Annotated in this window: 33 protein-coding genes and 1 pseudogene; 20 read left to right on the top strand and 14 right to left on the bottom strand. The window is 58.1% G+C overall.

Annotated elements, in window-relative coordinates; genetic code table 11:
- Positions 1-722: 722 nt before the first annotated feature.
- Entirely contained in the window at positions 723-1,487 is a 765-nt protein-coding gene (locus VGI36_14545; GenBank protein HEY2486367.1) for a methyltransferase domain-containing protein, read from the top strand.
- Positions 1,488-1,786: 299 nt separating this feature from the next.
- On the opposite strand, the gene VGI36_14540 is transcribed toward VGI36_14545, so the two are convergent.
- A complete protein-coding gene (locus VGI36_14540) occupies positions 1,787-1,939 on the bottom strand; it encodes a hypothetical protein (GenBank protein HEY2486366.1) in 153 nt (50 codons plus the stop codon).
- Between the two features lie 924 nt (positions 1,940-2,863).
- Between VGI36_14540 and VGI36_14535 the strand changes: the two genes are divergently transcribed.
- A complete protein-coding gene (locus VGI36_14535; GenBank protein ID HEY2486365.1) occupies positions 2,864-4,048 on the top strand; it encodes a CaiB/BaiF CoA-transferase family protein in 1,185 nt (394 codons plus the stop codon).
- 522 nt (positions 4,049-4,570) lie between these two features.
- Here VGI36_14535 and VGI36_14530 read toward each other — a convergent pair.
- Positions 4,571-6,397: an NAD(P)/FAD-dependent oxidoreductase gene (locus tag VGI36_14530; protein HEY2486364.1), complete on the bottom strand. Its 1,827-nt coding sequence runs from the start codon at positions 6,395-6,397 to the stop codon at positions 4,571-4,573.
- Between the two features lie 165 nt (positions 6,398-6,562).
- Between VGI36_14530 and VGI36_14525 the strand changes: the two genes are divergently transcribed.
- The 7 genes from VGI36_14525 to VGI36_14495 all read left to right on the top strand — a co-directional run bounded on the left by VGI36_14525 (position 6,563) and on the right by VGI36_14495 (position 14,162).
- Complete coding sequence (locus VGI36_14525) at positions 6,563-7,324, top strand: glucose 1-dehydrogenase (GenBank protein HEY2486363.1); 762 nt, start codon at positions 6,563-6,565, stop codon at positions 7,322-7,324.
- Positions 7,325-7,794: 470 nt separating this feature from the next.
- Positions 7,795-8,271 carry a glutathione S-transferase N-terminal domain-containing protein gene (locus tag VGI36_14520; protein ID HEY2486362.1) on the top strand — a complete coding sequence of 159 codons (477 nt, stop codon included), beginning with the start codon at positions 7,795-7,797 and terminating at the stop codon, positions 8,269-8,271.
- A 4-nt stretch (positions 8,272-8,275) separates the two neighbouring features.
- Positions 8,276-8,548 carry a glutathione S-transferase family protein gene (locus VGI36_14515; GenBank protein HEY2486361.1) on the top strand — a complete coding sequence of 91 codons (273 nt, stop codon included), beginning with the start codon at positions 8,276-8,278 and terminating at the stop codon, positions 8,546-8,548.
- A 55-nt stretch (positions 8,549-8,603) separates the two neighbouring features.
- The gene (locus tag VGI36_14510) at positions 8,604-9,518 is read left to right on the top strand and encodes a hydroxymethylglutaryl-CoA lyase (GenBank protein HEY2486360.1); all 915 of its coding nucleotides are present in this window, start codon (positions 8,604-8,606) and stop codon (positions 9,516-9,518) included.
- A gap of 105 nt (positions 9,519-9,623) precedes the next feature.
- Entirely contained in the window at positions 9,624-10,406 is a 783-nt protein-coding gene (locus VGI36_14505) for an enoyl-CoA hydratase-related protein (GenBank protein HEY2486359.1), read from the top strand.
- Positions 10,407-10,428: 22 nt separating this feature from the next.
- Entirely contained in the window at positions 10,429-11,589 is a 1,161-nt protein-coding gene (locus VGI36_14500; protein HEY2486358.1) for an acyl-CoA dehydrogenase family protein, read from the top strand.
- Positions 11,590-11,723: 134 nt separating this feature from the next.
- Complete coding sequence (locus tag VGI36_14495; GenBank protein HEY2486357.1) at positions 11,724-14,162, top strand: CoA transferase; 2,439 nt, start codon at positions 11,724-11,726, stop codon at positions 14,160-14,162.
- Positions 14,163-14,484: 322 nt separating this feature from the next.
- Here the strand turns inward: VGI36_14495 and VGI36_14490 are convergent, their stop codons facing one another.
- The 4 genes from VGI36_14490 to VGI36_14475 form a co-directional block, all read right to left on the bottom strand.
- Positions 14,485-16,197, bottom strand: a complete 1,713-nt coding sequence (locus VGI36_14490) for an amidohydrolase family protein (GenBank protein HEY2486356.1) — start codon at positions 16,195-16,197, stop codon at positions 14,485-14,487.
- 695 nt (positions 16,198-16,892) lie between these two features.
- Positions 16,893-17,660: an SDR family oxidoreductase gene (locus VGI36_14485; GenBank protein ID HEY2486355.1), complete on the bottom strand. Its 768-nt coding sequence runs from the start codon at positions 17,658-17,660 to the stop codon at positions 16,893-16,895.
- 26 nt (positions 17,661-17,686) lie between these two features.
- Positions 17,687-17,977, bottom strand: coding sequence for a hypothetical protein (locus VGI36_14480; protein HEY2486354.1), 291 nt, complete (start codon positions 17,975-17,977; stop codon positions 17,687-17,689).
- Between the two features lie 250 nt (positions 17,978-18,227).
- Positions 18,228-18,419, bottom strand: a complete 192-nt coding sequence (locus VGI36_14475) for a hypothetical protein (protein ID HEY2486353.1) — start codon at positions 18,417-18,419, stop codon at positions 18,228-18,230.
- Positions 18,420-18,616: 197 nt separating this feature from the next.
- Between VGI36_14475 and VGI36_14470 the strand changes: the two genes are divergently transcribed.
- Both VGI36_14470 and VGI36_14465 read left to right on the top strand, forming a co-directional pair.
- Positions 18,617-19,012, top strand: coding sequence for a RidA family protein (locus VGI36_14470; GenBank protein HEY2486352.1), 396 nt, complete (start codon positions 18,617-18,619; stop codon positions 19,010-19,012).
- A 21-nt stretch (positions 19,013-19,033) separates the two neighbouring features.
- Entirely contained in the window at positions 19,034-19,651 is a 618-nt protein-coding gene (locus VGI36_14465; GenBank protein ID HEY2486351.1) for an MSMEG_1061 family FMN-dependent PPOX-type flavoprotein, read from the top strand.
- A gap of 118 nt (positions 19,652-19,769) precedes the next feature.
- On the opposite strand, the gene VGI36_14460 is transcribed toward VGI36_14465, so the two are convergent.
- Both VGI36_14460 and VGI36_14455 read right to left on the bottom strand, forming a co-directional pair.
- Positions 19,770-21,383, bottom strand: a complete 1,614-nt coding sequence (locus tag VGI36_14460; GenBank protein ID HEY2486350.1) for an FAD-dependent monooxygenase — start codon at positions 21,381-21,383, stop codon at positions 19,770-19,772.
- Positions 21,359-22,045 (bottom strand): TetR/AcrR family transcriptional regulator, encoded by a 687-nt coding sequence (locus tag VGI36_14455; GenBank protein ID HEY2486349.1) that lies wholly within the window; start codon positions 22,043-22,045, stop codon positions 21,359-21,361. Before VGI36_14455 ends, VGI36_14460 begins: the two co-directional genes overlap by 25 nt.
- A gap of 666 nt (positions 22,046-22,711) precedes the next feature.
- On the opposite strand from VGI36_14455, the gene VGI36_14450 reads away from it, so the two are divergent.
- The 8 genes and pseudogenes from VGI36_14450 (at position 22,712) to VGI36_14415 (ending at position 33,325) form a co-directional block, all read left to right on the top strand.
- Positions 22,712-24,496, top strand: a complete 1,785-nt coding sequence (locus VGI36_14450) for a radical SAM protein (GenBank protein ID HEY2486348.1) — start codon at positions 22,712-22,714, stop codon at positions 24,494-24,496.
- Between the two features lie 721 nt (positions 24,497-25,217).
- Positions 25,218-25,664 carry an SUMF1/EgtB/PvdO family nonheme iron enzyme gene (locus VGI36_14445; protein HEY2486347.1) on the top strand — a complete coding sequence of 149 codons (447 nt, stop codon included), beginning with the start codon at positions 25,218-25,220 and terminating at the stop codon, positions 25,662-25,664.
- A pseudogene (locus VGI36_14440) lies at positions 25,633-26,619 on the top strand (phosphotransferase). The gene VGI36_14445 and the pseudogene VGI36_14440 overlap by 32 nt, the downstream one beginning before the upstream one ends.
- 754 nt (positions 26,620-27,373) lie before the next feature.
- On the top strand, positions 27,374-29,071 hold the full coding sequence (locus VGI36_14435) for an amidohydrolase family protein (GenBank protein HEY2486346.1): 1,698 nt from the start codon (positions 27,374-27,376) through the stop codon (positions 29,069-29,071).
- Positions 29,072-29,080: 9 nt separating this feature from the next.
- Complete coding sequence (locus VGI36_14430) at positions 29,081-30,196, top strand: amidohydrolase family protein (GenBank protein ID HEY2486345.1); 1,116 nt, start codon at positions 29,081-29,083, stop codon at positions 30,194-30,196.
- 26 nt (positions 30,197-30,222) lie between these two features.
- Positions 30,223-31,434: an LLM class flavin-dependent oxidoreductase gene (locus VGI36_14425; protein HEY2486344.1), complete on the top strand. Its 1,212-nt coding sequence runs from the start codon at positions 30,223-30,225 to the stop codon at positions 31,432-31,434.
- A gap of 19 nt (positions 31,435-31,453) precedes the next feature.
- A complete protein-coding gene (locus VGI36_14420; protein ID HEY2486343.1) occupies positions 31,454-32,236 on the top strand; it encodes an alpha/beta hydrolase in 783 nt (260 codons plus the stop codon).
- Positions 32,237-32,278: 42 nt separating this feature from the next.
- Positions 32,279-33,325, top strand: coding sequence for an LLM class flavin-dependent oxidoreductase (locus tag VGI36_14415; GenBank protein HEY2486342.1), 1,047 nt, complete (start codon positions 32,279-32,281; stop codon positions 33,323-33,325).
- A gap of 372 nt (positions 33,326-33,697) precedes the next feature.
- On the opposite strand, the gene VGI36_14410 is transcribed toward VGI36_14415, so the two are convergent.
- The 5 genes from VGI36_14410 to VGI36_14390 all read right to left on the bottom strand — a co-directional run bounded on the left by VGI36_14410 (position 33,698) and on the right by VGI36_14390 (position 39,871).
- Positions 33,698-34,039: a hypothetical protein gene (locus VGI36_14410; GenBank protein ID HEY2486341.1), complete on the bottom strand. Its 342-nt coding sequence runs from the start codon at positions 34,037-34,039 to the stop codon at positions 33,698-33,700.
- 1,019 nt (positions 34,040-35,058) lie between these two features.
- Complete coding sequence (locus VGI36_14405) at positions 35,059-35,466, bottom strand: DUF6632 domain-containing protein (GenBank protein ID HEY2486340.1); 408 nt, start codon at positions 35,464-35,466, stop codon at positions 35,059-35,061.
- Positions 35,467-35,763: 297 nt separating this feature from the next.
- Positions 35,764-36,930, bottom strand: a complete 1,167-nt coding sequence (locus VGI36_14400) for an FtsX-like permease family protein (GenBank protein ID HEY2486339.1) — start codon at positions 36,928-36,930, stop codon at positions 35,764-35,766.
- A gap of 2 nt (positions 36,931-36,932) precedes the next feature.
- The gene (locus VGI36_14395) at positions 36,933-38,090 is read right to left on the bottom strand and encodes an FtsX-like permease family protein (GenBank protein HEY2486338.1); all 1,158 of its coding nucleotides are present in this window, start codon (positions 38,088-38,090) and stop codon (positions 36,933-36,935) included.
- 557 nt (positions 38,091-38,647) lie between these two features.
- Positions 38,648-39,871 (bottom strand): hypothetical protein, encoded by a 1,224-nt coding sequence (locus VGI36_14390; GenBank protein HEY2486337.1) that lies wholly within the window; start codon positions 39,869-39,871, stop codon positions 38,648-38,650.
- Positions 39,872-40,537: 666 nt separating this feature from the next.
- Between VGI36_14390 and VGI36_14385 the strand changes: the two genes are divergently transcribed.
- Entirely contained in the window at positions 40,538-41,368 is an 831-nt protein-coding gene (locus VGI36_14385) for a CmcJ/NvfI family oxidoreductase (protein ID HEY2486336.1), read from the top strand.
- Positions 41,369-42,152: 784 nt separating this feature from the next.
- Here the strand turns inward: VGI36_14385 and VGI36_14380 are convergent.
- Positions 42,153-43,006: alpha/beta hydrolase (locus tag VGI36_14380; protein ID HEY2486335.1), on the bottom strand; the 854-nt coding region annotated here is incomplete at its 5' end.

Here is a 43,006-nt window from a genome sequence, read left to right as displayed (position 1 = left end):
GAGAGCCGGCCCGGTATCAGCTCGTGGTCGGACCCGCAGCCGCATCGCGGCGCGCGTAAGCGCTTGACCAGGCGGTCGGTGACGGGTCGCGCAAGACGCCGTTCTCGCTTCGGAAGGAGAGCTTTGGTGATTGGTCACACAGGGCCTGACGTGCGGATCTGGGGTGCCGTCCAGCTTCGTTCAAGACTTCCAGTCTCGGCACATGGAGGCGCATAACCAGAGCCATCGTCCCGCGTGGCAGCCAGTTCGATTCTAGATCTCCGCCAGAAGACTTGTGCTGGAGATACAGTGTGATGCTTCCATCCACTCCATTCTTTAGTTCGGGAAGCATGATTGAGTTGATGAGATAGCGATTGAGAGGGTTCTCGACCAGGAACCGGTCTTCCCGTCGTACATCGTCACCGACCAGAAGGCCTTTACGGGAGGAAGCTGGCCAGGCTCGAAGGTAAGTGTGTAGTTGAATTTTCTCGTATCGAGAACCTGCCCGAAGAAGTCTCGCTAATAGGAGGGGATAGACAGCTTCTTCCGCGGAATTCTGGCGCCTGACACCGACTAGAACTCGCTCTACCGCGTCGGCAGTCGAGTATGGTCTCTATCGGGTAGTGGATCGCGCTGTAGCCGAATTCTGGTCATTCTGGTCAGACCAGTGCGCTACCGACATCTCTGGTTGTGAACGGTTTGTCTTTTGTATGACAGTAAAGCCCGAGCATGGCTTCACGGCTGTGGACAAGCAAGAAGATCCCACCGAGTGGGTCGCCGTGCCTGACAAGCTCGCGGCCGAGCCATTTTACGCCACTTACAAGCGACGCTGTCTGGAGTTGCTAGAACCTCGCCACGGCGGACACTACCTCGATGTGGGCGCTGGAGCCGGTGACGATGCGTTCGCTATCGCGTCGAGCGCGAACTGCACTGTCATAGGCATAGACAGGTCCCTGACGATGGCGAAGGTCTGCCATGGGCGAAGCCAGATTCCAGCGTCTGTCTGCGAAGCCGCGGAACTTCCGTTCCGCGACGAGACGTTCGATGGCACTCGAGCCGATCGCACTTTTCAGCACCTCCTCGATCCCCGGCGCGCTCTTGGTGAAATAATCCGAGTCAGCAGGTCAGGTGCTCGCATCGTAACAGTCGATCCCGACTACGACACTCAGGTCATGGAATTCTCCGATCAGGTGCTAGCGCCAAGGATTCTTCGCTATCGAGCTGATCATCAGCTCCGCAATGGTACGATTTCGCATCAAACGCCCGGAATGTTTCATGACGCTGGACTTGCTTCCGTTGGGGTCGAATCGCTCACGCTTTCAGTTCGAGATCCAGCCGCGGTCGATAGCGTGATGGGTCTGAGAACCTGGCCACGGATGGCCGCACGACACCAATACATCGCACCGGACGAGGCAGACCGCTGGGAGCAACTATTCGATGAGACGGTTCGAGACGAAAAGTTCTTCTATGCCGTCACATTCTTCATCACGGTGGGAGTCAAGCCGTAGCACTTGGTGAAAGGGCAGCTGTGGACAAGCCCCGAGAAAGCTCAATCGATCTTCAGTTCTCGGATTTTACTTATCTCTTTTCCCCTTGGCGTGACGCTATCGAGGCTAAGAGAATACCGCCCCACGTTACTCTTCTGTATCCCTGGCGGACTCCTCCTCTAGACGATCGGGACATAGATGCAGTTCGAGCCATAATTGCGAACTGCGCGGCATTTCCAATAACGTTCTCAGCAATCGGACGCTTCCCGAGAGATCGAGTTCTCTACCTGAAAGTCCAAAATAACGGTCCGCTGCGCACGCTAATGCAGGCCATCCACCGCGCGTTTCCAGAGACTCCGCCCTATGGTGGAAAATTCCTCGAGGTGATTCCTCATCTCACGATTGCGACCGCAGAAAATGACTTCCAATTGGATCAACTCGAACAAGAAGTACACGCCAGACTTGAGGCTCATCTGCCACTCTCGGCCGAAGTGCAATCAGTTGTTGTCGCGCAGGAGGACCTAATCGGCGTCTGGAGCACCGTCGCAGAACTGTCCCTTTTCGCTCCAGCGGTCCGCGAGCAATCTTGATAGAAGGTCGCGCTCTCGTGATTCGGCGAGCTATTGGCGCTGAGCTCTACGCGATGATGGCGAATTCGCCGCGAGGCGGTGGATTGGTTCTCGGCGCGAGGTATTCCACAGTGGAATAGGGTGGGCACCAAATCGAGCATCGGTTTCTTGACCATTCGAAGAGCAAATCACCGATGTGTGGGTCTAACAGGACCCGCTCATTGAAACGAACCCTCAGGGAGTCTCGCAGGGCGAGGACGCAATAGAGAACGATAAACCGAGTAGCACCAGCAAAGCAGCAGCCGTCTACCGCGGGGTTCATCAGCGGCTCGACTATGAACCGAAGATCCTCATGGATCCCATTGCTCTCCGTTAGTGGAGATGCCGAAGGACATTGACGTGAATGTCGAAGCCAGCAAGCCGGTTTTCAAGCAGCCCCTTTCACGCCTTGTAGCGCGAAGCCGTTGCGCTGAGGACTGCCTCGCCGCCGCTGGGGTCGCTGGCGCAAAACTGTTGATGGCGAATGACCCGCTGGCAGCCTCTCCCGCAGCTGGTGACTCCTTCTTGACAATATGTTTGGCCGCGGTCATACCGGTCGCAGTCACCTCACCACGGGAGACATCCCATCATTGAGGACGAAGCCTCAGGTTGAAAACGCCGCGCCCTGATATGCGACGGTTCCTATAGGGAGAACTGAAAGGTGATGTTCCAAGGGTCTTCTACTCTGAATAGGTTGCCTTAAAAGAGACCGCCGTCGCTCAGTTTGCAGAAGACCCTCGAACAGATGGTCGGGACACGTCTGAAGGATGAGGGTCAAAAGGAACTTGCATGAGTCTGCCACTGGACGGTTATCGGGTCATCGAACTCGCGCAAATTTACGCGGGTCCCTATTGCGGCCTCCAACTGGCCCATTTCGGCGCTGAAGTCATCAAGGTCGAACCTGTTGGATCTGGCGAGCTTCTGCGGACACGTCCGCCCGCAAAACACGGCACCAATTACGGCTTCCTCATGCTCAATACCGGCAAGAAGTCGGTCTCCCTTAACCTCAAAGATCCGCGCGGCCGGGATATCTTCTTCCGGATGCTCGCCGATTCGGACGTCCTCCTCGAAAACTACGCACCCGGCGCGCTGGAACGGCTCGGACTCGGCTACGACGACCTTGCGCCACGCTTCCCCCGCCTAGTCTTCGCCTCCAGCAAGGGTTACGGCCGCGACAGTCGCTTCGCCGAGCTGGGCGCGATGGATTTCACCATCCAGGCCGCCTCTGGCATCATCAGCATGACCGGATATGCTGACCGCCCTGGCGTCCGGGTTACCGCCGCGCTCATCGACACCAGTACCGGGATGCATCTTGCCGCGGGCATCCTCGCGGCTCTCCTCGAACGGGAGCGCACCGGCCGTGGCCGTAAGGTTGAGGTTGCGATGCTCGACGTGTGTATGCCCGCGATCAACGGGGCGATCGGTGTCGTCCAGGACGGATTCAAAGTTCGCCGCCTTGGCAACCGCCATCCCACAACCTGTCCCTGCAATACCTATCCATGTGCCGATGGCGAAATCTGGATTTACTGCCTAACTGAAGCTAACTGGCATCAACTTGCGCGGCTGATGAACCGCGAGGACCTCATTAGCCATCCCGACTACAAGGATCATCGGAGCCGCTTCAACTTAGTGGACCAGATTGACGCTATGGTTGGAGAATGGTCTTGCGTGCAAAAACGTGACGATCTCGTCACGCTTCTCCTCGCGAACCAAATCCCGTGCGCTCCGGTGCGTGAAATCGAGGAAGTAGCAGCCGATCCCGAACTTCCCGAACGTCACGTTGTCCGCAATGGGACCATCGGCGATCACGACGACATCAAGGTTCTCGGTTCCGCCATAAAGATGTCCGGTCTGCACGGCGATGAGATCTCGCCGCATGTCCCCGAACTTGGCGAGCACACCGCAGAAGTCCTGCAACGCCTCGGTATTTCCGCGGACGAAGTTGTCAAATTGCGCCGCGATGGCGTCATTTGAGTTGTCCCGGATGGCGTCCGCCTGGAGCCGGCTGCAGAGCGATCTTCGCGAGGTGATCGAGCGTTGCCACGATAATCGCCGACGCCGGAGAGCGGGTTCTATAGCGTTCACTTCGACCATTCGCTGAATACCAGTCTCAGCCATCCCACCGATAATCTCTTGGGTCCGCGTAGGTTCATCGGGCAACGAAGATCATTACGGTGATGTCGAGTTGGCCGAAGTCGCGGCCAACTTTCGCGAGCTACTCCTCGAGTCCGGCTAGCTGCTTGCACATGTAACCCACCGCTCTGTCGGCTTGAAAGCAGACCGGGTTGTAAGCATCGCCAATCGCGCGACCCACCTGAGCGCGTGCTTATCGGTCCTGACATAAGGACCGGCGGTTCCGGCTGCTGCACGGGCTTGTGACAGAATGGCCTGACTAACTTCGCAACGCCGGCATAAACCGGACGGCTGGACCGCGCCCATGTTAACGTGCGCGCGTCCGCAGAAGCACCGCAACAAGGTCGTATGCTTCTCGACAAACTACTTCACAACGAGATCCTCGAAATCACCCTGCTCACGCCAGCGGGACAGCAGGTCGAAAAAGGCTAACGCGCCTTGGGGGTACACGGCTTGTAGGAACCCACCCTCGCCTGTCCCCTCACCGTTGTAGTAGCCCGGCGTGCAGACGCTTTGGTATTTCGTCATCGGGTTTGTGCCGTTAACGATCCGCACCCACTCTGCCTCGGCTTCGGGCGTTGGCTCGATTGATTTTGCGTTACGCCGATCGACCAGGGTTATGAGTCGGGCGATGTGATGAGCCTGCTTGTTGAGCATGTAAGTAAAGTTCGCCGTCAGGCCGGTCTGCGTCAGCCCCATATGAAAGCAGTTGGGAAAGCCGCAACTCAGGAAGCCATGGAAGGTCCGCATTCCATTCTCCCAATAGTCGGCGAGCGAGAGGCCATCACGGCCATACATCGCGAACTCACCCCGCCGGGTGTACGCGGTCCCAACCTCGAACCCGGTGGCGAAGATAACGCAGTCCACTTCATATTCGACTCCGTCCACTATCACTCCGCGCTCAGTCACTCGCTCAATGGCCTTGCTGCTGGTGTCCACCAACTTGACGTTTGGTCGGTTGAAAGTCGGCAGGTATTCATCATTGAAGGTCGGCCGCTTGCACCATTGCCCGAACCAGGGCTTCAGCGCTTCGGCCGTCGTCGAATCTCTCACCGTTGAAGACACGCGGCCCCGAATCTCGTTCATCTTTTGAAAGTCGGCGATCTCGGCCAGAGCCATCCGCGCTTCGGCGGAGAGGGTCGAGTCATTCCTGCTGGAGATCAGATCTCCAAGTTTCTTGAGCGGGCTGGTCCACTTATCCCGGACCTCATCCTTCTCAATTTGCACTCCATCCAGAAGGGCGGTGAAGTTGCGGTTACGATACTCCTGCCAGCCGGGCTTCAGCTTTTTCGCCCATTCGGGATCGGTGGGGGTATTGTTCCGCTCGTCTACAGAGGACGGCGTGCGCTGAAATACGTAGAGCTGCTGCGCACACATGCCCAGATGGGGAATGCACTGGATCGCGGTGGCTCCGGTCCCGATAATTCCGACGCGCTTGTCCTTGAGTTTGTCCAAGCCTCCAGTGGTATTCCCGCCGGTGTAGTCGTAGTCCCAGCGACTCGTGTGGAAGGTATGCCCTTTGAATTTTTCAATCCCAGGGATTCCGGGCAACTTGGGCTTGTTCAGCGGCCCGCTCGACATGATCACAAAGCGGGTCTTGAATATATCGCCACGATCGGTGGTCACGGTCCAGCGTCCCGCCTGATCATCCCAACGCGCCTCTTTTATCTTCGTCTGGAAGCAGGCTTTCTCGTACAGATGGAAGCGCTGGCCGATCCTCTGGGCGTGGGCAAAGATCTCCGGCGCGAACGAGTATCTCTCTTTGGGAATGTAACCCGTCTCTTCCAGTAGGGGCAGGTAAAGGTAACCCTCGACGTCGCACTGAGCACCGGGATAACGATTCCAATACCAAGTGCCGCCGAAATCGCCGGCTTTCTCGACTATGCGGAAGTTGTTGATCCCGACCTCCTGCAACCGAACTGCTGCGAGCATCCCTCCAAAGCCGCCACCAATAATCATGACCTCAAGTTCTTCGTACAGCGCGGCGCGCGCGAAGCCTGGCTCGACGTATGGATCCACGTTGAAGTGCTCGAACCGTCCGCTGATCTCCTGGTACTGAGTGTTGCCGTCGGCTCGTAGCCTTTTGGCACGCTCGGCGGCGTACTTCTCCCGCAGTAGCCCCGGGTCGAAGCCCAGCTCGTGGGCGGTTGGCACTTGCCCCTGCGTAGGTTCAGTGACGGCTTCACTCATGAGTCAGTCCTCCTCGTGGGCAGATTGTTGCACCCGAAGCGGCTTTTTCGCCAGCGCACGGAGAACCGAGGAGATCACGCCCTCGCGACCGAGGAACATTTGCAAATCGTCTGGAGTCGCTCCTAAAGTCATCTACGCGCCGAAACGCGGTTGGAGGTGCAAATCATGCCGGGACTATTAGAGGGAAAGATCGTTTTGGTAACCGGTGGTGGCTCAGGAATCGGCCGCGCCACCGCGCTCAGAGTGGCGGGCGAAGGCGCGAAGGTCATGATCGCTGACTATATCCCTGAAGGTGGCGAGCGCACGGTTAGGATGGTCAAAGAGGCAGGCGGCGAAGCCGGCTTCATTGAGGCCGATGTTTCCATCGCGGGACAGGCCGAAGCGATGGTGAGCGAGACTGTCAAACGCCATGGCCGTATCGATTGCGCGTTCAACAACGCCGGAATCGAAGGCAAGATGGCGAACACGGCCGAATGTTCAGAAGAGCTCTTCGATCAGGTAGTCGCGATCAATCTGAAAGGTGTCTGGTTGTGCATGAAGTACGAAATCCAGGCGATGCTCAAAACCGGTGGCGGTAATATCGTCAACACCGCGTCGATTGCAGGGCTGGTCGGCTTCGAAGGATTGCCCGCCTACAACGCTTCCAAGGGTGGTGTAGTGCAACTCACGCGCACCGCCGCGCTTGAATTCGCCACGAAGAAGATCAGGGTCAATTGCGTATGCCCTGGCGTTATCAGGACGCCGATGGTCGAGCGCTTGCTCGACAATCGATCAATCACGGAAGAGGAGCTTACCTCCGGCGAACCGATCGGGCGTATGGGCAGGCCGGAGGAGATTGCGGAGGGCGTGCTCTGGCTTATGTCCGATGCATCATCGTTCGTCACCGGTCATCCTTTGGTTATCGATGGTGCCTGGGTCGCGCGGTAACCTTAGTTCCCAACTTCGCCCAAGTGACTGCTCGGGTGGTCGCTCTTCGTCACCACCCGTTCAAATTTGGATTAGAATTCCAGCACAGACCGTTTGCATGTCAATTTCGATCCGGGTAGCTGAGAATTGTGCGAGGTTCTCTGTTGATGGAGTCCCGCTTTCCCCACGCTTTAGCGAGCACTGATTGCTCCAGTCGGCGATTCACCATGGAGGATTCATTGTGTAGCTTGGCGTATCGATCATTTTCCAGGATTACCTTCGCGCGCAAAAAGCCGATTGGCAGATCTACGAGGAAGATTTCGCGCTCGCTGAGATGGTCGAGCCTCGCGGCTTCGATTCCGCTCTGCGGAGTTGAGGATCACATCTCGCCGTATACGATGCTCCCCGACGTGTTGCAGTTCCTGAACTATATGGCGGGTCGCACTGGCCCGGTTACCCTTTCGACCGACTGAGGCCAATAGAGGAAAGCTATGGTTGCAACCAGTGATGCTCAAACCGAAAGGGTAACGATTTATCATATAGAGGGACGCCGTTCGTTTCGTGTCATCTGGCTATGTGAAGAACTGGGTATTCCTTACGATCTGATTTTCAAGCCCGGGGACGTGCTCGGATCGATGGTGCAACTGCGCAAGGAGTATCCGTTGATGCCAATGGCCCCGACGATCCGCCTTGGCGGAGAATTCATAGTCGAGTCTGGGGCGATTTTGGACGTCCTCGTCGCACGATACGGAAGAGGGCGCCTGATTCCTCCGGTAAAAGCAAACGATTACCTGAAGTACACGCAGTGGATGCACTTTGCTGAGGCGACGGCCATGAGCAGGATGGCGACCGACCGCTTTGTGGCGCTCGCAACCGGCGTCGAAGTCACTGCGATACTGACAGTTGGCTATAGGTTTGGAGAACCCATCGACAAACCAGCCCTAGTCGGATCTCTTGGGGGTCTTTGACTACGTGGAAGACTATCTTTCGAAGAACCCGTACTTCGGAGGCGCTGAGTTTACCGCTGCAGACATCATGATGCATTACGCGGTGCGAGGGGCCAAACTACTGGTCTGGATTGACGCTGCTGACTATCCGCACATCGCCGAATGGAAGCGCAAAGTAGAGTCACGACCGGCGTTTGAGCGCGCCGCCGAGGCAGCGCTGCCTGGCGGCTCAGACGAGTTCGGATTGCCCGCGGGCATGCCACTACCGTTTTCACCGCCGCCTCAGAAGGGCGCATAGGAGGACGGTAAAACGCGCGTTCAAACCAACGAGCGGAACCGGCAAAGGAAACGACATGGCAAACCAAATCACTCTATGCGATGTGTCGCCGCGAGACGGTATTCAGAACGAGAAGACCTCTCTGTCCGCGGCGCAAAGGCATGAATTGATCAGGCGACTTGCCGCGGCCGGACTCCGGTGGATCGAAGTAGCGTCGTTCGCCAGTCCGAAATGGGTACCGCAGATGGCGGGCGCCGAAGAGGTGTTCAGCTTGTCGTCAACGATTCCCGATCTCAGGCCGATCGTACTGGTGCTCAACGATCGCGGGTACGAGCGCGCAGTAAACGCCGGAGCTCGTTACATCCGGCTGGTAGTCGCGGCGACGGACACGATGAATCAGAAGAACGCGAATGCGCTGCCTGATCAAACGATGGCGTCCTATGTGCCGATTTTCGAACGTGCGCGCGGCGACGCTGTAGAACTCACCGGCACGATCGCTACATCGTTCGGCTGTCCCTTTGAAGGTGCAGTAAGTCCCGAGCGGGTCATGCGGCTTGCGACAAAATTCGTCGAGGCGGGAGCGGCGGAAGTGGATTTTGCGGATACCGTTGGGATGGCGGTGCCGCCGCAAATTGAACGAATGGTGCTACGCGCCCGGCGCGAATTTCCCGACGTGCGTGTCGGCATCCACGTACACAACACTCGGAACATCGGACTGGCCAACGCCTACGCCGCCGTACAGGCGGGCGCTGATGTGCTGGACGCATCAACGGGAGGCGCGGGCGGCTGCCCATTTGCGCCGAAGGCAACCGGCAATATCCCGATGGAAGACCTGGTCTTCATGCTGGAAGGAATCGGAATTGATACCGGCATCAATCTTGAAAAGTTGATCGAGACCTCGCGCTGGTTTGAGGAATTACTTCAGCATGCGTTGCCGGCGATGTTGCCGAAGGCCGGTCCATGCTGGCCTGCACCTCCGCCACTCGCGTAAATGGCGTCGCTGCCGTATGGCTATCCAGCTCGGTCTTTATGCCCGCTTCTCCATTGATGGCCTTCATGGGCTAGCCGCGGCAGTAAAATTCTGGAGTCAGTACAGATGGATACTTTGAAGCTGGATTGGCTGAGCGATTCGCGTATCGCGGTGGTCACGCTGAATCGTCCTGACGCCCTGAATGCGATGAACACGCTCATGATCCAGGAGCTCCTTAATCTCTTTCGCGAACAGGCCCACAACGAAGCGCTTCGATGCGGGGTTATCACGGGATCCGGAAGCCGCGCTTTTTCGACGGGAGGTGACCTCAAAGAGCGCAACGGCATGAGCAACGACCAATGGCGGCGGCAGCATCAGTTGATCGAAGAGATGTTCAAAGCGATGTGGGATTTTCCGATCCCAATAATCGCCGCGGTGGAAGGGTTCGCGTTTGCAGGCGGCTGCGAGATTGCCCTTGGCGCCGATTTTATCGTCGCGTCGGCGACGGCCCAGTTTGCGCTCAAGGAAGTTACTCGAGGAATTCTGCCGGGAGGAGGAGGTCTGCAGAAACTGGCGCGCAGTATCGGGATGCGGCGGGCTCGCGAAATGATCTATACCGGGCTCGCAATAAACGCGGAGACCGCGTACGCGTGGGGTCTCGTCAATCGGGTGGTTCCCGCAGGCGATGCGCTCAAGAGCGCACTCGAATCAGCTGGACAGATCGTTGATAGCGCGCCGATGGCAGTTCGGATGGCAAAGCTCTCGACGAGTCGCGGCCAGGATTGCGACTCCGCCACCGCATACGCGCTCGACATCGCCGCTTACAACGTCCTGATCGGCAGCGAGGACCGATTGGAAGGAATCGCGGCCTTCAACGAAAAAAGAAAACCTCAATGGAAGAATCGGTGAATCGGCGCGCGGCGGAGAAGCCATGAATTTTGAGTTGACCGAGAGTCAAAAGGAAATCCGTACGGCGGTCGCCGACCTGTGCGAGCGTTTCGGCAATGAGTATTGGCGCGGATGCGATGAGAAGAGCGCCTATCCCGATGAATTCGTCAAAACTCTGAGCCAGGCCGGTTGGCTCGCGGCCCTGATTCCGCAGGAATACGGCGGGGCTGGACTCGGGATGCTGGAGGCATCGATCATTCTCGAAGAGATCAATCGCAGCGGCGGCAATGCGGTGGCGTGCCATGCGCAGATGTACACGATGGCTTCTATCTTGAAGCACGGATCGGCCGAGCAGAAGCGTCGCTATTTACCCGCGATCGCATCGGGCGAGCTGCGACTGCAGTCATTTGGAATTACGGAACCGGATGCTGGTTCGGAGACGCCACGGATCAAAACGTTCGCGCGGCGCGAGGGCGATCAGTACGTCATAAACGGGCAGAAAATTTTCACCTCGCGCTATCAGCATTCGGACCTACTCCTGCTGCTCACGCGCACCACTCCTTTTGATCAGGTCAAGAAGAAGACCGACGGAATCAGCCTGTTTCTCGTCAACCTGAAAGAGAGCGGAGACGCAATCAAGGCGGTCCCTATCGCTACGATGGTGAATCACGGGACCAACCAGCTCTTCATCGACAACCTGGTGCTGCCGCGCGAGGCGCTTATCGGCGAGGAAGGAAAGGGATTTTCGTATGTGCTGAGCTCGCTAAACGCGGAGCGCATCCTGGTAGGCAGCGAATCGATTGGCGACGGCCGATGGTTTGTCGAATACTCCGTGAAGTACGCGAACGAGCGACGCGTATTCGACCGGCCTATCGGCATGAATCAAGGCGTGCAATTTCCCATCGCCAAGGCGCATGTCGCCGTCGAGGCGGCCAGCCTGATGAGGTTCAAGGCGGCGGCGCTTTTTGACACCGGCCTGCCATGTGGGGCGGAGGCCAACATGACGAAGTACCTCGCATCCGAGGCGGCGTGGGAGGCGGGCGAAGCCGCGATGAACGCGCTGGGCGGATACGGCTTCGCGAAGGAATACCACGTGGAGCGCAAGTGGCGGGAAGCGCGGCTGTACCGCACGGCGCCGATTTCGAACAATCTGGTTTTGAGCTTCGTGGGTGAGCACGTGCTCCGAATGCCACGATCGTATTGAGAGACTTTTAGCTCGCGTGTTGCTAGTCGGCCAGGATTTGAAGAGCATCCTGGCTGAAATGGATGAACGTAGTCTGTGAATTTCCTTATCTCACAGCCGAAGAGGAAGCGCCTGCAGAGCATGGAGGCGGGGACATGTTGAGCTCATACCGAGTTCTCGATCTTACCGATGCGGGCGCGCTCATTTGTGGGCAAGTGCTGGGCGACTTTGGCGCCGATGTGATTCTGGTCGAGCCGCCCGGAGGCGTGAGTGCGCGCAAGATCGGGCCTTTCCGTGGCGATGGGAAGAACGTCGATCAGAGCCTCAATTTCTGGGCGCTTAACCGCAACAAACGCAGCATCACGATCGATCTTGAAAGCTCGGCAGGCCGAGAGAATCTGCTCCAATTGGTGAACACGGCCGATATCCTGATCGAGTCATTCTCTCCCGGCTACATGGATCGACTCGGCCTTGGTTATCGTACGCTGGCCGAGATCAATCGGCTGCTGATTGTCATTTCGATCACTCCGTTCGGACAAAAGGGACCGAAGGCGCGATGGGCGGCCACTGATCTCACAGTGACTGCAGCATCCGGCGCGCTCCTAATCACCGGCGATGAAGACCGGCCACCGGTGCATACGTCGGTCCCTCAATCGTACCTACACGCGGGCATCGAAGCGGCTGCGGGCGCTCTTATCGCGCTGAGTGCCCGCGAACGCGACGGCCTTGGACAGCATATCGATGTGTCCGCGCAAACAGCGATGATGATGACGACCCAGTTCAACGTGCTCGCTACTGGTTGGCACGATCGTCCGGCCGAGCGGATGGGAGGCGGACTCAAAGTCGGCAAGATTAGAACTCGCTTCGTCTATCCGTGCAAAGACGGCCACGTGAGTATCACGTTTTCGTTCGGCCCCGTCCTCGGCGGGCCGACGCGCAGGCTCTTTGAATGGATTCACGAACGAGGTTTTTGCGATGAAGCGACGCGGGACAAGGATTGGATCAGATACGGCGGGCTGTTGGTGAGCGGGAAGGAATCTCTCGAAGAGTACAACCGCTGCATGGATTGTATCGAGGGCTTCACGCTCAGCCAGACCAAGACGGAACTGTTCGATGAGGCTTTACGGCGGCGAATCCTGCTCGTTCCCGTGAGCAATACCGCCGACATGGTTCGGGCCAGGCAGCTCGAAGCGCGCGAATACTGGACCAGCATTGAGCATCCGGAGTTTGGCAAAGAAGTTGTCTATCCCGGTCCGTTCGCGAAGCTTAGTGAGACACCGCTTCGCTATCGCCGGAGGCCACCACTACTAGGTGAGCACACGAGCGAGATCGCCGGCGAGCGGCGGGCCACAGCGAATCCGGCCAGGCCCGTCTCAAGCGCGGCTTCGAAAGGTGCGCTCGACGGCCTCAAGGTACTGGATTTCACCTGGGCATACGCAGGACCGGGCGCCACACGTTATCTCGCGGACTATGGCGCAACGGTCGTTCGCATCGAAAGCTCAAAGAAGCTCGATACGTATCGCACGGTTGGACCGTTCAAGGATGGCCGATCCGGCCTCGATCGCTCCGCTGGCTTCAGCAATGCGAACATGGGCAAGTACGATGTTTCGCTCAATCTCGCGGTTCCTGAGGCGCGGGAAATTGCTCTTCGGCTGGTCACATGGGCCGACGTAGTAGTTGAGAATTTTTCCCCAAGAGTGATGCGTTCGTGGGGGATGGACTATCAGGCCTTGCGGAACATCAAGCCTGACTTGATAATGCTCAGCTCCTGCCTTAGCGGACAGACGGGCCCCGCGGCGATGCTCGCCGGCTACGGCACGATGGGCGCCGTCATGTCGGGATTTGGCGAACTGACGGGATGGCCCGATCGCGCGCCCGCCGCACCGTATAGCGCGTACACGGATTATGTCGCACCGAGGTTCACGGTCGCGGCATTATTGACGGCCGTCGATCACAAGCGGAGCACGGGGCAAGGCCAGTACATCGACCTTTCTCAATCCGAGTGCTCGATACATCTGCTTGGTCCAGCGGTGCTCGACTACACGGTCAACGGACGAATCCAGTCGCGCATGGGCAATGCCCTGCCGGAGTATGCGCCGACCGGGGTCTATCCGTGCATCGGTACCGATCGATGGATCGCGTTGGCCGCGCCGACCGACGATGTGTGGCGCGCGCTCTGCAGAGCCTCGGAGCGGGGCTGGTCCGAAGACCGCCGGTTTGCCACGGCCAGCGATCGCATCGCGAACAGGGCGGCGCTGGATGATGTGATCGGCTCATGGACGAAAGACTTGGAGGTGGAGGCGCTGGAGGAGCTTTTGCAAAGCATGGGAGTCCCCGCCCATCGCGTATCAAACTGTGCGGATGTTCTCGACGATCCGCAGCTCAAGGACCGCGATCACATCATCTACCTGGAGCATCCGCAATTTGGTTCGGTGCCTTATGAAAGATCACGGATGGTGTTTTCGCGCACGCCGGCCGCCGTCGGATGGCCCGGCGCGCAAATCGGCCAGCACAACGACTACGTTCTGCGCGAGATACTCGGCTTGAGCACCGCGGAAATTAGCGCGCTGCAGACGCACAAGGCGCTCGAGTGAACGACCTCGCGGAAGCCGCGTTTAGTTCGAGTAGCGAGGAAACGTCAAGGCGGGAAATAACAGCCATGTTTCCGGAGTCGCAGAACTCAAAGGTTTGCGGGCCCCTCGCCGTTGTCTCTAGCCTGCGAAGAAAAACGCCGCGCGACCTCTCCTGACATGAGGCTGTAGTTTTCTCTCGAGGGATGAGGGTTGGTTTCGAGTCTCACAAGTGGTCGCGATAAGGAAAGTGCGGGAACACTCGCGCAACTATCCACGGGCACGGCGGCCCGCTCCACTAACTAGAGGTTAGGGTGCAGGCGGACAAATCGCCTAGCCGCGATCGTCACGCGTGCTGGTTCGCACTGCGCACGACCTTACCGGGCATCGCTCCCGTTGGCTTGCCGTCCTGGTAGGTCACCTCGCCGCTGACCAGCGTGTATTTGTAGCCGTCGACGTGCTGAACGAATCGACGGCCATTGGCCGGCAAATCAAAGACCATCTCCGGTGCGTGCAGCCGCAAGCCGTCGAAGTCGATCAGGTTGAGGTCCGCCTTCATCCCGGGGGCGAGAACCCCGCGATCCGTCATGCCGTAGAGTTCGGCGGTATCTTTGGTCTGGCGCTTGACCGCAGCTTCCAGCGGAATCCGTTCGCCGCGTTGCCGATCGCGCACCCAGTGCGTCAACAGATAGGTTGGCATTCCAGCGTCACAAATCACTCCGCAATGCGCGCCTCCGTCGCTCAGCGACATGATGGTCGCGGAATCGAGCAATAGTGGCCGCAACGAGTCGAAGGAATAGTCCTTCAGCGCCAGCGGCATATAAATGATGCCAAGACCGTCGCGCTCGAGCAGCGTGTCATAAGCGATCTCTTCCGGCGCTCTGCGCTCACGCTGGGCGCGGGCGAGGATGCTCATCTCCGCGCTTGGCTCATAGTCAGGCGGATTGCCAAGCGGGAAATGCTGATGGAAGTGGCTCACCATGGCGAGCGTCTGTTCCTCTCGAACCGCTGGCTTGTCACGCAGGATTTGCGCTCGGACGTTGGGATCGCGCAATTTGGCCACGCGTTCCTCGAAGTTCAGTCCCTTCATTAATTGCCGATAGCTGCGATGCGTGCTGAACGGATGTAGCGAGCTCTGCAGACTCATCAGCGATGCAGCCGACCGCGGCGCAACCTGCGATACCATACGCCCACCGCTTGCGTTGGTTAGCCGAATCAGATCGAGGACCTCCCGCATTTTCATTCCGGAACGGCGGCTGATTAGCGCAGCCAAATTGATCGGTCGTCCGGTCTCGATCGAGAGTCGTGCCATCCATTGCAAATCAGCATCGGGACCCGTGACATCGGTGATGATCTCGAACACGCCTCGGCCGGCCTCGCCGAGAGCGCGCCCGATCCCCAGCATTTCGTCGACGCCCGCGAAGGTTCCGGGGACATAGGCCTTATCGCGCGTTCGATGCACCAGTGTGCGCGAGGTGCTGACGCCCAGTGCGCCTGCCTTGACGCCGTCCCGAACAATCGCGGCCATTTGAGCGATGTCGTCGGGCGTTGCTTCCTCATTCGCGGCGCCCCGCTCGCCCATCACGAAGGCGCGCACCGCGCAATGCGGCACATGGGTGCCGACGTCAACCACGCGTTTCATTCGTGACAACGCGTCAAGGTATTCGCCAAAGGATTCCCACTCGAAGTTGATGCCGGCTTTCAGGGTCTCGGTTGGGATGTCTTCGACCCCGTCCATCATGCTGATAAGGAAGTCCTCTTGCCCCCGCCGAACAGGCGCAAAGCCGACACCGCAATTGCCCATCACCAGGGTCGTGACGCCGTGCCAGCTCGAAGGCGAGAGATAGGGGTCCCATGCAACCTGACCGTCATAGTGGGTATGAATATCGACCCAACCAGGCGTTACGAGCAGGCCATTCGCGTCGATCTCGCTGCGTCCGGCGCCTGCCTTGCCGCCTACGCTGACGATGTTCGCGTCATCGATCGCGATGTCGCCGTAAAACGCGGGGGCGCCGGTGCCATCAACGATTTTCCCATTGCGAATTACTTGATCGTGCATTTCCCGCGACCTCCGTTGTCGAGGATGCGTCACTTCAAAGCGAACCCTTTGTACCAGCGACTCGCCTTCTCGTCGTACACCATGGCGGTGACTCGGGAGTTGAATTGGATATCCCGGCGCAGATTCAAACTTGTCGGCCACATAATTCAAATAGCGTTCGTTCTCTAGCTGACCGGAATAGTGCTCCTTCTACTCCCGTTCCTGCAGCAGTTTTTTGGAGACGAACAGCCGCGTGGGTTTCGCTCTCCGAGTCGAAGGGGCAGCCGGGATAGCGATTCCAATACCACGTGCCGCCAACACCGCTGCCGTCTTGGACGCATCGCTCTTTAAGTCCCTGCTCGCGTAAGCGGTAAAGTTGGTAGAGGCCCGGAACGCCTGCGCCGTCCACAATCGCGTCAAAGGTCTCGATGCGGCCTGCTTGAGTATCCGAATCCCGATTAGAATCCGCCACGACGTGCTTCCCCGATACGGCCTCAATAGCACCGACCGAAAACTTTTTCCAAGTCCCTCGACGTCGCGAGTAGGCGAGCAATCTCAGCGAAGTTGGTTGGTAGTTCGCACCCAAGATAAATTCATGGCGCAAAGGCCAATTCAAAGGCTCCTCGCCCGCTCTTTTGCGAGCGAGGGTGCTGGAAAAGCCGGTGGGGCAATTGGGGACCGCTCCTTGCTGCGGAGGTTCCCAGGGAATCAATCACTCAAACCACAGCACCGGCGCTGGTGTGGATGGTCTGACCGGTAATCTGCCGACTACCTGAAGTGCAGAGAAACAAAACCGCCGCGGCGACGTCTTCGGGTTGCGAAACCCGATGAAACAGGTTCTCCAGCGGACCGCTCGAGGCGACGCGCTGCAGCGCGTCGGCATCGCCGATCGTCTGCGTCATCGCGGTCGACGTTATTCCCGGCGCGATCGCGTTAACGTTGATGTCGTAGCGTCCCAACTCGGCTGCAGCACTGCGCGTCAACTGGACTATGGCGGCCTTCGAGGTCGCATAGGCAATCGGCGAGTTGCGCGCGCGGAACGCAGAACTGGAGCTGATGTTGATTATGCGACCGCCGCCACCGCGATCGATCATGTGACGCGCAACTTGCTGCATCAGCAGCATCGGCGCCTTCAGGTTTACGGTGTGCACGAAGTCCCAGTTGTGATCGTCTATCTCAAGTAAGGTTTGGAACTTTCCCGCGACTCCCGCGCAGTTAATCAAAAAATCGATTCGTCCGAACTCCCGGAGCACGCTCGCGACGCTCTCGCTGATCCGCTGCGTCTGTGAGAGATCGGTCATGATCGCGGATGCACGTCCGCCTGCCTCTTTGACCTGAGCGACAACCGCGTCCGCTCCTGCTCGATCACGATCGAGCACAGCGACCGCTGCACCGGCGCCTGACAGCGCCAGAACCGATGCGCGGCCAATTCCCGACGCTCCTCCAGTCACCAGCGCCACTTTGTCGGAGAGATCGGAACTCATCTGCGCCTCCTCTTACCCGGTCGAAGCTAGTCTTTCAGCGGGACGATCATCATGAGGCGAGACTGGTCGCCGATAGCCCGCGTCGTGTGTCCCTTTCCGGTCAGGTCCTCCGCCAGAATTCCCTCGCCGGGTCCAAACTGGTGGGTAGAGCCGTCGCCTAGCCCGATCTCAACGCCACCGGCAAGCGTAATGACGTACTGGCGGCGAGGCGCGTTGTGCCAATCGACGAATGCGCCGGGAGCCATCCGCGTGAACATCACACCACTTGCCGGCTGCAGCGCTGTTTGCTCAGCGATCTGTCCCGGCGTGAATTCCATCTTCAGTTCTTCAACATGAGATTGCTGATCGGCACCAGTATATAAACGAAAGAGACGCATAAGACATGACCTCCGCGCATGAGACTCAAGATCCACTTACCGCGACGGCTGATTGTCGGCAAGTATCTCCGCTGGCTCCGATTAATCGAGCAACTTGATTCGGGCGAAGAGCTTCGCGCGTCCGGGAATGCTGGCGAGCACCCGACGTGTGTAATCGTTCTGGGCCTGCATCCACTCGTGAACTTCCGGGTCAAGCGAGGTTTTCCATGTAGCGGTAAGGATCGGCCACCGACACCGCGAAGTAGTGGTCGATGACTGGTCTAGCGGGTGCCAGGGCAGGCGAGGGAGGAAGCGAGCATATTATTCCGACGGCAGCCTCAGTGGTCAAAATCGTCAGGATCGCGAGAAAAAAGAGCGCCGCATGCAGTAACCTCTGAAACATGGCCCTCTCCTCCGAACACCGCGACCGGGAAGCTCACGCGATGCATTGTCCCTTGCCAAGGCGCCCTTTGAAGCGCCATTCTTCAAGGACGCAACCCTGCGCATGATCAAGATCACGCCAGCGCGCGGGTCATCCGCGGGTGGCGATCGGGCATCATTCAAGGCCGAATTCTGAACCAGCACGAGGAGAGAACCGCGATGGAAAAGAGTGACGTCGTTGTCCCCAGAGGTCAGGAAATCCTCTACAGCAATTTTCACTTCGCCCCTGCGGTGAAGGACAAGGATCATCTTTATTGTTCCGGCGTGATTGGCATGGGTCCCGACGGAAAGGTGTCGTCCGATCCCGAGACGCAATTTATGCAGGCATTCGAGGGTATAAAGGGAGTGCTCGAGGCTGCCGGGCTTTCCTTCCGTGACGTCGTCGATATCACCTCATTCCATGTCGGCCTGCAGGCGAACATGCGCACGTTCATGAAGGCGAAGGATCGCTACGTGAGCGAGCCATATCCGGCCTGGACTGCAATTGGGATAACCGAGCTCGCGGTGCCGGGCGGCCTCGTCGAAGTCAAAGTGATCGCGAGGATGCGCGGCTAGTCAGACGGACGGAGAACGATGATGAGTGATCACCGGATAACGACTGAGGAACAGCTTCGCGCGATCATCGGCAGCCCGCATTCCATGGTCCAGCTCAAGGTGGTGAGCGAGCTCAACGAAATCACGAGCGATTTCATAAGGCGCTCACCGTTCGTCGTGCTTGCGACCGCGGATCGTGAAGGCAACCAAGACGCGTCCCCCAAGGGCGATCATCCCGGGTTCGTCGCGATCGAGGACTCCCGGACTCTGCTCATCCCGGAGCGATCCGGCAACAAGCTCGCGTTTGGCTACCGCAATATCCTGAGGAATCCGCACGTGGGCATCATCTTCATGATCCCGGGCACCAATGAAACGCTGCGCATCAACGGAACCGCAGAACTAACCTCCGATCCCGCGGTATGCCAGCGGCTTACCGCACGAGGAGCGGCGGCCAAGCTCGCCATCCGGGTGCACATCGAGCAGTGCTTCTTCCACTGCGCCAAGGCCTTCCTGCGCTCCCAGCTCTGGAAGCCCGAGACCTGGACTCCGCACAAGATAGTCTCGTTCGGCACACAGTTCGCAGCCAAGACCGGCGCGAGCGACGACGTTGCCAAGCAGATCGACGAAGCGATCGAGCGCGACTATCGGGAGAATCTTTAGAAAAAAGGGCGGCGCGTCGGGGTGCCCAGCAATCACTCGGAGGACAATTCCCGTCTTTGGTCGACCGTACGAGAAGGCTGCCAGGGAGGCTTCATTTTGCACGTATCTAAGGCGTCGGTCAGCGCAGCAGCCTCGCGAGTGCCTGCGTCAGTTCTCGATCGGGATCGGTTGGAAGCCAGGGCATCCTCCAAGCGACGTGGCCGTCGGGACGCACCAGCACCGCGCCGCGCAAGCCCACTTGAAATCCGTCTTCGGGATTCGCAGAGGGTAGAGTGTGCAGCCCCAGTGGCAGGTGGATTCGCTCCGACACTCGCTTGCCCGCCTCCTTCCATTCGTTGCCCATCGGGCCAGCAACCACAACAAACTGTTGATCGAACCAGTCGAGGGTCGAAGTCTGTCGAGTCAGATCGAGCCACATGTGTGGAAAACGCGCACCGGGCCGGTCGGTCGGCCGGTAGTAGCGGGTATCGTGTGCAGTTGGCGCTGTTCCATCTGGGATTACTGCGCCGTCCTCATAGGTGAACCCGAGCGCTTGGCCGATACTATGCAGATGGTTGTCAACGTCATTTATCCGGAACGCGATCTGGTCTGCGTTACCCGAACGGATCGCCTCGGCGACGAGCGGGAAGCGAACCGAATTGCCAAGGCTGAAATCTGCGTTCGACTCCGCCACCGGCTTGCGCTCGGCGTTGTAAGTTTCGAGCAAGTTCCCCGAGGCCAAACCCTTCAGCACAAAAGCAATTTTCCAAGCGAGGTTGTGGGCATCCTGCACGCCGGTATTGAGCCCGAAGCCGCCAGTTGGCGGAAAGCGATGGGCGGCGTCGCCCACTAGAAAAATCCGACCCCGCTTGAACTGCGCTGCTACCTGCCGGCTCATCCTCCAAACCGACCGACTGATCAGTTCTACCTTGAGGTCGGCTACGCCGGTCTGCCGCCTAATAAATTCAGCTAGTTGTCTATCGTCTCGCGGTCGCGCACCTTCATCTGAACCCAGAGAAAAGAGTGTCAACCACCGGTCGCGCCCGTTGGTGTTGAGAATAGTAGATGGAAGCGAGCCTGGCTCCATCGAAGTGATGAAGAACGCCGTCGTTCTCCGCGCCGATTCAAAGCGCGAAAGGTCGCCACGCCAGTACTCATTAGCCATTACGGCAAGGGTTGCGGGACCAACCATCTCGATTCCGGCGTCGCGCCGGATCTGGCTGGCCGCTCCGTCCGCCGCGATCAGGTAGCTTGCCGACCATTTCGTTTCCTTGTCGGTTTCGAGTGAGCGAGTTTTTACATTCACCCGATCGCAGTCTTCCGAGAGCAACCCGGCTTCGGTTGAGAATAGTACTCGCGCGCGTCGCGAAGATTTCAACGCATTCAGTATTTCCGTCTCGACCGCATCCTGTGCGACGATACATTTCCAGGCCGGTGTCTGTCCCAAATCTGGCTCAGGCCGCGTGCGTCCATACTCCTTGCCGTTGACGCTTTCTACGAAGGCAAACACGTCGGAGTTGTCCGGTAGACCGCGCGCGCGAATGGCCGCCTCGATCCCCCACTGACGAAACAACTCCATGGTACGAACCAGGCAGCCGCGCGATTTTGGATGATCGGTAGTGGTGGGACTCTTCTCAGCAACCACGCAATCTATTCCAAAGCGACCGAACAGCAGCGCCATCGCGAGACCGACCGGCCCACCGCCGACGATAAACACCGAAGTCTCATTCACCGTTTCGATTTGGTTTGCCATTGTGACTTACCCGTCGTCGGTTTCACGGAGCAGTGACTAACTCTCCCGGACTGTGCACAGCTTGCCGCAATCAACTGAGCGATCGATGTCGCGTAGGTCCGCCACCTCGCCTCTGATGGAGGGCTCTTGGCCACGATAGCCTCTAGAATCCAAAAAGATCCGAGCGAATCAAAGAAGTGCGCCGCCAGGAGGCGAGGATCGCCAGCGGGCTTCAGGTTCGCCAAGTGTTTGGCAAGCCGCTCAACCCGTTCGCCAAATAAAGCACCAAAGCGTTTTCTGATCTTCGTCGTCGACGCGTCCGGCGATAGGCGAGAGGCCTCGCTCAGGAAAAACGCGGTCGCGGCGCGATTTTCACTTAGCACCACATAGAAGCTTTCAGCCACTGTGATCAGTTGCTCTGACAACGAGCACCCGGCTCGTCTTGCGAGGGCCGTGGCGAGCTCCCCGGCCTTAAAGAAGTTTTCCTCCACAATCGCGGCGACGATCGCAGCCTTGCTGTCGTGATAGTGGTAGAGCGTACCCTCGGTTAGCCGGACCGCCCGCGCGATATCTCGCATCGAGGTAGCGTGGAGCCCGCGCTGAGCAAACAAACGCAGGGCCTCGCGCAGAATAGCATCGCCCCGGTTCGCGGAAGCCTCGCCCAATGCGGTAGCACGTCCCATGGTATTCAATCAAATAATTGATTGATTAAGCGATTTTGTCGTGTGCGTCAAGCGTTCGGTCAAAACTGAGTAGTTTCGGACGAGCTGTCCGGAAAGATCCTTTGTGGTGGGAAGATTGCTAATTACTTAATTGTCCGAACGGGAAGACACCCCGATTCGCCCATATTCGTAGGATCCGCGCGCGGACACGCTCGATCCCGGGTGGGAGGGTGGCGGTGTGAGGATCGCGACAGTTTTTTCTCGATTATCAAGGGGAGATGGTGTTCGGGTTCGGTAGCGCTGGGTAACGCGGGCCTGTCCGCGGGCTTTATTGACCCCTGCAGGCTTTATGGATTCCTGAGAGCTTTACTGACTCCAGACTCAGATAACCTGCCGAACGCTTGACAACAAAGCCAGCTCAATGCAGGGTTTGAGGCGACTCAAGCGGAAGCGCGTCCCTAGAGCGGCCGATTGGATTCATTCAGGCGCGAACATCTCGACCAAATATCTGACTCGCGCGGAGTGCTGAAGGCCCATCCCGGCTAGTGCGACCGGATTCGGACCCTGGCGTCGGCCGAGAATGGGTTCGGACTTCCGAGGCACTCGTAGGCGATCGGCGACATGATCTCGCCGCCGGTCTTAGACGACCGTAACGTGGTTAGGAGTTAAAATTTTTGTAGGCACATGGTGGCACCAACGGCGATTCCCTGCAGGCGCGACCGCGGCAGATTTCTGGTCGAGTTGATCAAGCCGTCGCACTACGACGACGACGGCTACGTAATCCAATGGTGGCGCGGGTTCGTACCGTCGAATTCGTTGTCGAGCATTTACGGGCTGGTCGAAGACGCACGTGCTCGGGAGATCCTTGGGGCGGGCGTGGCTCTTGAGATTCAAGCGTACGACGAAACCAACCAGAAAGTTCCGGTGCGGTCCATCATCCGAAGGTTCGCGCGCAACTCGAACCGAGGCATTGTGCTGCTGGTTGGCGTCCAGACCAACCAGTTCGCGCGGGCAGTTGATATTGGCCGGGACCTGCGCGACGCGGGGATCCAGGTTGCGATCGGAGGCTTTCACGTTAGCGGCTGCGTCGCGATGCTTCCCGAGATGCCGCCAGAGATAAAAGAAGCCCTCGCGCTCGGAATCACCTTGTTCGCGGGAGAGGGAGAGGGCCGGCTGGAAGAAGTGCTGGCAGCGGCCTACGAGAATCGCCTGCAGCCACTCTACGATTTCATGAACGATTTGCCGGCAGTCGAAAGCCAGCCGCTGCCGTTCCTTCCGCTCAAATACGTCAAACGATACGCCGGAGCGCTCGGATGCTTCGACGCGGGGCGCGGATGTCCTTTTAGTTGCAGCTTTTGCACCATCATCAATGTTCAGGGGCGCAAGTCGCGACATCGCAGCGCCGACGACATTGAGCATCTGATTCGTGCGCATGCAGCGCAGGGTGTCCGGAGCTTCTTCATCACCGACGACAACTTTGCCCGGAATAGGAACTGGGAGGCGATTCTCGACCGCATTATCGTGCTGAAGCGCCGCGACCGGCTGAAAGTGAATATCATCATGCAGGTCGACACACTGTGTCACAAAATTCCCAACTTCGTAGAGAAGGCGGCGCGCGCGGGATGCAAAAAAGTCTTCATTGGGCTGGAGAATATCAATCCTGCCAGCCTGAAAGGTGCATCGAAGGGTCAGAACCGAATAACCGAGTACAGGAAGATGCTGCAGGCGTGGAGGCGCGCCAAGGTGTTGACCTACGCGGGGTATATCCTCGGGTTTCCATCCGACACCCCGGAGACTATCGCTCGCGACATCCGCATCATTCAGCGCGAGCTTCCAATCGACATAATGGAATTCTTCATGCTGACTCCGCTGCCGGGCTCGAAAGATCATCAGCAGATGTATCTGCGCGGCGAGCGTATGGAAGCTGATACGAACAAGTACGACGTCGAACACGCAACGACAGATCATCCCCGCATGAAGGCGGCCGAATGGGAGGATATCTACCAGCGCGCATGGCACTTGTACTATTCACCCGAGCATATCGAGACGCTCATCAAGCGCGCGGTCGCCAGCGGCATTCGCACCAAACGCATGACGTCGATGATCTTCTATTTCTACGCAAGCCACGCCTACGAGCGGGTTCATCCGCTGCAGGGGGGTATCCTCCGGCGCAAACGGCGCAGCCAGCGCCGTCCCGGATTCCCCCGCGAGAATGTAATCCGGTTTTTTGCGCGCCGTGCGCGGGAGATGGCGACGACTTATCTGCCAGCCCTCTGGTTCCTGTGGCGGCTGGAGCGGTTGCGCCGCAAGATCGAAAAAGATCCCGCATCGAAGAATTATACGGACGTAGCGCTACGCCCTGTAAGTGACGGGGAATTTGACGACGATTTCGAGCTCTATCAAGCGACCGACGCGGCCCGCCACGCAGCTGATCTGGCGCGATCGCGCGCTATGGCGTTGCGGCAGGCCTAAGAAGCAAAAACCGAATAGCGCGAACTTCAACACCGGAAGTTTCGTCGCCCTGCCAGACGACAAGGCGCAGCATTGTGCGCGAGTGGATTGATCAGAAGCTACCGAACCTTGTGCAGCGAGGTTTCGGCGCGGCCGAGGACTCGGAAGTCTGGTTCAACCGGTACGAATTTATGCTGATGACCTATGGAGGTGAGTTGGCTGTATGTGTTCGCCAATTAAAGGCATTCGTAACGTAATTAAAATTTAGAAGGATGATGAATCCGTGCTCTCCCCCTGGATAGAGCACAATCGAGCTTCCTTGCGTTCTCGCTTCAGGCGCTGACGCAGCTTCTCGACTTTGGCCGCGATTGGTGACAGAGCCCCAGACCCTTTTCGCACAGAAATTCGACCGGCCAGTATCCTGCGTACGGCCAGTCGAACTGGCCCTTCGGGATGGGTTGGGACTCTGTCGTTAGTCGATGCTGGTCCGCAGAACCCCAGTCTCAATTCGGTCATCCCTCTGATTTCATTGGGGTTGATTCGAGGACTTTTCGTTGGACTACAAAAGGAACGATATGCCCCTGGGCATCGAGTCTTAGAGAGCCGGGTCGATCGAGATCCTCAGGTGGTAAGAGCCCTAAAGCAGCTCTGTTCACCGACATCTGGCGGTCCGATCCGAAAGGATCGCCTGTCGGCATTCGCATCTTCCTTTGCACGCTTCGCGGCACTGGCTGTCGTAGCTATGGGGTGCGTGCTCTTCGTCCGACAATTGCGGTCAGGCGCGACCTTTCTCGACTGCGCTGAATGCCCGGAGATGGTCGTGATACCCGCCGGAAGCTTCGTCATGGGCGACAGCTTCTATGGCCATCCGCAACATTTAGTCAGGATTCGCCGACCATTTGCGGTGGCGAGAGACATGATCACGCTCGATGAGTTTGCGGAGTTCGTGGCCCAGAGTGGGTATTCCGAAGATACCGCGTGGCAGGTCGCCGGCTCCAGCCGAAATGGCCGCGATCCCGTAGTAAGTGTGAACTGGGACGATGCGCAGGCGTACGTGAAATGGTTGAGCGAAAAGGCCCAGCATCAGTATCGGCTCCTATCCGAGTCCGAATTCGAATACGCCGAGCGGGCGGGTTCAAGGACCGCTCTCTGGTGGGGTGACGAAGCTGCGCCTGTGTGCCTGTACTAATTTCCGCGATTGCAGCAGCGGACCCTGTCGGCGCATACCGACCCAACGCCTTCGACCTGGACAATATGGCCGGGAACACTTTCGAGTGGGTGGAGGACTGTTGAACGATACCTTTCGAGTGCAGACCGCCGGCGGGCGTTTCGTCTTTCGCGTCTATCGACAAGGCTGGAGGTCACGGTCCGAGATCCTGTTCGAACTCGATGTTCTTGGGCATTGCGACCGAGCGGGCATTCTTGTCGCGACGCCATTAGCAAGACGAGACGGCGAGTTCATTTCATCGATCGAACATCCTGAAGGATCGCGTTATGCGGTTATGTTCACCTATGCGGAGGGTGCGCAACCGGGGAATCACAGCGAGACGCAGGCCCGCTCTTTTGGGGCTGCATGTGCCCACCTGCATCGTGGAACCGACGATTTCTCCAGCCCTCATCCGCGATTTGTTCTCGACCTGCAGCATCTGATCGAGCATCCCTTGAGCACGATTATCCCCTTCCTCCAGCACCGTCGCGAGGACCACGAGTATCTCGCGCGTCTCGCGTAAAGAGTCGCGCAAAAGATAGATTCCGTTCAGAGCGACCTAGACTTTGGCTTGTGTCACGGCGACCTGCATGGAGTAAATGCCGCGTGCGACGGAGACAAGATCACGATGTTTGACTTCGACTGCGGTAGGTTCGGCTGGAGGGCCTACGATATTGCGGTTTATCGATGGGCTCTGCAGATCCGGAACTTGCCACAGAATTGGCAGCCTTTCCTCGATGCTTACCGGGAACGGAGAGAATTGCGTGAAGTTGATCTTGACGCGTTGCCGTGGTTCGTTGCGGCGCGTCACCTGTGGCTACTTGGCCTTCACACCGCCAACGCAGAGTTCCTCGGTCGGGGCGTGTTGGGTGATTCATACTGGGACTTTTGGCTGAAGCTCGTCCGTGAGTGGGAAGCGAAGGAACTGAAAGATTAGACGGAATTTCAATTTACAGCGCCCCCGGTTGTACATGCTGTCAACGCTGACTGCGTATGCTCCGAGGAGCTCAATTTCTATTTGGGCGAATCCGGCGGCTCAGGTCTATGCCGAGTCGCTCCGAGCTCGAAGGGATCAAGGGCGGCCAGTGAACTGATGATCTCTCACCCCGCAGAACCCGTGGCATACGCCAAGTAGAGCAGCATGGCCATCCACTCGAGAGAAAAACTCGCGCGAGCGAAAAAACCCAATCCCTACCAGTAAGGGCCGCAAGCACCGTGAAAGGCACGCGGGTGATACCGCGACAAGTAAGCTCACAAACGTCGGGAAAGGCGAGAGTATACCGCGCAATCGTTCCCGAATTGGTAGCGGGCGGGGTGGCGGAGATGGCTCCTCGACAGTGCTAGATCGACCTCTGATACGCTTGAGAGTCGATCTGAATCTAATCCGTCGCCACAACTTCGTGGATACCGTTGTAAGGCAACGCTATGTTTACACGCAACAACTGATGAAGGTAGCGTCACATCAGATTCTGCTTGTGTGCCACGCTGAGCCGCTTCACTTCGAGCGCGCAGCCGGAAGCGTTCATCGCGACGGTCCCGGAAGCGAATGGAAGACCGTTCCCGTTCAGATGAGGGAATCCGCGCAGCGGAAGAACTGGCGGTTACGCTCGCCGCAGGCGCCAACCGTGGCGAGAGATGTTGCTTGACTTTTCCATGGTGCAGGGCTTACGCAAAAACTAGAGGTTGACCCCATGGCCTTAGACCTGATTATTCGCGGCGGCACCGTGGTGGATGGGACCGGCACCCCTGGTTACCAGGCGGATGTTGCGATCTCAGAAGGACGAATCGTCGAAGTTGGCAAGATGCGCGATAGCGCCGAACGGGTCATCGACGGGTCGGGCCTGATAGTCACGCCAGGATTCATCGATCCGCACACACATTACGATGCGCAGATTTGCTGGGACCCTCTAATCACCTGCTCCTCGTGGCACGGCGTTACCACAGTGGTCATGGGCAATTGCGGGGTCGGACTGGCGCCCTGCAAACCGGCCGAACGCGAGGTCGCGACGTGGAATCTGGTTCACGTTGAGGCGATTCCATACGACGTCCTCAATAAAGGAATCACCTGGGATTGGGAGACTTTCCCGCAATACATGGATGCGGCGCAGCGGCGCGGTCTCGGTATCAACGTCGGCTTTCTCGCCGCGCTCTCACCCTTCCGCCACTTCGCGATGGGCGAGGAGGCGATGACGCGTGCTTCGACCGAGGCAGAGACTGTCCAGATCTGTACTTTGCTGCGCGAGACGATGGCTGCGGGAGCCTTCGGATTTTCGCTGACCGTAATGCCTCAGCACGTCGGATATAAAGGGCAACCGCTCGCGTGCCGCCTGGCGAGCCATGACGAGCTTCGAAGCTACGCAGGCGTTCTGCGCGAAGCCGGCCACGGCGTGGTCGAGATCGCGCTGACCCGTCAGCCGAGCGGCCTCTCGGACCAGGAGTACACGCTGCTCGATTTGCTGTCGCACGCGAGCGAACGTCCCGTGACCTGGCTCAATCTGCGTGATCGCGACGATGCGCCGGATGCGTGGAGCGAGACTTTGACCAAAGCCGCTCCCCTGCTCGAGCGCGGATGTCGCCCTCAGGTTGCTGCGCGCCCGTTGATTATCGAGTTCAATCTACGCAATCCGTTCCTGTTCGGCAGCATGAACTCGATCAAACCTGCTTTCGGCGATAGGTCGGTCGACGAACTCAAACAGTTTTACGCAGGCGCGGAGTTTCGCCGCACCTTCAGTGCCGAACTCGGTCGACGCACGGTGCTGCGAGATATCTGGGATCGCGCGAAGATCAAGGAGGCCTCCAAGCCAGCGCTCAAGGCGTTGGAATGGAAGAGCGTCGCTGAGATCGCACGCGAGCGCAATGCCGATCCCCTCGATATATTCTTCGATCTTTCAATCGAGGACGAACTGAGTCTCACCTTCATGATGCCGGTGCTCGATATCAACGAGGAGCGTGTCGCGCGCAAGTTCAGCGATCCGCGCACGATGATCGGAATCTCCGATGGCGGCGCGCACGTCGACATGTTGTGTAACGCCGGCTATCCGACTTATCTCATTGGCAATTTCGTGCGCCGCAAACAGGCGCTCACGCTCGAGCATGCCGTCAAACGCATCACCTCCGAACCCGCCCGATTCTTCGGGATGAGCGATCGCGGCGAACTACGTCCCGGGCTCGCGGCCGATATCACGATTTTCGACTTCGATCGCATCGGATCGCCCGAGCGTCCTGAGGTCCGCAGCGACTTTCCCGGCGGAGGTCGGCGGTTGGTAACGCAGGCCGAAGGGATCGAATACACCATCGTTAACGGCAAGGTCCTCTACGACCGTGGACGACATACGGGAGCGCTGCCGGGCCGAGTCCTGCGTTCGGGACCAGCCACGGCGCGGCGCTAGGAGAAAGACATGACAGACATGCGAGTAATCTCCGCCGATTCGCACATGACCGAGCCCGGCGATTTATGGGTAACGCGGCTCGATCGGAAATACCGCGACAACGCGCCGCGCGTGATCAAGAAGGACAGCTCAGGCTCCGCAGTGACGGGTGCTCCCTATGTTTTCGTCGGTTCGGGCTTTCCTCCGCTCGTTGTTGCAGGGGTATTCGCCGCGGGACGGAGCGGCGAGGCGTTACGCGAACATATGCGGAAGGGCTACGAGGCAGCGCGGCCGAGCGGATGGGATCCCCTCGAGCGGCTCAAGGACCAAGACATCGATGGTGTCTCGGCCGAGGTGCTCTACGCCAGTCTCGGCATAGCACTGCTCAGCATGACGGACGTCGAACTGCAGCAGGCTTGCATGCGCGTCTATAACGATTGGCTCGCGGAGTTCTGCTCGCATTCGAAAAACCGTTTGGCGGGCATCGGACTGTGTTCACTGCGCGCTTTGCCGGACGTCTCGGAAATCGAGCGATGCGCGAAGAAAGGCCTTAAAGGCATCCTGGTGCTCGCGAGCAACACCATCGAGATTCCCTACAGCGATGAGCGTTTCGATCCGCTGTGGCGCGCCGCAGCAGAACTAGGCATGCCAATCTCACTGCATAAGCCGCTGGTCTCCGGAATGTCGCTCACACCGTTCATGCCGAGTCCCGCCGACCTGCAGATCCATTGCATCCACGTAGTTGAGCAGTGCATGACGAGGTTGATCTACGGCGGCGTGTTCGAACGATTTCCCAAATTGAAGATCGTTTCGGCCGAGAATGATGTCGGATGGATACCCAACTGGGTCAATCGCCTCGACCACGTCTACTCGAAGATGGGTCGCCCCAGGTTGCCTCACCAACCGAGCGAGTATGTGAAGCGCAACGTATGGGCGACCTTTCAGGACGATCCGCTGGGACCGGCGACCTGGAAATTCTTCGGCGAAGAGAACTACATGTGGGCTTCGGACTTTCCTCACGCTGACTCGACCTTTCCCAATTCCATAAAGACCATTGCCGATAACTTTGCCGATGTGCCCACGCATGTCAGGCGGAAAATCACCTTCGACAATGCGAATCAGCTTTATAACCTCGCACTCGGCTAAGCTTTGCGTTAGTAGCGCATTTTATCATGTTCATAATGCGGTTCACGGAACGCCCCTATGTCGCCTATACAGAAGACGACGTTCGGCGCAGCTTTCGCAGTTCGGTCCGGCTGACCTTTCCGAATAGTCATTTCGATCCGGTTCTTGGCGCGGAGCTGTATAATGAATATCTGGACGAGTATGAGCTCTCCGAGGAAGCAGGATTCGATGGCCTGATGCTCAATGAGCATCACAACACACCCACGTGCATGGGGGCGACCATGAACCTGGAAGCGGCGATCCTTGCGCGTATCACTAAGAAGCCAAAGATCGTCCTGCTCGGGAATCCCCTCCCTATCTTCGACAATCCCATCCGACTGGCCGAGGAGCTGGCCGAAATAGACATGATTTCGCGCGGCAGACTAGTGTCGGGATTCGTCCGCGGCACCGGTATCGAAAGCTGGGCGACCAACACTAATCCCGTCCACAATCGCGAGCGATTTGAAGAGGCACACGATCTAATTATCAAGACCTGGACGACTCCCGGACCTTTTCGGTGGGAAGGCAAGCATTACCAGTTTCGAGTCGTGAATCCGTTCGAAATCCCGCTTCAAAAGCCGCATCCACCAATCTGGATCCCGGGCGTGGGCAGTCCCGAAACACTCGAATGGTGCGCGCGGCATCACTATCCCTACATCTATCTCGAAACCGATGCTCAAGTGACGGTGTCAATGACCGACCTCTACGGCAAGGCCGCTGCGGAATGCGGGTATCGGCCGGGACCGCAGAATTTCGGATACCTGTGGCGCATCCACGTCCAGGACACCGACGAAAAGGCGCTCGAGGTCGGGAAAGGATTTCTCACCGGCAACGCGGGTGTAGGCCGCGTCCCGCTGCCCGGCGACTTTATGGCACCGGCCGGTTACAACTCACGAGAAGGTTCGAAGCGGCTGCTGGAGCAATACAAACATGCCCTGCGTCCTGACCCACTCTACGGCGGCGTCGATTCCGCAGGATGGGACGCGGTTGTCGAAAGCAATCGCGTCGTGGTCGGTAGTCCCAAGACGGTCATCAAGAAGATCCGGCAGGGGCTCGAGGTATTTCGGCCGGGTATCCTCGGTGTTTGGAGCAACGATGGGACCATCGCTCATAAGGACACGATGCGATGCTTGCAGCTGATGAAGGAAGAGGTACTGCCTGCGATCCGGGAGATCGGTAAGGAACTGGGACTGCCAGGACCATTCGAACAGGCGCCGTAAAAAGTAGTCGTCGGTGCAGATGGCCTTCGAGCGAAAATACGTGACAGTGGGCGGTGCCCGCATCGAATACTTCATAGGTGGTTCAGGCGCACCGATGGTCTGGTTGCACGGCAGCGAAGGCAATCTCGGATGGCTGCGCGTGCACGATGAGCTTGCGCGCAGCTTTACTGTCTACGTTCCCACTCATCCAGGTTTTGCCGGCTCGGAGCGGCCCTCGTGGCTGGAGTCGTTTGTTGATCTTTCGCGTTTCTACCTGTGGATCTTTCAGGAGCTGAGGCTCTCGAAGGCTATCCTGGCGGGTCATTTCATCGGAGGCTGGCTCGCTGCGGAAATGGCCGTAATGTCGCCGAACATTGTCGCGCGGCTGTTGTTAATCGACGCCGCCGGGGTGCGACCGAACGAAGGTGAGATACTCGACATCTTCCTGCACGGCAGCGAAGCTACCCGCCGGCTGTCGTTCTTCGACGTGAAAGAGGTCTCCGACTATGATCTTTTGTTCGGTAGCAAACCGACACCGGAAGCGCGCGAGGTGCACGTGATCAATCGTGAAGCGGCCACGCGCTTTTGCTGGAAGCCATACATGCACGATCCCACTCTACCGCCGTTGCTCGAGCGTCTGCGCAACATTCCAACGCTGGTTATCTGGGGCCGCGAGGATCGTATCGTGCCACTCGAATGTGGCGAGTTGTATCGCAAAGCAGTCCACGGCGCGGAGTTGGCAGTGATCGATCGCTGCGGCCATTTTCCACATCTGGAAAAGCCGACGGAGTTCTGGCGTGCACTATCACCTTTTCTGGGCTGATCGTGGTATGGCCTGATTGAAAGACTCCAAGCCGAAGCTCACATGAAACTCTCATTTGGTATTCACCTCGCTCCTGGATTGTTTCTCCGCCGCGAGGAACTCGGGAAGGTCGCCGACCTCGTGAAAATGGCTGAAAACTACGGCGCCGAAGCGATTGGTACTTACGATTCTGCCTTCATTGGTGACGATGCGTATATCAGAGCTGCGCTGTTGGCGATGGCATCGACACAAGCAAGGGTTGGTCTGCGGCCAACCAATCCCCTGACCCGCGAACCGCAGGTGATGGCGTCTTTTCTCGCGACCATCGACAGCCTTACGGACGGAAGAACCTTCATGGATATTGCCAGTGGGGATAGCGCCGTTCTTAATATTGGCTACAAAATCGCCACACGGGCCCGAATCGAGGATTACGTCCAGTGCGTGCGCTCGCTGCTCGCCACCGGTGAAGCCACTTACCAAAAGCGCCCGCAACGCGTGCGATGGACATCGAGAGTGGTTCGCAAACAGATTCCGATTTCGGTATGCGCGGAAGGACCGAAGATGTTGCACCTCGGCGGTAGAATCGGCGACGGCGTGACCGCAGGGACCGGTTTACTGCCTGAGGTGATCTCTGACACGGTTGCGAGAATTCATGCTGGTGCACTGGAGGCAGGACGCAGTCCAGCCGACGTCGATATCTGGTTCACCACTAGAACCTCTCTGCACGAGGATCAGGAAATCGCGATCAAAAACGTCATGGCTTCCGTATCCTCGATCCTGAATCACTCAATGCGCTCCACCCTCGAAGGCAAGCTGGTGCCGGAAGACCTGAAACCACGACTTCAGAAATACGTCGATGGCTACGTGTTGTACGAGCACGTCGTGTCCGAGGGCGCCAACCCTAGACGAATGGAAGACCTCGGTCTCACGGACTATGCGCTTAAACGATTCGCGCTGGCGGGCAATCCCGAGGCATGGATTGCCCGCATCGAAGATATCGCAGATGCCGGAGCGACTAAGCTGTGGCTCAACGCTGAGGGCGGAAGCCTGGAACGCCAATTCCACTACATGCGGATGCTCGGCGAAAAGATCATGTCCCGCTTTGTATAGCGCACAAGTCCAGCGTGTGATTCGGACTTAACCCTGATCCGAAAACAGTTACGCCAAAGCTTTGCCACACGGATGATTTTGCGGACCACAAGCGGGGAAACCTACAGGGAACCGCCACATCTGCGACTCTGTCGAATTCACTGTCGCTGACGCTGAAGCGGGAGTGGTTGATCGGCGCTTCTCCTCGCGGATTGACAAAGCAATTCTCCGCGGTGCGCGCCAAGAGCATGAGGCCTGCGCCGCGCGGCGGATTTCAATCCTCGCCCGACACGAGCCGCTGGAGACGCCTAATTCGGGTTCGAATCTAGCGTAGAGAAAGGCGAGCGCCACGCGCTTGAGGCGAGGCGCTCGACCATCATAAGAAGACCATCACTATCGGTTGTAGCAATGCGCTCGAGCGGCGGCAGCTTCATCCTCTACATCTTTAGCCGCACCAGGATGCCCCCTTCTCCGATCGTTCCACACCTGTGTCTGGAGGTCGCGTGCGCGGTCGCAGGCGTACCGCTGGCCGCCATACTCGTAGTCTCCCTTGTGCCAACCATGATTGGCGTATCCGTCGCGGTCGTTTTGATAATGATCCCACCACCAATCGACCGGTTGGATGTAACCGGAATTTGTACTGTAAGACGGTTCCGCAAATACCGGCGCTGTCATTGGCAGCGCGAGCATTGCGCCGCCTAACAAACTCACAAGCAGCTTTCTTTTGAGTCCCATGCGAACCACCTCCTGATTCCTACCAGCAAGCATCATCAGTGCCAGATTCGGATCGCACCAAAAGGCTCATCTTAAGCGCGCTCGGCTTTACGTATGAAAAGAATTTCTGACACGGCTCCACAGGTTCTGATAAGCGTAATAGACACTATATTGTTCAGGTGTAGGCCTTCTCGTTTCACTTCCGTGAGCTCTGTTTCAGCCATGTGTTGCGATTTACGTTTTTCCAGGCAGTCCTTGGTTTTGAAGAACTTACCGAGTACGCGGAGCGAAGCGCATTTGGAATCACTCCTTCGACCGATTTTCACCGGTTGCGAGAAACAGTCAAAAATAAGATCACATTTTTCAGCGACATCTGGAGATTGTCGTCCGGAGCCGGCGCCATTAGCGATTTAAGTGGCGGAAGATCTCGTTCCCCAGCATTCATCCAGTTTTCCGCAGCTGCTTCATCGAGAATCATCGGCATTCGATCGTGAACGCGTACGATCAGCCGATTCGCCCTGGTAGCGATGATGGTGAAGGTTCGCTGCCGTGGCCGGTTGCGGCTGCCACGACTCGTAAAGTCGGGGCGACCAGAGCAATCTCTCTCGGGAGCAAATCGAGCACGAAATCCTGAACTGCCGCGATCTGTCAAAAAGGGTCCGCCGCAGCGTCGGTTGGCGTACGCCAAGCGGACTGCGAGCAAGACGATCGCTTTATCCGCTCAATAAATGAGCGTTGGCTATGGAGAACCCGCCATGAAAGCGGACTGAAAATGAACGCTCGCACTGTTTGCGGACGAAAAGTTCAACCCGTAGAGATTGGATGCGATGTCACCTCTGGGGCGGTTTCGCAAGCTTCCATTGGCTCCGCTTCGGAGAAATACCTGCGCGCCGACCGTGAGCACCAGGTCGAGAAGGTCGGATGGAGAGCGACTCGCAATGCAAACGCCGAGCAATCAGATCGTTGAAGGACGACGCCACTGGTTACGACGAGGTTCCATGAAATAGGTACTGTCGCAAGTGTCCTCGCACTATTTGTCCTTAGTGCACGGCAGCATGGCGTAGCGTGCGCGCGCGTTCTCCCCGCGGCGTGAGAATCGCCAGCACCAGCGCCACGATCAGCAGCGCCGGAACGTCACCGAGGAGGTGGCCGTGATTCTCGGGGCCTTCGAACGACTGAAGAGCCATGATTCCGCCATGGACGAGGCTCGACCAGACTGTGAACCAGATCAGACTCAAATGGGCGAGAGGATCGCGCGCGGCGAGAATGAGAAAGACGCCAAGCGTTGCGTAAATGCCGACTATCATCATGGGGTAGTCCGAGTGTCCCGTATGCCACGCCCAGCCTGAAGGCCAGATGATCATGAAGGGATAGATTCCGGCCAGAAATATGATTCCGACCAGAACCAGGACCACGCGCAGATACTTTAGGCCATCCTCTTGAGTCATTATTGATGTGCCTCTGGGCAGATTGTCTAGGAAAGCCGCTCATAGTGGTAGCCAACCTAGATGCTGGAGTTTCTCCTCCTGCGAGTCGGTCGAGTTGGCCGCGTGCAAACGCCGAGCGCTCGCCTGAGTGCGGCGAACTGGCGACCAGGTCCCGCCGGAGGGCTGGGGGGGCGATCCAGGGATGCCGGCGCCAAAGATTCTTCTAGAGAAAATCTGTCAGGTTCCCCTTTCCTCCAGGAAAGAGGTTAAGAGTTAGACTATTGGGCGCAGCACAGCCGCCGGTGATCCCCCAAAACCTCACACCACCTGCCGGAACGCCATCGCCGGAACCACCCGCGTTGCGCGAAGCACTGGCGCTATCGCGCTCGCGAAACTCACCAATACAGCACTCGCGATCGCCGCCACCGCAGTCTCTCGACGAACCTCTATGTAACCCATCATCCCGGTTATCTCGCCCAGCGTGACTCCGCCCCTGAAATACCAAAGAGCCAGTGCCGCGCCGATGCACGCGCCAGCGAGTCCGATCAACACCGCCTCCGTAAACAGGAGTAGGGCCACGTGCGTCTGAGTAAAACCGAGCGCGCGCATGACCGCGACTTCGCCAATCCGGTCCCTCACCATCATTGCCATCGAGTTCGCGGCGATGAGCAACACCGTCAGCAGCACCACTGTGCACAGACTATAAATGATAGTTCGGATGCTGCCGATCGCGGTGACGACGTTCGCAACCGCGTCAGTCTCGGTGGTCGTCTCTGTTTCGGAACCCGAGTTGTGGAAATTCTCGTCGATCTCGTTAGCGACCAGGCCCATGTTCTCGCCGCGATCGACCCGCACCATGATGAATGACGCACGGTCCTGGATGTCGGCGCCATAGAGATTCTTCACCGCGTCATCCAGCATCCGCCGATCGAAGAAAAACACCCGCGAAAGATACTCAGTCGGATATTCCACGATCGGAATGAAGGTCAGCGCCAGCCTGGGATCCTCTGGATTGCGCAGCGTAACCGGCTCACCGAGCTTCCAGCCCTTCTCGCGCATCAATTGCGCACCGACCAGCGCGCTGCGCCGATCCTTCTGCATCAGCTGCGCCTTGTCCGGCGGTAGCTGGTAATCGCTGCTGTCGGACACGGTGGCGATGTCTTGGGTGATGCCGTAGGTGATTATCGGATCCTTCGGGTCGCGATATACCGCACCCCAGATTATTTCGGGCGCGCAGCCGAGCACGTGGGGCATCTTCTTGATCTGGTCGCAATAGCGCGCCGGCAGGCGATTGTTGTTGCGCTCGGTAACTACCAGGCGCAGTCCCTTTGACGCGCCATCCGCGATCCGATCCATCGACCAAGGCACTGCGACCAGCACGGTGTACATAAAGACCGCCACCGCGAAGGTCAAAGCGGTCAGAATCGTCCGGCGCGGCTGCCGGCGCATGTTGCGGAACGCGATGATCAGCAGTCTGAACGCCATCGTCACGCCTCCCTCAGCGCGCCGATAATTCCCATCCGCGATGCGCGCAGCGCCGGCGGCAGTCCGCCCGCGATGCCGATGATCGCCGCCACCGCGACGCCCGCTACGATCGCGCCGAGCGTCGGCTGGTAAGAGAAAAACATCGCGCCGATGCTCATGGTGCGGCTGGTCAGTCCCGTCGTCCACGCGATTACCGTGGCGAGCACCACGCCGGTAACTCCCCCGGCGATCCCCAGGATGGCGCTTTCCAGCACGAAGCTGCTCAGAATGTTCGTGCGTGAGAAGCCGAGCACCCGCAGCACACCAATCTCGCGTCCACGGCGCGTCACCGCCGTATACATCGTGTTCATGCCGCCGAAAGTCGCGCCGATTCCCAGCGCGAGCCCCACGATCAGTCCGAGCGCGCGCAACTGCCCGGCCACTTTCTCCTGCGCTGCGTAGTATTCCGCTTCGGTTTCAGCCTCGAGTGTGAACCGCCCATCGCTCTTTATCGCGTGTGCGAATTCCTCGGCGGTGCCCGGATTTATGACCAGGTGTAGGGAAGCCGAGCCCTGGTCCCAGTGCCGCTCGTTGCGAAGGTCTTGCCGGTCCGTCCAGATCTCCGATTCGCGAGCGCTATCGTTGTCGGCGAACACCCCGACGATTTTCCAGTCGCGATGGCCGTAGTGAAAACTGCTCCCGGGCGTGAGATAGGGATAGTGCGCCAACACCTTGCGCCCGACCACCCACTCCCCGTTGCCGCGGATCGGCCAATGCCCCTGGACCATGCGGAGATTCGGATGCACTTCCTGCGCGATCGGGTCCACACCTCGCAGCAGGGCAAACTCTTTGGCCCCGCGGGTGCGGCTTACATTCACTCCTGCCAGGCCTTCCGCCGAAACCAACGCGTGATGCCCGCCGTCTACCGTTACCTCCGGCAGGGTGCTGATGGCCTCGAGCGCCGGATGAGGAACGTAGCTCTCGTTCTCGCTCGGCACTCCGCGGGCGAGCACGATCCAGTTCCGGTCCTGTCCGGCGTTGTGCAGCGACTGATTAAGCCCAGCGATGAAGCCGAATACGATGATGAACATCATCGCGACCAGCGCCACGCCCAGCACCGTCATCAGCGACGTGGCGCGTCGTTCGATAACGCTGCGGAAGTTGTAGCGGACCGGAACCATCGGCCGTTCCTCGTTTCGATCGCTCGCGCGAGGCCGGGATCGAAAAGGGCGACGACTCTCCCGAAGCGAGCGCGTCCAGCCTTTTCCTCCGCGCGCCGTCAATGCGATATTGTGCGTATGATTACGCTACAAAGTACGCCGAAAGTGCCGTCTGCGCAAGAAACTGCGGGCCAGTATCATAAACATTGGAAATGAGTCGACTAAGGACTCTGGTCGGGTCCCGCAAGTAGTGACGATTCCAAACAAACAACCTGAAATCGAGCACATGGTGCGAACAAAAGACTTCCGAGGCTGGCTGGAATCGCTACCGAAAAACCGCCGCAGGATGTCTCTCAAAAGCCGGATTCGAGCGATCCCAAAGGAGCCAACCGCCAACGCATCACTCGCGGTAGCCTGCGGCCTGCTCCGGCGACCCGGCTTTGGTCACTGCGAGTTAGTCGTCGGCTTGCCCTCAGGTGTCAAAGAGCGTGTATGCTCGTGCTCTCCGAGGCGACCAATGTACGTGCCTTTTGAGCAGATCCACTACCTACCGTTGAGAATGACGTAATCAGGAGGAATCATTTGGTCCTGTGCACGGTGGCGATCTTAAGCGGCAGACCCATATAAGGTCCCATAGTTTGGGCGGCCACGACCTGAACCCCCGAGGACGGGCCGGAACTCGACCCACCGTTGCTGCTGCCGCCGCATTCGCCGATCGCGGCCGCGAGAACTATTGCTCCTAGCGCGATTGTCAGCCGTCGCCTCGGGTTCACCGACGCCACAGCCACTGCGGCCATCAGCATCATGACCGTCAGCACCGTCCAGGGAGTACGGGTCGAACTACTCGGGGCACCGCTGCTTGGACCATCCGACGCATACGCGATCCCGCCAGAGAGTATCGACGGAAAGATCGAGGCGGTGTTGGACCCGATCGTCGCCTTGAGAGTAAAGGTCAGCGAAGCTCCGCTCGCCAGCGGAATCGCAGGCGAGAATGTAAACTCATTTCCGACCTCCGGCGGTGACGGATTTCCGGTTCCCGCCTGACCATTTACGCTGAGACTCAACGCCGAGAGAATCTTGACCTTGGTCAGCGTTACCGTGATCGCGCTGATCATCTCAGATTGGCCCGTATTGTTCATTGCGTGGAAGACAGTGCTGACCGTGTCGCCCGCCTTTCCCTTCAGAACGACATTAGTGCCCGAGAATATGGTTGCCGAGCCGGTTGGCGTCGATGTCGGACTTCCGGTAGGCGTTGGACTTCCGGTCGCCGTTGGGGTGCCGCTCGGTGTTGCGGTTGGCTCGGTCGCATTCCACCTGCAGATGACACCGCTGGCACCGGCGCCTTCAGGTGCGAGGTTGCAGCTCCAATTGTCCGGGGTGGGTCTGGCGATTGCAAATATCCCCTTCTTCTGGTTCACATCGATGTCGCAGCCACCGCAGGGGTTCCCCGGCGTACAGGCGTCCGGCCCGTGGTAGTTGTTACTGAATCCGTAAATCCCGGGCAAGTCCTTGCACACCGGAATCGGACCCGCAGGAGTGATTGGAGAGTTACCTCCGCTGGGGGCGAACACTATCCGGTAGAGCGGCGCATCGCCGCCGTAGACCTGCAGATCGTTGGGCCGTGTGTAAACCTTGTTGAGCACCTGGTGGAGGGTGTCGTCGCCAGCACATATCTGCGACGGGTTGTCACCGTTGATGGCGACCTGAGAACACAACCCGGCCGGCGGTTGCGTAGAGAAAATCTGCTTGCCCGTGAGCGAGTTGGTGTAACCGTAGGGGAACGTACACTGGGTTGTGGACAAGCGGCGGGTGCATTGGCGTAGAACGCTCGCAATTGACAGGTATGATCCACTCCGGTGAACGTATTGTCGGTAATCCAGCAGGCCGCATTCAGACCAAACGGCTTGCAATCCGCGTCGGTATTGCACTTTTGACGCTGGAAAGAGGAAGCTGGTTCCCTGTCGCGCTTGCGGCAAACGCGCGATGCCTCGCTGTCAATCGCCGACCCCTGTAAACTCTGGCAATGCCTACGTTCACCAGCGCGCCCGGATGAGATGCCGCCTTTCGGACGTGGAGCGGATCATGAAGTGATCTTGCATTGGCCAACGTTGTAGTGGGGCGCTTGCTCCGCAAATCTCGCGCCTACGGTGCGCAAGATCGCTAGAGCACGGCGCTAACCACCGGTCCGTTCCTCGCGCTGGTCAGTCACTATCTGTTCGATTCCGACTTCGCCCGGGTCGGCCAAGAACACGACAATGGCGGAGTGGAAAGCCGCGGCAAGCCGATCCCGCGCGGCGACAGCCTCGATGCGATCTCATGCGTCTGGCGCGCGAAGCAGTGTTGCGGCGCACTACTGACAACGGCACGGAACAGAATCAGACCAAGTCTTGGCGAGGAAAGCCATTTGATCTTATATTCCGAGTCGGATTTCGAAAATCCATAAGGAAATCCGAGCTGTCTGTGAAACTATGGGCATCGTCACCAAGAAGCTCGACCACGTCGAGGCTCACCTCAATTACGCCACGGCTTCGGACGCGGGTCGGAAGTCGGTGCTTATTCACGACGCCCGTGCCGTCCTCGATCAGCTGTCCTTGGAACAGCAGGGATTTATCTTACGTCGCTACAAAACCGCGGTCACAAATTTTTTCGACGAGAAGGAAGTGCGTGAGGTCTACTACCCGGAGGTCGAACAACTCCTCAAGGAGACCACTGGGGCAGTGAGAGCGGTCGCGTTCGAACATGACGTGCGATCTGCCTCGAGGGCCGAGCGCGCTGTGAAAGGTGTGCGCCAGCCTGTCAAAGTGGTGCACGATGACTACACCGAGAAGTCAGCTCCGGAACGCGTGCGATTGTATCTGCCTCAGGAAGCCGAAGAGTTGCTGAAAGAGCGCTATGCTGTGATCAATGTATGGCGGCCGATCAGGGGCCCTGTGCTCGATACACCGCTGGCCGTCTGTGATGCGGAGAGTATCGCGGCCGCAGACCTCATACCCACCGAAGCAGGAGTCAAACACGAAGTCTATCTATTCAACTTCAACCCCGACCACAGTTGGTACTATTTTTCCGCGATGACCACGAGCGAGGTACTGCTCTTCAAGTGCTTCGACTCAAACAAAGATACCCAGGCTCGGGTCACTGCACATTCCGCATTCGATCTGCCCGCGATGGCGGCTCCGGCGCAGGCGCGTGAGAGCATCGAAGTCCGCGCGCTGGTTTTCTTTCCCGTGTCGCTATCGCGGTACCAGCTTAACGTCCCGGGCTATCTCGCGCGGATGAAGGCCTCGAGTCTGGTCGCTTAAGTTGTAGCAATGGCCGAATCCGGCTGCAGTCGAACTCGCCCGTTTGTCCGCGCGTGACCGGAGCAGGAACGCCACGACTCGGGACAAACAGCTCAGAATCACGGACCACGGACGGTGAATCCACCGATGGGGGCCGGTCACTCTGGCCACGCTGGAGCTGATTCACTGAAACAATCTTAGCGACAGCACTCGCATAAACAAGGTTGAGGCAGGCTTGTTTTCGCGGAGTGGGAGTGCCGCTCGACGAGCGACGCCCCGTCCACTACTCTTGGCAATTCCGCGCAAGCGGGTAAAGCGGAACTAGAGTCATCGGAACATTCAATGTGAACCGAACAGACGATTTAATTGCGGACAGTACAAAATTTCCCGCTTTGCAAAACCCGTCTAGGGTCGAGGGACTCTTCGGATTTTCCTCAACCACGAACCCCAGCTTCTTCGCGATGGCTATCAAGCGCGGCTTGGATTTCTGAATATGGGTCCTAATAATCCAGAACCTCCGCGACCTTAGATGCCCGCGGCGTCCTCAGCGTTCGCCTTGCGAATCTGAACGTCTTCGGTGGCTGTCTTTTCGGAAATCGTGACTACGGCCTTACGCCTGTCCTATAGCCATTACAGCGGCAGATGACCCCGGCACCTTTTCTGCTTCCAATAAGACAACAGCGCAACGATGTTAAGGAGTCTTTAAACCGCGAAATCTCAAGTTTGAAACCGAGTTCAGTGTGGATGCTCACCGGCTCTCTTATTATGGTCGGAAGTCTAGAGTCTGCACATAAAGGATATTTGCTTATCGGTCTCCAGATATCCCTAGGAAGATCCGCATCTGCCGGACGACCTCCGCCTCGTTGTTAATATACACATAGTGTGAAGCGCCAGGCAGTAAATATACTTCAGGCGTAGGGGTTCCTAGATGTTTCTCTCCAAATTTATCGACTACATCTCTGAACCACTGAAGATAGCGCGGAAACCGTTCATCAAACATCGCCTTCTCGGCAGGACTCAGATACCAGTAATAGGGCAGCTTGCTCTCGATAGTCGGTGGAGCAAAAATACCAAGCCTCGACGCCTTGATATCCGCCCAATTCGTTGGCGGATTCACCGGATCACGCACACCCCGATTAAGTTGATCATAGATGAATTGTGGTGTCGAGGTACCCGTAACCATTCGATCTTTGTCAAAGTCAAAGGACAGACAAATTGCCGGGATTGGTTCGCGTGTCGCCAGAAGCCGTGCATAGGCTGCCTGGAGAGTAAATACAGATTTAGCGTCCGGGTCAGTAAGCAGAGAAAACGGATCAGGTATATCGGGGAATGTGTACCTCTGCGACAGGTCAGAAGCGTCTAGATAGACTAATCTATCTACATAGCTTGGATATTTTACTGCGATCTTGCTTAATTCCGAACCGGCTATAGAATGCCCGACGAAGACTGCCCTCTTGATACCCAAGGCATCGAGGACCTTGATATCGTCGGCTGCCCTCGTATCGACATCGTAACCGTTTTTTGACTGGCTCGATGGCAGCCATCCGCGGCGGGTAATCGCGATCACATGGAAGAAATTGGTAAACTGAAATGCAAAATAATCGAATACGTGCGCGTTGTCGCCGGAACCGCTCAACAACAGCATCACCAGGCCTGAGC

The organism is Candidatus Binataceae bacterium (genome assembly GCA_036495685.1).
In the GTDB taxonomy this organism is placed as follows: domain Bacteria; phylum Desulfobacterota; class Binatia; order Binatales; family Binataceae; genus JAFAHS01.
Note: the sequence above shows the minus strand (reverse complement) of the source record. Positions and strands in the feature narration are given on the sequence as shown.

What these genes read in the sequence shown, in the direction of transcription:
- VGI36_14415 (HEY2486342.1), top strand. Translation starts at nt 32,279, where the DNA reads ATGAAACTCTCATTTGGTATTCACCTCGCTCCTGGATTGTTTCTCCGC.
- VGI36_14530 (HEY2486364.1), bottom strand. Translation starts at nt 6,397, where the DNA reads ATGAGTGAAGCCGTCACTGAACCTACGCAGGGGCAAGTGCCAACCGCC.
- VGI36_14425 (HEY2486344.1), top strand. Translation starts at nt 30,223, where the DNA reads ATGTTCATAATGCGGTTCACGGAACGCCCCTATGTCGCCTATACAGAA.
- VGI36_14505 (HEY2486359.1), top strand. Translation starts at nt 9,624, where the DNA reads ATGGATACTTTGAAGCTGGATTGGCTGAGCGATTCGCGTATCGCGGTG.
- VGI36_14435 (HEY2486346.1), top strand. Translation starts at nt 27,374, where the DNA reads ATGGCCTTAGACCTGATTATTCGCGGCGGCACCGTGGTGGATGGGACC.
- VGI36_14395 (HEY2486338.1), bottom strand. Translation starts at nt 38,090, where the DNA reads ATGGTTCCGGTCCGCTACAACTTCCGCAGCGTTATCGAACGACGCGCC.
- VGI36_14385 (HEY2486336.1), top strand. Translation starts at nt 40,538, where the DNA reads ATGGGCATCGTCACCAAGAAGCTCGACCACGTCGAGGCTCACCTCAAT.
- VGI36_14525 (HEY2486363.1), top strand. Translation starts at nt 6,563, where the DNA reads ATGCCGGGACTATTAGAGGGAAAGATCGTTTTGGTAACCGGTGGTGGC.
- VGI36_14405 (HEY2486340.1), bottom strand. Translation starts at nt 35,466, where the DNA reads ATGACTCAAGAGGATGGCCTAAAGTATCTGCGCGTGGTCCTGGTTCTG.
- VGI36_14400 (HEY2486339.1), bottom strand. Translation starts at nt 36,930, where the DNA reads ATGGCGTTCAGACTGCTGATCATCGCGTTCCGCAACATGCGCCGGCAG.
- VGI36_14520 (HEY2486362.1), top strand. Translation starts at nt 7,795, where the DNA reads ATGGTTGCAACCAGTGATGCTCAAACCGAAAGGGTAACGATTTATCAT.
- VGI36_14445 (HEY2486347.1), top strand. Translation starts at nt 25,218, where the DNA reads ATGGGGTGCGTGCTCTTCGTCCGACAATTGCGGTCAGGCGCGACCTTT.
- VGI36_14480 (HEY2486354.1), bottom strand. Translation starts at nt 17,977, where the DNA reads ATGGAATTCACGCCGGGACAGATCGCTGAGCAAACAGCGCTGCAGCCG.
- VGI36_14485 (HEY2486355.1), bottom strand. Translation starts at nt 17,660, where the DNA reads ATGAGTTCCGATCTCTCCGACAAAGTGGCGCTGGTGACTGGAGGAGCG.
- VGI36_14535 (HEY2486365.1), top strand. Translation starts at nt 2,864, where the DNA reads ATGAGTCTGCCACTGGACGGTTATCGGGTCATCGAACTCGCGCAAATT.
- VGI36_14470 (HEY2486352.1), top strand. Translation starts at nt 18,617, where the DNA reads ATGGAAAAGAGTGACGTCGTTGTCCCCAGAGGTCAGGAAATCCTCTAC.
- VGI36_14540 (HEY2486366.1), bottom strand. Translation starts at nt 1,939, where the DNA reads ATGAGCCTCAAGTCTGGCGTGTACTTCTTGTTCGAGTTGATCCAATTG.
- VGI36_14430 (HEY2486345.1), top strand. Translation starts at nt 29,081, where the DNA reads ATGACAGACATGCGAGTAATCTCCGCCGATTCGCACATGACCGAGCCC.
- VGI36_14410 (HEY2486341.1), bottom strand. Translation starts at nt 34,039, where the DNA reads ATGGGACTCAAAAGAAAGCTGCTTGTGAGTTTGTTAGGCGGCGCAATG.
- VGI36_14500 (HEY2486358.1), top strand. Translation starts at nt 10,429, where the DNA reads ATGAATTTTGAGTTGACCGAGAGTCAAAAGGAAATCCGTACGGCGGTC.
- VGI36_14510 (HEY2486360.1), top strand. Translation starts at nt 8,604, where the DNA reads ATGGCAAACCAAATCACTCTATGCGATGTGTCGCCGCGAGACGGTATT.
- VGI36_14420 (HEY2486343.1), top strand. Translation starts at nt 31,454, where the DNA reads ATGGCCTTCGAGCGAAAATACGTGACAGTGGGCGGTGCCCGCATCGAA.
- VGI36_14465 (HEY2486351.1), top strand. Translation starts at nt 19,034, where the DNA reads ATGAGTGATCACCGGATAACGACTGAGGAACAGCTTCGCGCGATCATC.
- VGI36_14475 (HEY2486353.1), bottom strand. Translation starts at nt 18,419, where the DNA reads ATGTTTCAGAGGTTACTGCATGCGGCGCTCTTTTTTCTCGCGATCCTG.
- VGI36_14460 (HEY2486350.1), bottom strand. Translation starts at nt 21,383, where the DNA reads ATGGCAAACCAAATCGAAACGGTGAATGAGACTTCGGTGTTTATCGTC.
- VGI36_14490 (HEY2486356.1), bottom strand. Translation starts at nt 16,197, where the DNA reads ATGCACGATCAAGTAATTCGCAATGGGAAAATCGTTGATGGCACCGGC.
- VGI36_14495 (HEY2486357.1), top strand. Translation starts at nt 11,724, where the DNA reads ATGTTGAGCTCATACCGAGTTCTCGATCTTACCGATGCGGGCGCGCTC.
- VGI36_14455 (HEY2486349.1), bottom strand. Translation starts at nt 22,045, where the DNA reads ATGGGACGTGCTACCGCATTGGGCGAGGCTTCCGCGAACCGGGGCGAT.